58 protein-coding genes (1 of these 58 cut by a window edge) are annotated in these 55,291 nt (G+C 57.9%); 30 read left to right on the forward strand and 28 right to left on the reverse strand.

Annotation, left to right across the window (positions count from 1 at the left end):
* Positions 1-201: 201 nt before the first annotated feature.
* The 7 genes from J0X19_RS20130 to J0X19_RS20160 all read left to right on the forward strand — a co-directional run bounded on the left by J0X19_RS20130 (position 202) and on the right by J0X19_RS20160 (position 9,125).
* Positions 202-1,668: a Gfo/Idh/MocA family protein gene (locus J0X19_RS20130; RefSeq protein ID WP_206986231.1), complete on the forward strand. Its 1,467-nt coding sequence runs from the start codon at positions 202-204 to the stop codon at positions 1,666-1,668.
* 548 nt (positions 1,669-2,216) lie between these two features.
* Positions 2,217-4,598 (forward strand): ribonucleoside-diphosphate reductase subunit alpha, encoded by a 2,382-nt coding sequence (locus J0X19_RS20135; RefSeq protein WP_206986232.1) that lies wholly within the window; start codon positions 2,217-2,219, stop codon positions 4,596-4,598.
* Between the two features lie 136 nt (positions 4,599-4,734).
* A complete protein-coding gene (locus tag J0X19_RS20140; RefSeq protein ID WP_206986233.1) occupies positions 4,735-5,469 on the forward strand; it encodes a TIGR04255 family protein in 735 nt (244 codons plus the stop codon).
* Between the two features lie 414 nt (positions 5,470-5,883).
* Complete coding sequence (locus J0X19_RS20145) at positions 5,884-6,453, forward strand: hypothetical protein (RefSeq protein ID WP_206986234.1); 570 nt, start codon at positions 5,884-5,886, stop codon at positions 6,451-6,453.
* 393 nt (positions 6,454-6,846) lie between these two features.
* Positions 6,847-7,548 carry a hypothetical protein gene (locus J0X19_RS20150; RefSeq protein WP_206986235.1) on the forward strand — a complete coding sequence of 234 codons (702 nt, stop codon included), beginning with the start codon at positions 6,847-6,849 and terminating at the stop codon, positions 7,546-7,548.
* A gap of 185 nt (positions 7,549-7,733) precedes the next feature.
* Complete coding sequence (locus J0X19_RS20155) at positions 7,734-8,060, forward strand: hypothetical protein (RefSeq protein WP_206986236.1); 327 nt, start codon at positions 7,734-7,736, stop codon at positions 8,058-8,060.
* A gap of 177 nt (positions 8,061-8,237) precedes the next feature.
* Positions 8,238-9,125: a DUF5694 domain-containing protein gene (locus J0X19_RS20160; protein WP_206986237.1), complete on the forward strand. Its 888-nt coding sequence runs from the start codon at positions 8,238-8,240 to the stop codon at positions 9,123-9,125.
* 150 nt (positions 9,126-9,275) lie between these two features.
* Here the strand turns inward: J0X19_RS20160 and J0X19_RS20165 are convergent, their stop codons facing one another.
* Together J0X19_RS20165 and J0X19_RS20170 are read right to left on the reverse strand one after the other, a co-directional pair.
* On the reverse strand, positions 9,276-9,677 hold the full coding sequence (locus J0X19_RS20165) for a nuclear transport factor 2 family protein (protein ID WP_206986238.1): 402 nt from the start codon (positions 9,675-9,677) through the stop codon (positions 9,276-9,278).
* Positions 9,678-9,868: 191 nt separating this feature from the next.
* Positions 9,869-10,195: a hypothetical protein gene (locus J0X19_RS20170; RefSeq protein WP_206986239.1), complete on the reverse strand. Its 327-nt coding sequence runs from the start codon at positions 10,193-10,195 to the stop codon at positions 9,869-9,871.
* A 333-nt stretch (positions 10,196-10,528) separates the two neighbouring features.
* On the opposite strand from J0X19_RS20170, the gene J0X19_RS20175 reads away from it, so the two are divergent.
* Positions 10,529-11,131 carry an Hsp20/alpha crystallin family protein gene (locus tag J0X19_RS20175; RefSeq protein ID WP_206986240.1) on the forward strand — a complete coding sequence of 201 codons (603 nt, stop codon included), beginning with the start codon at positions 10,529-10,531 and terminating at the stop codon, positions 11,129-11,131.
* Between the two features lie 113 nt (positions 11,132-11,244).
* Here J0X19_RS20175 and J0X19_RS20180 read toward each other — a convergent pair whose 3' ends face one another.
* Complete coding sequence (locus J0X19_RS20180) at positions 11,245-11,658, reverse strand: hypothetical protein (protein ID WP_206986241.1); 414 nt, start codon at positions 11,656-11,658, stop codon at positions 11,245-11,247.
* 205 nt (positions 11,659-11,863) lie between these two features.
* On the opposite strand from J0X19_RS20180, the gene J0X19_RS20185 reads away from it, so the two are divergent.
* Positions 11,864-13,198 carry a TPM domain-containing protein gene (locus J0X19_RS20185; protein ID WP_206986242.1) on the forward strand — a complete coding sequence of 445 codons (1,335 nt, stop codon included), beginning with the start codon at positions 11,864-11,866 and terminating at the stop codon, positions 13,196-13,198.
* A gap of 78 nt (positions 13,199-13,276) precedes the next feature.
* On the opposite strand, the gene J0X19_RS20190 is transcribed toward J0X19_RS20185, so the two are convergent.
* The 7 genes from J0X19_RS20190 to J0X19_RS20220 form a co-directional block, all read right to left on the reverse strand.
* Positions 13,277-13,672, reverse strand: coding sequence for a response regulator (locus J0X19_RS20190; RefSeq protein WP_206986243.1), 396 nt, complete (start codon positions 13,670-13,672; stop codon positions 13,277-13,279).
* 153 nt (positions 13,673-13,825) lie between these two features.
* Positions 13,826-15,232, reverse strand: a complete 1,407-nt coding sequence (gene aspA, locus J0X19_RS20195) for an aspartate ammonia-lyase (RefSeq protein ID WP_206986244.1) — start codon at positions 15,230-15,232, stop codon at positions 13,826-13,828.
* 208 nt (positions 15,233-15,440) lie between these two features.
* The gene (locus tag J0X19_RS20200) at positions 15,441-16,205 is read right to left on the reverse strand and encodes a DUF547 domain-containing protein (RefSeq protein ID WP_206986245.1); all 765 of its coding nucleotides are present in this window, start codon (positions 16,203-16,205) and stop codon (positions 15,441-15,443) included.
* A 404-nt stretch (positions 16,206-16,609) separates the two neighbouring features.
* Positions 16,610-16,909 (reverse strand): hypothetical protein, encoded by a 300-nt coding sequence (locus J0X19_RS20205; protein ID WP_206986246.1) that lies wholly within the window; start codon positions 16,907-16,909, stop codon positions 16,610-16,612.
* A gap of 201 nt (positions 16,910-17,110) precedes the next feature.
* Complete coding sequence (locus J0X19_RS20210; protein WP_206986247.1) at positions 17,111-17,551, reverse strand: hypothetical protein; 441 nt, start codon at positions 17,549-17,551, stop codon at positions 17,111-17,113.
* Positions 17,552-17,708: 157 nt separating this feature from the next.
* Complete coding sequence (locus J0X19_RS20215; RefSeq protein WP_206986248.1) at positions 17,709-19,007, reverse strand: M56 family metallopeptidase; 1,299 nt, start codon at positions 19,005-19,007, stop codon at positions 17,709-17,711.
* Positions 19,004-19,372, reverse strand: a complete 369-nt coding sequence (locus J0X19_RS20220) for a BlaI/MecI/CopY family transcriptional regulator (RefSeq protein WP_206986249.1) — start codon at positions 19,370-19,372, stop codon at positions 19,004-19,006. Before J0X19_RS20220 ends, J0X19_RS20215 begins: the two co-directional genes overlap by 4 nt.
* 183 nt (positions 19,373-19,555) lie before the next feature.
* On the opposite strand from J0X19_RS20220, the gene pta reads away from it, so the two are divergent.
* A complete protein-coding gene (gene pta / locus J0X19_RS20225; protein ID WP_206986250.1) occupies positions 19,556-21,646 on the forward strand; it encodes a phosphate acetyltransferase in 2,091 nt (696 codons plus the stop codon).
* 41 nt (positions 21,647-21,687) lie between these two features.
* On the opposite strand, the gene J0X19_RS20230 is transcribed toward pta, so the two are convergent.
* Positions 21,688-22,065 (reverse strand): DoxX family membrane protein, encoded by a 378-nt coding sequence (locus J0X19_RS20230; RefSeq protein WP_206986251.1) that lies wholly within the window; start codon positions 22,063-22,065, stop codon positions 21,688-21,690.
* A 262-nt stretch (positions 22,066-22,327) separates the two neighbouring features.
* Here J0X19_RS20230 and J0X19_RS20235 point away from each other — a divergent pair, with 262 nt between their 5' ends.
* Positions 22,328-23,533: an acetate/propionate family kinase gene (locus tag J0X19_RS20235; RefSeq protein ID WP_206986252.1), complete on the forward strand. Its 1,206-nt coding sequence runs from the start codon at positions 22,328-22,330 to the stop codon at positions 23,531-23,533.
* Between the two features lie 225 nt (positions 23,534-23,758).
* Here the strand turns inward: J0X19_RS20235 and J0X19_RS20240 are convergent, their stop codons facing one another.
* Positions 23,759-25,882 (reverse strand): M13 family metallopeptidase, encoded by a 2,124-nt coding sequence (locus J0X19_RS20240; RefSeq protein ID WP_206986253.1) that lies wholly within the window; start codon positions 25,880-25,882, stop codon positions 23,759-23,761.
* A 208-nt stretch (positions 25,883-26,090) separates the two neighbouring features.
* A complete protein-coding gene (locus J0X19_RS20245) occupies positions 26,091-26,540 on the reverse strand; it encodes a VOC family protein (RefSeq protein WP_206986254.1) in 450 nt (149 codons plus the stop codon).
* Positions 26,541-26,717: 177 nt separating this feature from the next.
* Here J0X19_RS20245 and J0X19_RS20250 point away from each other — a divergent pair, with 177 nt between their 5' ends.
* Positions 26,718-27,569, forward strand: a complete 852-nt coding sequence (locus J0X19_RS20250; RefSeq protein ID WP_206986255.1) for a pirin family protein — start codon at positions 26,718-26,720, stop codon at positions 27,567-27,569.
* 115 nt (positions 27,570-27,684) lie between these two features.
* On the opposite strand, the gene J0X19_RS20255 is transcribed toward J0X19_RS20250, so the two are convergent.
* Entirely contained in the window at positions 27,685-28,755 is a 1,071-nt protein-coding gene (locus J0X19_RS20255) for an NADH:flavin oxidoreductase/NADH oxidase (protein ID WP_206986256.1), read from the reverse strand.
* 387 nt (positions 28,756-29,142) lie between these two features.
* Here J0X19_RS20255 and J0X19_RS20260 point away from each other — a divergent pair, with 387 nt between their 5' ends.
* The 3 genes from J0X19_RS20260 to J0X19_RS20270 all read left to right on the forward strand — a co-directional run bounded on the left by J0X19_RS20260 (position 29,143) and on the right by J0X19_RS20270 (position 30,867).
* Complete coding sequence (locus J0X19_RS20260; RefSeq protein WP_206986257.1) at positions 29,143-29,604, forward strand: SUKH-3 domain-containing protein; 462 nt, start codon at positions 29,143-29,145, stop codon at positions 29,602-29,604.
* Between the two features lie 47 nt (positions 29,605-29,651).
* The gene (locus J0X19_RS20265) at positions 29,652-30,197 is read left to right on the forward strand and encodes a GNAT family N-acetyltransferase (RefSeq protein ID WP_206986258.1); all 546 of its coding nucleotides are present in this window, start codon (positions 29,652-29,654) and stop codon (positions 30,195-30,197) included.
* A gap of 130 nt (positions 30,198-30,327) precedes the next feature.
* Entirely contained in the window at positions 30,328-30,867 is a 540-nt protein-coding gene (locus J0X19_RS20270; RefSeq protein WP_206986259.1) for a hypothetical protein, read from the forward strand.
* Between the two features lie 47 nt (positions 30,868-30,914).
* On the opposite strand, the gene J0X19_RS20275 is transcribed toward J0X19_RS20270, so the two are convergent.
* Complete coding sequence (locus J0X19_RS20275; RefSeq protein WP_206986260.1) at positions 30,915-33,038, reverse strand: matrixin family metalloprotease; 2,124 nt, start codon at positions 33,036-33,038, stop codon at positions 30,915-30,917.
* 178 nt (positions 33,039-33,216) lie between these two features.
* Between J0X19_RS20275 and J0X19_RS20280 the strand changes: the two genes are divergently transcribed.
* Genes J0X19_RS20280 through J0X19_RS20295 form a run of 4 tightly spaced genes read left to right on the forward strand, consistent with a single transcriptional unit; the run spans position 33,217 to position 36,197 of the window.
* Positions 33,217-33,771 carry an RNA polymerase sigma factor gene (locus J0X19_RS20280; RefSeq protein WP_317194798.1) on the forward strand — a complete coding sequence of 185 codons (555 nt, stop codon included), beginning with the start codon at positions 33,217-33,219 and terminating at the stop codon, positions 33,769-33,771.
* On the forward strand, positions 33,768-34,490 hold the full coding sequence (locus J0X19_RS20285; RefSeq protein ID WP_206986261.1) for an anti-sigma factor: 723 nt from the start codon (positions 33,768-33,770) through the stop codon (positions 34,488-34,490). The genes J0X19_RS20280 and J0X19_RS20285 overlap by 4 nt, the downstream gene beginning before the upstream one ends.
* Positions 34,487-35,428, forward strand: coding sequence for a DUF4097 family beta strand repeat-containing protein (locus tag J0X19_RS20290; RefSeq protein ID WP_206986262.1), 942 nt, complete (start codon positions 34,487-34,489; stop codon positions 35,426-35,428). The genes J0X19_RS20285 and J0X19_RS20290 overlap by 4 nt, the downstream gene beginning before the upstream one ends.
* 22 nt (positions 35,429-35,450) lie before the next feature.
* The gene (locus tag J0X19_RS20295; protein WP_206986263.1) at positions 35,451-36,197 is read left to right on the forward strand and encodes a hypothetical protein; all 747 of its coding nucleotides are present in this window, start codon (positions 35,451-35,453) and stop codon (positions 36,195-36,197) included.
* 109 nt (positions 36,198-36,306) lie between these two features.
* Here the strand turns inward: J0X19_RS20295 and mgrA are convergent, their stop codons facing one another.
* Both mgrA and J0X19_RS20305 read right to left on the reverse strand, forming a co-directional pair.
* The gene (gene mgrA, locus J0X19_RS20300) at positions 36,307-37,302 is read right to left on the reverse strand and encodes an L-glyceraldehyde 3-phosphate reductase (protein ID WP_206986264.1); all 996 of its coding nucleotides are present in this window, start codon (positions 37,300-37,302) and stop codon (positions 36,307-36,309) included.
* 215 nt (positions 37,303-37,517) lie between these two features.
* Positions 37,518-38,429, reverse strand: a complete 912-nt coding sequence (locus tag J0X19_RS20305; protein WP_206986265.1) for a DUF72 domain-containing protein — start codon at positions 38,427-38,429, stop codon at positions 37,518-37,520.
* 458 nt (positions 38,430-38,887) lie between these two features.
* On the opposite strand from J0X19_RS20305, the gene J0X19_RS20310 reads away from it, so the two are divergent.
* The 4 genes from J0X19_RS20310 (at position 38,888) to J0X19_RS20325 (ending at position 44,435) form a co-directional block, all read left to right on the forward strand.
* Entirely contained in the window at positions 38,888-39,628 is a 741-nt protein-coding gene (locus J0X19_RS20310) for a septal ring lytic transglycosylase RlpA family protein (protein ID WP_317194799.1), read from the forward strand.
* Between the two features lie 105 nt (positions 39,629-39,733).
* Positions 39,734-42,199 (forward strand): penicillin acylase family protein, encoded by a 2,466-nt coding sequence (locus J0X19_RS20315; protein WP_242583079.1) that lies wholly within the window; start codon positions 39,734-39,736, stop codon positions 42,197-42,199.
* Positions 42,200-42,287: 88 nt separating this feature from the next.
* Positions 42,288-43,913, forward strand: coding sequence for a TonB family protein (locus tag J0X19_RS20320; protein WP_206986267.1), 1,626 nt, complete (start codon positions 42,288-42,290; stop codon positions 43,911-43,913).
* A 99-nt stretch (positions 43,914-44,012) separates the two neighbouring features.
* The gene (locus tag J0X19_RS20325; protein WP_206986268.1) at positions 44,013-44,435 is read left to right on the forward strand and encodes a hypothetical protein; all 423 of its coding nucleotides are present in this window, start codon (positions 44,013-44,015) and stop codon (positions 44,433-44,435) included.
* Positions 44,436-44,501: 66 nt separating this feature from the next.
* Here the strand turns inward: J0X19_RS20325 and J0X19_RS20330 are convergent, their stop codons facing one another.
* On the reverse strand, positions 44,502-45,287 hold the full coding sequence (locus J0X19_RS20330) for a PPK2 family polyphosphate kinase (RefSeq protein ID WP_206986269.1): 786 nt from the start codon (positions 45,285-45,287) through the stop codon (positions 44,502-44,504).
* A 161-nt stretch (positions 45,288-45,448) separates the two neighbouring features.
* On the reverse strand, positions 45,449-46,105 hold the full coding sequence (locus J0X19_RS20335; RefSeq protein WP_206986270.1) for a hypothetical protein: 657 nt from the start codon (positions 46,103-46,105) through the stop codon (positions 45,449-45,451).
* Positions 46,106-46,363: 258 nt separating this feature from the next.
* Between J0X19_RS20335 and J0X19_RS20340 the strand changes: the two genes are divergently transcribed.
* Positions 46,364-46,714, forward strand: a complete 351-nt coding sequence (locus J0X19_RS20340) for an Hsp20/alpha crystallin family protein (RefSeq protein ID WP_206986271.1) — start codon at positions 46,364-46,366, stop codon at positions 46,712-46,714.
* Between the two features lie 108 nt (positions 46,715-46,822).
* On the opposite strand, the gene J0X19_RS20345 is transcribed toward J0X19_RS20340, so the two are convergent.
* Entirely contained in the window at positions 46,823-47,146 is a 324-nt protein-coding gene (locus J0X19_RS20345) for a hypothetical protein (protein ID WP_206986272.1), read from the reverse strand.
* Positions 47,147-47,220: 74 nt separating this feature from the next.
* Entirely contained in the window at positions 47,221-47,496 is a 276-nt protein-coding gene (locus J0X19_RS20350; protein WP_206986273.1) for a VF530 family protein, read from the reverse strand.
* A 108-nt stretch (positions 47,497-47,604) separates the two neighbouring features.
* Between J0X19_RS20350 and J0X19_RS20355 the strand changes: the two genes are divergently transcribed.
* The 3 genes from J0X19_RS20355 to J0X19_RS20365 all read left to right on the forward strand — a co-directional run bounded on the left by J0X19_RS20355 (position 47,605) and on the right by J0X19_RS20365 (position 49,223).
* Entirely contained in the window at positions 47,605-48,441 is an 837-nt protein-coding gene (locus J0X19_RS20355; RefSeq protein WP_206986274.1) for a glycoside hydrolase family 25 protein, read from the forward strand.
* 108 nt (positions 48,442-48,549) lie between these two features.
* Positions 48,550-48,957 (forward strand): septal ring lytic transglycosylase RlpA family protein, encoded by a 408-nt coding sequence (locus J0X19_RS20360; RefSeq protein ID WP_242583083.1) that lies wholly within the window; start codon positions 48,550-48,552, stop codon positions 48,955-48,957.
* 77 nt (positions 48,958-49,034) lie between these two features.
* Complete coding sequence (locus J0X19_RS20365) at positions 49,035-49,223, forward strand: hypothetical protein (protein WP_206986275.1); 189 nt, start codon at positions 49,035-49,037, stop codon at positions 49,221-49,223.
* Between the two features lie 93 nt (positions 49,224-49,316).
* Here J0X19_RS20365 and J0X19_RS20370 read toward each other — a convergent pair whose 3' ends face one another.
* Complete coding sequence (locus tag J0X19_RS20370; protein WP_206986276.1) at positions 49,317-49,730, reverse strand: DUF6799 domain-containing protein; 414 nt, start codon at positions 49,728-49,730, stop codon at positions 49,317-49,319.
* Positions 49,731-49,878: 148 nt separating this feature from the next.
* Here J0X19_RS20370 and J0X19_RS20375 point away from each other — a divergent pair, with 148 nt between their 5' ends.
* The 3 genes from J0X19_RS20375 to J0X19_RS20385 all read left to right on the forward strand — a co-directional run bounded on the left by J0X19_RS20375 (position 49,879) and on the right by J0X19_RS20385 (position 51,628).
* Entirely contained in the window at positions 49,879-50,214 is a 336-nt protein-coding gene (locus tag J0X19_RS20375; RefSeq protein ID WP_206986277.1) for a DUF3140 domain-containing protein, read from the forward strand.
* A 148-nt stretch (positions 50,215-50,362) separates the two neighbouring features.
* On the forward strand, positions 50,363-51,271 hold the full coding sequence (locus J0X19_RS20380) for a DnaJ C-terminal domain-containing protein (RefSeq protein WP_206986278.1): 909 nt from the start codon (positions 50,363-50,365) through the stop codon (positions 51,269-51,271).
* Positions 51,272-51,295: 24 nt separating this feature from the next.
* Positions 51,296-51,628 carry a hypothetical protein gene (locus J0X19_RS20385; protein ID WP_206986279.1) on the forward strand — a complete coding sequence of 111 codons (333 nt, stop codon included), beginning with the start codon at positions 51,296-51,298 and terminating at the stop codon, positions 51,626-51,628.
* Between the two features lie 101 nt (positions 51,629-51,729).
* Here J0X19_RS20385 and J0X19_RS20390 read toward each other — a convergent pair whose 3' ends face one another.
* The 6 genes from J0X19_RS20390 to J0X19_RS20415 all read right to left on the reverse strand — a co-directional run.
* A complete protein-coding gene (locus J0X19_RS20390) occupies positions 51,730-52,467 on the reverse strand; it encodes a ZIP family metal transporter (protein WP_206986280.1) in 738 nt (245 codons plus the stop codon).
* Positions 52,468-52,687: 220 nt separating this feature from the next.
* Positions 52,688-52,954 carry a heavy metal-binding domain-containing protein gene (locus tag J0X19_RS20395; protein WP_206986281.1) on the reverse strand — a complete coding sequence of 89 codons (267 nt, stop codon included), beginning with the start codon at positions 52,952-52,954 and terminating at the stop codon, positions 52,688-52,690.
* Between the two features lie 12 nt (positions 52,955-52,966).
* Positions 52,967-53,329 (reverse strand): hypothetical protein, encoded by a 363-nt coding sequence (locus tag J0X19_RS20400; RefSeq protein ID WP_206986282.1) that lies wholly within the window; start codon positions 53,327-53,329, stop codon positions 52,967-52,969.
* Between the two features lie 99 nt (positions 53,330-53,428).
* Complete coding sequence (locus J0X19_RS20405; RefSeq protein WP_206986283.1) at positions 53,429-54,043, reverse strand: hypothetical protein; 615 nt, start codon at positions 54,041-54,043, stop codon at positions 53,429-53,431.
* A gap of 121 nt (positions 54,044-54,164) precedes the next feature.
* Positions 54,165-55,025 (reverse strand): carboxylating nicotinate-nucleotide diphosphorylase, encoded by an 861-nt coding sequence (gene nadC / locus J0X19_RS20410; RefSeq protein ID WP_206986284.1) that lies wholly within the window; start codon positions 55,023-55,025, stop codon positions 54,165-54,167.
* A 174-nt stretch (positions 55,026-55,199) separates the two neighbouring features.
* Positions 55,200-55,291, reverse strand: partial view of a DUF4783 domain-containing protein gene (locus J0X19_RS20415; protein ID WP_206986285.1) — the end only. Its footprint extends 307 nt past the window's final position; 92 of the gene's 399 nt are visible here — the last part of the coding sequence; the start codon falls outside the window, past its right edge; the stop codon is at positions 55,200-55,202.

Genomic DNA, 55,291 nt, shown 5'->3' on the forward strand with positions numbered 1-55,291 from the left:
ACAGCCACCTCCTTTTTAGCCGTCGCCCATTTGCTGGCTGCGTTAGATTGGATGCGCTAGCTGTCCACACAGCCTAGGCAAATTCATTGGAATTTGTACCTTCTGGCTCCTGATTTGAAAAGCGCATGCTACAGGCCCAGAACAACCGGCCGATGCGCTTACCCTGCTCCGTGTTACTTCCTTCCTCAATCCCCTCCCACTATGTCTGAAAACAAGCTTGAAACCCCACCCCTTACCGTTTCGCGCCGAGAGTTTATTACCAAAAGCGCGGTAGCAGCCGCCGGCATCATGATTGTGCCCCGCTTTGTGCTGGGCGGCCGCGGCTACACCGCCCCCAGCGACCAGTTGGTTATTGCGGGCGTAGGCGTGGGCGGCAAAGGCGAAAGTGACCTGGCCAGCTTCTTTAAAAGTGGCAAAGCCCGCATCAACTACCTCTGCGACGTAGACGACCGCCGCGCCGCCAGGTCGGTGCAGTCCTTTCCCCAGGCCAAGTACTACAAAGACTGGCGCCAGCTCTTCGACAAGGAGGCCAAGAACTTCGATGCCGTGTGCGTGTCGACGCCCGACCACAACCACGCCAACGTGGCCCTGGCGGCCATGCAGCTCGGCAAGCATGTGTACGTGCAAAAACCTTTAACCCACGACATCTATGAGGCCCGGGTACTGGCTGAAGCAGCCCGTAAGTACAAGGTAGTGACGCAGATGGGCAACCAGGGCGCATCCAACGACGGGGTGCGGCAGCTGCGCGAATGGTACGACGCCAAACTCATCGGGGACGTGGACACGGTGTACTGCTGGACCGACCGGCCCGTATGGCCGCAGGGCATTCCGTGGCCGGCCACGCCGGGCAAGGTGCCGCCAGAGCTAGACTGGGACCTGTGGCTGGGCTCGGCGCCGCAAACCGCCTACATCGATAAGCTGGTGCCCTTCAACTGGCGCGGCTGGTGGGAGTACGGCACCGGCGCCCTCGGCGACATGGGCTGCCACCTGCTGGAAGCGCCCTTCCGGGTCCTGGATTTGCAGTACCCTACCTCGGTGCAAGCCAGCGTGGGCAGCGTGTACGTGGATGAGTTCAAGCGCGGCTACTTCCCCGAGAGCTGCCCGCCATCCAGCCACGTGGTGCTCACCTTCCCCCGCACCTCGAAAACCAAGCACGACGTGACGGTGCACTGGATGGACGGCGGCATTCAGCCCGAGCGGCCCGCCGAGCTGGGTTTCAACGAGCTGTTCGGCGACGGAGGCAACGGCATTCTGTTTGTGGGCAAGAAAGGCAAGATGATGGCCAGCACCTACTCGGCCAATCCGCAGCTGCTGCCCCTTTCCCGTACCAACGAAGTGAAAGTGAAGCCCACCCTGGCCCGCGTGCCGGGCGGGGCCGATGGCCACTACGCGCAGTGGGTGGAGGCGTGCCTGGCCGGCTACGGCAACAAGGAAGTTAGCTCCCCCTTCGAGGTGGCTGGCCCGCTTACGGAGGCGCTGCTCATTGCCAACCTAGCTATTCGGGGCCACGACATTCGGCACGCCAACGCCGACGGTAAGGGCTTCACGTATCCGGGCCGCAACCTGAAGCTTGACTGGGACCCGCGCCAGATGAAGGTCACCAACCTCGATGAGGTGAACCGCTTCGTGAAGCGCGAGTACCGGCAGGGCTGGACGCTGGGAGTGTAACCCAGAACAACCCTCACTGAACTTAGAGGCGTGTAGCGCGGAAATCCATTCCGCGCTACACGCCTCTAACTATTTATATCTCATAGGCTTGTGAACAGCAACATAACGTCAGCACGCGAGATTCCTCGGCTGCGCTCGGAATGACGGCCTTTTGCTTATCGGCCGTCATAAACCCTGACGGTTCATACCCCCCGGAAAAGTAAGTCGTTTTCTATCCAATAATTTCTGGATGGCAGCAATTCACCAAGCAGAGGCAGTTACCGACAATACGATTTCCGCTTCACTTTCCCAACCCTAATTTTCATTCATTTACTAATTAATATAGCAATACTTATTTAACTTAAACCCGCTGAACAGCACCGTTTTGCGGTTATGTGGAAAACTTCTAAAGTCTACGTTTGTCCTAGCCCCTGGAAGAGGATATATTCCGCTACTCAACGGACGCATGCGGAATGATGTGCTGGCGTCCGGAACCCTCTTCCTGAATCCAAGTTGCCTGCCCTACCGGGGCGCGTAAACCCATACACCAACTATCAACCGCAACGTCTATGCTGGTACTAAAACGCGACGGCCGCCGCGAATCCGTGAAGTTCGATAAAGTCACGGCGCGCATCGAAAAGCTCTGCTACGGGCTCAATATGCTCTATGTATCCCCCATTGAGGTAGCCAAAAAGGTTATCGACGGGATTTACGACGGCGTAACCACCGTGGAGCTTGATAACCTGGCCGCCGAAACTGCCGCCTCCCTCACCACCAAGCACCCCGACTACGCCATTCTGGCCGCCCGGATTGCGGTGAGCAACTTGCACAAGGTCACGGCGAAGTCGTTTAGCAGCACCATGAAGCGGCTCTACACCTACGAGGACCCCAAGACCGGCGAAAATGCCTCGTTGATAGCCAAGGACGTGTGGGAAACCATTCATAAGCACGCCGCCACCCTCGACTCGGCCATCATCTACGACCGGGACTACAACTACGACTACTTCGGCTTCAAGACCCTGGAGCGCAGCTATTTGTTGCGCCTCGATGGCAAAGTGGTGGAGCGCCCGCAGCACATGCTGATGCGCGTGGCCATCGGTATTCACAAAGAGGATATCGACGCCGCTATTGCTACCTATGAGCTGATGAGCGAGCGGTGGTTTACCCACGCTACGCCTACCCTCTTCAACGCCGGTACGCCCAAGCCCCAGCTCAGCTCGTGCTTCCTGCTCACGATGAAGGACGACTCCATTGAGGGCATTTACGACACCCTGAAGAACTGCGCCCTGATTTCGCAGTCGGCCGGTGGTATTGGCCTGGCCGTGCACAACGTGCGGGCTACGGGCTCCTACATCAAAGGCACCAACGGCACCTCCAACGGCCTCGTGCCCATGCTGAAGGTGTTCAACGACACGGCCCGCTACGTGGACCAGGGCGGCGGCAAGCGCAAAGGCGCCTTCGCCATCTACCTGGAGCCTTGGCACGCCGACATCATGGACTTCCTGGACCTCAAGAAAAACCACGGCAAGGAAGAGATGCGCGCCCGCGACCTGTTCTTCGCCCTCTGGACGCCCGACTTGTTCATGAAGCGCGTGGAAGCCAACGGCGACTGGACGCTGATGTGCCCCCACGAGTGCCCCGGCCTCGACACCACGCACGGCGAGGAGTTCGAGCGGCTGTACCAAAAGTATGAGCGCGAAGGCAAAGGCCGCAAAACCATCAAGGCCCAAGAGCTGTGGTTTGCCATCCTGGAAAGCCAGACCGAAACCGGCACGCCGTACATGCTGTTCAAGGACGCCGCCAACGGCAAGAGCAACCAGCAGAACCTGGGCACCATCAAAAGCTCCAACCTCTGCACCGAGATTCTGGAGTACACCGACGAGAACGAAATTGCCGTGTGCAACCTCGCCTCGCTGGCCCTGCCCCGCTACGTGCGCCCCGACGAGAACGGCAACCTTGTCTTCGACCACCAGAAGCTGTACGAGGTAACCTACCACGCCACGCTGAACCTGAACAAGGTTATCGACATCAACTACTATCCGGTGCCGGAAGCCGAGCGCAGCAACCGCCGCCACCGCCCCATAGGGCTGGGGGTGCAGGGCCTGGCCGATACGTTTATTGCGCTGCGCATGCCGTTCGAGAGCGACGAAGCCAGCGGCTTGAACAAAGACATTTTCGAGACCATCTACTTCGCGGCCATGACGGCCTCCAAGGACCTGGCCAAGCGCGACGGCCACTACGAAACCTTCCCCGGCTCGCCACTCAGCCAGGGCAAGTTCCAGTTCGACCTCTGGAACGTAACGCCGGACTCGGGTCGCTGGGATTGGGACGCGCTACGCGCCGAGGTGGTAGAGCACGGCGTGCGCAACTCGCTGCTGGTAGCGCCTATGCCCACGGCCAGTACCGCCCAGATTCTCGGCAACAACGAGTCGTTTGAGCCTTACACGTCCAACATTTATGTGCGGCGCGTGCTGAGCGGCGAGTTCATGGTGGTGAACAAGCACCTGCTGAAAGACCTCATCAAGCTCGGCATCTGGAACGAGCAGATGAAAAACGAAATCATTGCCGCCAACGGCTCGGTACAGAACATCGACCGGATTCCGCAGCACATCAAAGACCTGTACAAAACGGTATGGGAGATTTCGCAGCGCCGCATTATTGATATGTCGGCCGACCGGGGCGCGTACATCTGCCAGAGCCAGAGCCTGAACCTGCACGTGCTGAACGTGAACTTCGGCAAGCTGACCAGCATGCACTTCCACAGCTGGAAGAAGGGCCTGAAAACCGGCATGTACTACCTGCGCACCAAAGCCGCCGCCGACGCCATCAAGTTCACGGTGCAGAAGCAAGCCGCCGAGACCCTGGAGCCCCTGAACGTAGCGGCCCAGAACGCCTCGGACATGGCCTGCTCCCTGGATAACCCCGACGCCTGCGAGGCCTGCGGTTCGTAAGGGAAATTTGCTCCTCACTTTAAAAGGCCGTGATAACACGGCCTTTTTTGTTTATAATTGCTCAGAAGCATAATAGACCAACTGGACGCAGGTCAAACACGTAAAGCGTGCAAAAAGCGCTAGAGAATCTATAATAATGAAGTTTGAAGCCCCACCCATCGTAGAAGCTAGTATTAGCATTGACATCAAAAACAATGAAAGTTGGCATGAGTATTACATGCAAGTTGTTGATTCAATCAGACAAAACTATCCAATAGTTAATGAAAGAATTTTGTTTGAAGTAGAGGGAACAATCAAAAAAGAGGGAGAAAATACAGGTCACGAATCAGAAGCCAAAACCATTAAGGATGGTTTTATGCTTTCAAATAAGGAAGACAAAAGATATATATTATTGTCACCCAATACAGTTAAAATAACAAAGAGAAAGCCTTACAAGGATTGGAATAACATTTATGACGAATTTGAAAATATACTTAAAACTATCAAAGATCTATGCAGTAACAAGAATATGTCTTACACTAACCCATCTGTAATCTATCATAACGAATTTTTTGCAACGATAAAACACACTGATAATTTGAATGAGCTTCTAAATATGAATATATCTTTTCCAGATAAGCTGCCAGACAATTTGTCTAAAGCAACAATCCAGCTGGAAATGTTTGAAAATGACGAAACAATAGGAGTAGAGCAAATACTTGAGTCAAGAGATGATGATGTATCTATCAAGATTAATATATCAGTTTCTGATTCATATAATGAATACACAGATATCAATGATATATCAGATAAGTTTAAAAGTTTAAGAAAAAACAAGAACAATATTTTCGATGTTTTAACAACTCACAAAGCAAAGGAGACTTTCGTATGATAATGCATCAAGGAATTAAGAAACCTAATGAATCAAGGGTTCAAAGTCATAACTATAATATCAATAAAGTTTCAAGAAAGAGTATCGGCAATTTAGCAGGAAGCGCTTTTAGTAATGAAAAGGCTCATCAAATCATTCAGGACAAATACGATATCCTCTTAAGTAGTTATAACTTAACGACTGAGCAAACCAGAGTCACGAATACAATATTGAAACACCTATCAAGGTGCTACTGTAAATTGGAGATTTTAGAAGCAATCCATCTTATGTTCTCGTCAGAAGAGGGCGTAGTAGTTTACAGAGAATTTGAAAAGGGAAACAAGTTTATTGCTGTCGATTCTGACGGCGACAGTATGTACAGTTACTCGCCTTTCAAAACCCTAGGTGAGAGAAGTTTCTTTGACTTTGGCTCGAATGACGAAGAGTTCTATGTTTATAAGTTCCTTTCGTAGATGTGATAATTTGCATGTACCGCCTAGACTACATGCGACCGGCAAAACTATTATCCCTCATTTCAATTCAGAAGAATCTCTTTATAGAAGAGTACATCCAAGACACAAGCCCCTTGTTCCTTTTTTAGAAATTGATATTAAGGATTTGTCTGTAAATAGAAGCGGCATTGACAACAGTATTAGTTTCAGGGAAGATGTATTGATTAATTCAGAGAATGATTTTGGAAATTATTTAGAAGATGATGGATGGAAGGTATGTGAAATATATATACCTATGCTATTATTGAAAAACAATTGCTGTAGAATTATTTCAGAAAAGTCTAGATCTGGACCGGGAGACGATTATATAGTGGTGCATTTAACTCACGATCCAACAACATGTAATTATGCTCATTCCATGATAGTTTTCATCTATAACGGATTCCAGGTCATAGACGAAAACTATGATGCAACACTAGGGTCTAAGGCTTTAAAGAATTTACGTAAAGCGTGCAGGGACGAACTGCATAAAGCTGTCGTTTCAGTTACATGAATTTATGGTGCCCACCATAGTTTTAAGCTAAGTATTATAGTTGTAAAACGGTTTATAACAAATCTAACTGCGTCCGTGCCCCGAGGAATTCCCGGAGCACGGACGCATTGGTTTCAGGGGGTACCACACGCCCCAGAGCACCGAAACAACTGTGGGAAGGCTCTGGGGTAGCCGCAGAGAGCTAAAATAACTGTGGAAGAGCTACCTGATTGCCTCAGCGGGCAGATACGAATGCGGGAAGGCGCTGGGGCTGCCCCAGCGGACAGAAACGAATGTAGGAGCGTTCTGAGGCAGCCCCAGAGAACAGAAACAAATGAGTTGATACCATGGGAATAGTACAGGGCCCTTGGAATTAGTATATTGGGGTTACTATCCACTTCAACTACTGTTTATATGCTTGCGCCCACCTCAGAAATGTCCCTTGTGGCCCCTATTACCACTACTCCTAAACGGCGCACCAGCCCGTTGCCTACCAGCGCCGTAGCCCTGGCGGCCCTCGCCACCAAGGCCGCCACTGCCTGGGAGGGTTCCGACCTACCCGACCTGCTCTGGCTTTCCAAAGCCGACTTCACCACGCTGTCCGTCACTTATGCCCAGGGCCGCGACGAAGCCGATGCTGCCGGCGACCAGCGCACCCCGCAAGCCCAGCGCCTCAAAGAGCTGGATAAGCAAGTTGATAAGGCCCTCAATTATGTAAAAAGCTACCTCGCCGAAGAATACGACACCGATGAGGGCCGCGCCTACTTCTCCGAGTTCGGGATTGCGCGGGAAGGCAAGAGCTACCGGCTGCCGGCCGCCCGCACCGAACGGGTGAAGGCGGTGGCCAAGCTGCTGGTGGCCCTCAAGGCGCATAGCTTCGACAAGAAGAAGTACGGCACCGCCTACTGGCAGCCTCTGGCCACCGAGTACGCCACCCTGGTGCAAACCAGCGCCGATGCGGCCGGGCAGCGCAGCGGTATGGTCAGTGCCAAAGACCAGAGCGAAACCCAGCTCCGCAAAGCCCTGCGCGCCCTCATCCACCACCTCAAAGCCAACTACCCCGATACCTTCGAGGCCCGCCTCCGCGAGTTTGGCTTCCAGAAGGAAAGCTACTAGCCGGCTCCCGGCTTGTACCCTTTACGCCCTGCGCCCGTGTTTCCTGGTAGTTGCCGGAGCACGGGCGCAGCTGTGTTGGGAGGGGGGCCAGCCAGTGCAAATTGAGCGGACAACATCCTTCCGACAGTGCAGCTTCTTGCCGCTGCTTTCCGTAAAACCAGGAACACCCACTAACCTGTTATCTGATGCTACGCACTGCTTTTTTCGGTTTCGTGCTGGCTGGCCTGCTGGCCGGCACCACAGCCTCTGCCCAAACCAAGCCCGCTACCAAGGCCGGCACCACCAAGGGCCGCCCGGCCACGTCCGCAACGGCACGCCCGCAGCCTGCGCCACCCGCCACCAAGTCGGCTACCGATGGGCAGGGCGAATACGTAGCCCCCGGCATGAGCGGCGCCCCCGACGAGAAAGTTACCACCGACTACAACAACCAGCCGCTAAAGAAACCCGCCACCGGCACCTCTACTATGTCGTCGCAGCCGAAAGCCACCCCGGCTCCGCGGCGGAGCAACTAACTGGTTGAGCTGCCAGCTACCACGTAGCTAGCCGCACCGGCTGGTTGGGTGGTGGCTTTTGCGGCGGCGGGTTCATATTATTTCAGGAGCGCCAAGCAACGGACAAGGCTAGTGGCGGCGTCAAGAGAAGGTACCTCCGGAAGCGGGCTTGAAACACCGCTCTTATCTTCGCCTTCTATGCGCCAAATTCTGTTGCCTTGTCTTGTTGCGCTGGCTAGCCTGGCGGCCTGCACCACCACCAAAAACCAGCCGGTAACGGGCTTGGCGGCCAGCACGGCGCCGGTTGCCGTAATGCTAGTGGGGGGGCCACACCTGGCCCAGGTGTACAAAGCCACCAACCCTAACACCGACGTGCTAACGCCCAAGCGCCAAACCGAGCTAGAGGCCGTCCGGGCCCAGCTGCAACGCTACCGGCCCGATGCCATTCTGGTGGAGGAGCTACCCGAGCGGCAGCCCCACCTCGACAGCCTGTACGCCCTGTACCGGCAGGGCCGCCTCGACCTGAACACGCTGCCCGGTGGCCGCTCTGAAACCTACCAGCTAGGGTTTGTGCTGGGCAAGCAGCTGGGGTTGGAGCGCATTTACTGCGTGAATGCGCCGGGCAGCACCTCGCAAAGCATTCTGCACGAGGGCACCAACATCAAGCTCTACCAAGATGCCACCGCCGAGCACCGGGCGTATGGGGGCCCCAAGATGCAAGCCTGGGAAACCGGCAACCTTAGCATGGGCGGTTTGCTGGCCTTCACCAACAGCCCGGCGCTGCTCCAGCAGCTGCACACCCTGGTGTACCGCACCCCGGCCCGCGTCACCGATGGCACCCTCAAGCCCGACCCCATGGTGGATGCCGGTTTCATCAGCCCGCACTACGTGGGGGCCGAGTTTATTTCGGTTTTCTATAACCGCGACCTGAAAATCTACTCCAACATAGTAACCACCCAACTGGCAACCCGCAAAACGCGGCTGCTCACCATCATCGGGGCCCGGCACATTGGCTCGTTGCAAGGCATGTTCCGCACCGACCCGGCCTACCAGGTGGTGGAAGCCTCGAAATACCTGAAGCCATAGCCCAGGGGGTATGCTGTAAGCGGAAGTGAATATAAAACCAGAAGCCCGCCGTACTGCAACAAGCGCAGCGCGGCGGGCTTCTGGTTTCACTGTTTACCCGGTAGGTAGTGCGGGCAGGGCCGCGGCTGGCTACACGGGGCGGTTGGCAGGCTAGGCTTGCTCGTAGCCGGAGTAACGCCGCTGCCGGTAAATCTTACCGTCTTTGAACTCGAAAACCAGGCAGAGGTGCGCTTTGATCTGTTGCCCGCGGGTCATGGAGGCCATGTCGTTGACGGCAACGGCCTGCCAGGTTCCTTCCACCAGCACGCAGCCATCGGGCCCGGTGTGGGTGTGCTGCACATCAAACGACTGGCTGTGAAGCAGTTCCCGACCAATCCGGATGTTGTCGATTATTTCGTCGAACGACCGGCGCTGGATGGTTTTATAGACCAGATTCGGGTATTCCGTCTGTTCTATTTCGGGGTGCAGCAGCTCGGCGTAGGCTGCTGTATCGGTGTTGAATTCTTGGACAAGAGCAATGTATAAATTGACGACATCAAGTGGCGCTTTCATGGATGGGATTCGGAGTAGATTGACAAGCAATCTACTGGAAGTAGCTGAAATAATGGCAACAAAAGCGCCTCATTAATAGATTGAAACTCATTTTTTCGCCAAAAAAATACCTTCTCAGCGCCAACGCGTGTTGAGGCTGGGAAGGTAGGGCTGCCAGGAGCAGTTGGAGGCCGACACGGGCGCTCTGAAAACTACGGGCGGCGGCGCGGTGTGCGAGCGGGCGGAGTGCTACCGGAAGCCGGCTTTACCACCTGTCCTGAGTCGAGGGCCCCAACGCTTACGTTACCGCGCGGAAAGGCAGGTAGTGGCAGCGTACCGTTGGGTTGCACCTTCGAAGGAGCGGGCATGGGCTCCAGGTTGCGCTGGCTGGCACCAGTGGGCAGCACTACGCCAGGCATAGGGCTCACCCGCTCGCCGAGGCTGCGTTGCGTGGACGATACCGGCGCGCGGTTTTGAGACTGCGCCGCCGTAGCCATCAGGCCCAGCAGCACGAGTGGCAGATATATGAAACGAGACATGGTACGAAAAGCAATACGGTGAGAAAAAGCAACTGCGGTGCTCCGGCGTGGCACCGCCTACTGGTGCTGAGGCTGCTGGGGGCCGCTTGGTTGCCTACGCAGTACCAGCACCACAAGTTTAGCGCCGGCAGGCGGCGCTGGGGCCCTTGGGCGGCGCTGTATAACACGGGCTTGGCACCAGCTAGCCTAGCCCGTTTGTAGCCCACAGCACAGGCCGTATTCGGGAGAGTGAGGCGCCTGAAAAAAATCTGGTTTCCCGGTGAAACACCCATTTTTTTCGTTCCGTATCAGGCGTGCTTGTGTTCGTTTGTTTAACCTCAACCTTTCACAATCATGGCTATTCAAAAGTATCAGGATTCGTTTTCCGAGCTGTCGTCCGCTAGCTTCAGCTCGATGCTCGACCGGTTCTTCAACGACTCGCTGGCTTCGCGCGGACGCGTCAACTCGTTCTCGCCCCACGCCGACGCCTACGAAACCGAGAAAAGCTACGAAATAGAAGTGGCCTTGCCGGGCCTGAAGCGCGAAGACATCAAGGTGGATTTCCACCAGGGCCGCCTCAGCATCAGCGGGGAGCGTCACTTCCAGCGGGAGCAGCAAGACCAGCGCCGCTACCATGTGGTGGAAAGCTCCTACGGTTCGTTCAGCCGCTCGTTCCAACTCCCCGACACCGTGGATGCCAGCCGTATTGAGGCCGCTTTTGAAGACGGCGTACTACACGTAACCGTACCGAAAGACGAGCAGAAAACCCGCCGCCACCAGATTGAAGTACGCGGCAGCCAACACAGTACCAATGGCAGCAACCAAGGCCAGATGTCGGAGCGCCTCGGCCAGCAAGCCACCGATGTACCGGTGCAAAACAGCCAAAACCCGGATAAACTCTCCGAGCACTCCGCTCAAATGAACGGCCAAGCCCACGGCTCCGGGGTAGGCTCTTAAAAGCTGGCGCCCTCTGCAAGGTACTTGCGCCACTTACCTGAAAGCGTCCCTTTGCCAATGGCGAAGGGACGCTTTCAGTTGGTGCTATTTTGACCGGCCATTACTGGCATATGCTACGGCGACACTGGCTGCTGCAGCAGCCACTGAGCAGCTTCGGTTTCCGTTTCGAAGGAGCGGTACAGCAGCGGCAGGCCCTGTACCTGCGTGGTTACGTAGGCCGTGGCCAAGCGCACCATTACGTTGGGCGAAACAACTATGGCACCGTGGCGGTAACCAGCCCGCATGGCCAAGGGCAGCCACTCCTGCGCCACCCATTGCTGCTCGGCCGGCGAGAAAGGCAGCATCCCTACCTGATTGATTAGAATCCGGCTCCAGTTGTAGCGCTGTAGCGCGTGCAGCATATGCGTGAACAAGGCCTGCGCATCGCCCTCCTGCCGGAGCGAGTTGCTCCAATGCGCCTCCAGGTAATTAGCCGGATTCTCTAATAGCTTGCCAGCTCGGTTGTTGAAATAAATTTTCGACTGCACGGGTTTCATAGCCAGCAAAGGTACTAGGGCGCTTGGCTTCAGGCATAAACAGTATCGGTTAGCGTGCGTACACGCGCATACTACGCAGGTTTGCTCTGGCAGCTAGCCGAACCCGGCGGCCCGGTGTATGGCTGCTTGGCCCGGGCCTGCCGTAAAAGACTCTAAGTCTGCTCACACCTAATTCTCTCACCTTTTCTTGTGCGCCATGCATCGTTTCTTGTTGTCATTCTTCTTGCTGCTCGTTAGCTCGCTGAGCTGGTCGGGCGCTGGTTTCGCGCAATCTGCCGACGGGCTACCGGCCCGGCCGTCGCCCTTCCGCTTCGTTACTGATGAGGCGAAGCTGCTCACCGAAGCCAACGCGAAAACCCTGGAAACCGGCCTGCGCAGCTACGCCGACGAAACCGGCACCCAGATAGTGGTGGTAACGGTGCCCAGCCTGGGCGGCCGTTCCGTTTCCGACTATGGCCGCGCCCTAGGTGAGGCCTGGGGCATCGGGCAGCGCGACAAAAACAATGGTATCGTGCTGCTGCTTTCCGGTCAGGAGCGCAAGGTCACGATTCAGGCTGGCTCGGGCTTACAAAGCGTTATTACGCCCGAGCTAACGGCCCGCGTTATCAATCAGCAAATGACGCCAAGCTTCAAGCAGGGCAATTACTTTATGGGCTTGCGCAAGGGCCTCAACACCCTGATGCTAGCGGCCAACCCTAGTTCCGACCCGCGCAAAAACCAGGCAGCCACGGCCTCAAGTGGTGCTACGCAGCCAGACGCAGCCCCTGCTACAGCCGCCAGCCCCGAGCTAGGCAATACCCCCGCAGCCCAAAGCACTGATCTTGCCACTGAGCCGTTCAAGCCGCAATCTTCGGTACCGGCGCCCGAGCCCTCGGGATTGGGTATTGGCACCTTGGCTGTTGGGGCGCTGCTGATTGGCGGCGTAATCTGGCTGCTAGTGCGGCTGTTCCGGCGGCGCAATACCGCTCCGGCTGCTCCAGGTAACACTCCCGACTTTTATGGCAACCGGCCAGCTGGCCCTAACGGCCCTGTTACTCGTGGCACTCCCCAGCAGCCCGCGCCCGATTTTTATGGCAACGGCAACCGCACGGGCGGCAACATGGGCAACAACAATACTGGCGGTGGCTTTGGCGGCAGCGGTATGGGCGGCATTCTGGCAACGGGCGCGGCAGCCGCAGCCGGTGCCTACCTCGGCAACCGCATGGCCTCAGGTGGGCACAACGACAATGATTACAACAGCGGCCACAATGCGGCCGGCTTCGGTGGCCAGCCTTCTTCCCTCGACCCTGGTGCGGCTGGCCTAGCCGGGGCCACTGGCGCCGGAACTGGTGCGGCTAGCGGTTCTACCGAGTTTCCGGCCCTAGGCAACACCGACGATACCGCTCCCGATTATTTCTCCGACGCGGCTACCAACGATTCTGAACCCGACTACTTCGCTTCCGGCGAATCTTCGTCCTACGACGACTTATCGTCCGACGACACCGGTGGCGGCGGTTTCGACAGCGACGATGACAACAGCGGCTCGTGGTAAAACCCCCAGCCTCAGACAAGTAAAAAGCCGTGGTTCCTGGTGGGGCCACGGCTTTTTACTTGTCTGATATTTAATCAGTTAAAGCTGCTTTGTGACTACCTGATCGAAAATTGCCCGAACTTGAATTCTGTCCAGCGGCTTATGAATCAGGCCTGAAACCAAGGGAAACTCGCTGGAGCGCACCGTATCGGCCGGGTCCAGCGACGAGGTAAGGATATAAATGAAGCACTGGCCTAGCAGCTGGTTTTCATAAGGCTGCAAAGACTGCAAAAACTCCCAGCCATTGAGCCCTGGCATGTTCAGGTCCAGCAGAATTACGTTGGGTATGTGCGCTGGTATACTTTGCTGCACGTACCGCAAGGCCTCCTCAGGCAGCTCAAACGCATGCAATTCGTCGGCTATGCCTTCCCGTTCCAGTATTTTTTTGGTGACGAAAACACTCACGTGTTCATCATCTACTAAGACAATTTGCATAAGGCTTTACGCTAGCAATAATTGAAAAAACACTGTTTATACGTACTCTCCCGGCTTTTCACTTCTCGCTAACCCGTTGCTGTCTATCCTCCACCGGGCACCTTCTGCGTTGGAATAGGCCGCCGTATTGCGCAGCAATACCGGGCCGTTGCGTTACTGAATATAGTGCGGACGAATGAGGTTTTCGAAAGTAAAGATTTCGTCCCATTTTTCCTGTGTAAGCAGCTGGCGCTCAGTTACTGCAATATCGTACACGTTTTTACCGGTGCGCAGGGCCTCTTTGGCTATTTCGGCGGCGGTTTCGTAGCCAAGCACTGGGTTCAGCTGCGTAACAATCCCGATGCTGTTGCGCACCAGTTTCTCGGCGTGCTGGGCATTGGCCGTGATGCCAACCACGCATTTCTCGCGGAGGGTGTGGCAGGCGCGGGTGAGGTAGGAAATGCTGGTAAACAACGCAAACGAAATTACCGGCTCCATTACGTTCAGTTGCAACTGACCGGCTTCGGCGGCCATCGTCACGGTCAGGTCGGCCCCAATAACGTAGAACGCCGTTTGGTTGACCACCTCGGGCACCACGGGGTTTACTTTGCCAGGCATGATGCTGGAGCCCGGTTGCAGCGGTGGCAGGTTGATTTCAAACAACCCTGCCCGCGGCCCCGACGACAGCAGCCGCAAGTCGTTGCAGATTTTGGAGAGCTTCACGGCCGTGCGCTTCAATACCCCCGACAACTGCACGTAGGCACCGGTATCGTAGGTGGCCTCAATCAGGTCGCCGGCCAGCACGAGGTCCAGTCCGGTAATGGCGCGTAGGTGCTCGGTTACGGTTTCGGCGTAGCCAGTGGGGGCGTTTACCCGGGTGCCAATGGCCGTGGCCCCCATATTAATTTCACTGATCAGGTTACGGCTGTCCTGAATGCGGAGCAGCTCTTCACGCAGGTTGGTAGCAAAGGCCTTGAACTCGTCGCCCATGCTCATCGGCACGGCATCCTGTAGCTGCGTGCGCCCCATTTTCAGCACGTTCTGAAACTCCTCACCTTTCTGCGCAAAGGCATCGGCAAGCTCCCCCAAGGCCTGGCTGTAACCAACCAGCTTGTTGTTGAGCGCAATGCGGAATGCTGTGGGGTAGGCGTCGTTGGTGGATTGGGAGCAGTTAACGTGGTTGTTGGGGTGGCAGAACTCGTAGGCGCCCTTTGGCTTGTCCATCAGCTCGAGGGCCACATTGGCAATTACCTCGTTGGCATTCATGTTCACGGAGGTACCGGCTCCGCCCTGAATCATGTCGGTTTGGAACTGGTTGTCCATTTCGCCGGCAATTACCCGGTCACTGGCTCTGGAAATATAGTCGGCAATGGTAGGGTCGAGTACGCCCATGTCGCGGTTGGCTAGCGCCGCCGCTTTCTTCACGTAGCCCAAAGCCTGCACAAACAGCGGCTCCGATTTGAGCGGGATACCTGTGATATTGAAATTTTCTAGAGCACGCAGGGTCTGGATACCGTAGTATGCGTCGGCCGGAATGGCCCGTTCGCCCAGAAAATCATGTTCAAGCCTAGAGGTCAGCATAGGGTGGTGGTGGAATGGAGGTTCTTTTACGATAACAGTGCAGCCAAGGTAGACTTATACCAACAATCAGGTGGGTTTCGGCTGCTGCCAGTTGGCTGACAGGTGAGCTTACTGGCAGCTATACCAAGCAAAACAGGCGGAATCCGTGCTGTTGCACGGGTCCCGCCTGTTTTGCTTGGCATAATTAGCTTCCCTTGTTAAGGGCCACCTACTTTTTCTGGTCGTTCAAGCGCCAGTCGTAGCTGTAGTAATCCGTTGAGAAAGAAGCTGGAACGCTGTTTTCAGACCGATATTGGTTGATGTAAGCCAATCCGGTTTTACCCTTGCTGCTGAACTCGGCCTCGTACCACTTAAATATTTCGGGCAGCTTCACTGTTTTGGCTACTGCATCTACCTGCACGAAAGCCGGATCCTGCAATACCCGCTGAGTTTGCGTGTTGAGCTGCACGAATAGCTCTTTACCCGTGTAGGCTTCGCGGCTTAGGCGCGGGCAGCTAGTGGTGCCGCACACTAATACAAAGTGCAACCGCGGATCATCATAGAGCTTGCGCAGTTTATTATGCTCCAATTGATCGAGCGTCATTTTCTCGCCCGCCACCAGCATCTGCTTTTTATCAAAGAAGCCTGGCATTTGCTGCACAGAAGTCAGCGGGTAGTTAGCCACTATCTCGCCGATAACTAATACGTTATAGGCATTCAGGTAGAAAGCGTACAAGTCGGCCTGCGATGCCCAGGCTTTGGTATCATAAGATGCAATGTCTTGTAACAGGTCATCCAACTGCTGCGGATCGCGCTGAATGGCGCCGTAGTTCACTTCGCCCGCTTTATTAACAAAGCGTTTCAGGAAAGCCGTGGTTGAAGTGGATATCTGCGCGGAAGTAGATGCGGCCTGAGCAATAGCGGAGGCAGAAACTAGAACTAATACCAGTGACAAGCGCAGAATCACTAGCTGATAGGAGTAAATCTTTTTCATAAAAAAAGCAACATCAGTTGATTGATGATGTAAGCTATTAAATTAATCTAACAATATTGTATATGTTATAAAAATATATTTAATATACTCATTTACAGACGTTTACACTCATTTCAAAATTGGATTTTATTCCATAAAAGAGAATCTTATTCTCATTACGAGAATTAAATAAATAGGACTAAACCTATCGATATTGTTTACACTCCATCGGCCTACTATATAAAAATGTTTTTTGCACATTGTCTTAACACTCCATATCCGTTACCTAAGCACCAAGACCACAGACAGCTAGTGTAGTGATTCACTCTGCCTACTGGCATCCAACTACGCTGCCCTAAATACACAGAACAGCCGCATCGGCTTAAGGACCTGATGCGGCTGTTCTGTGTATTTAGGGCTGAAAGCTACCTTTTAGGCATAGTACCCTTCGGCTCGTCTACGGATATTACGCCTTTACGTACGGGCACAGCATTCTTCCGCTTACGCATAGCGCGCCGCCGGGCTGCACGCCGCCGGAAAAAGCCGAGGCGCTTGTGCTTACTCCGGCTGTTGCCGCGGTATTTCTTATAGTTGGGCCGTGGCACTTTGGGGTAGCTGCTACCGGCTGCTTCAATAGCGGCTTCAGAAATGCTGTCGGCCTGCGTAGCGCCCGGACTTAGGAGCAGCAGAAACGCCAGAAAAAACAATACGACTATTTTGTACATAGGCTATAAATTAAAGCAATTAGCAACCAGTTCAAACAGAAACTCATACTTAATAATACAAGTTACTATCAACTCAGATGCAATATACGGATATAACACACGGAATAGTTTAACTATACGAGCAATTGACCTATAATCTTCTAGTAGAACAAATCTATACTAGAAAAGTCAACAACTACAGCGGCCTGCTGTAGGGCTACTTTATGTAGCAGCTTGTATTACAGGTTGGGCACCTTGGGCCAGCAGCCACTGCACGGCGTCGCCTTCGTCGGTGAATTGGTTGAGCGAGCAGTAATTACCGTGCGTGTGGGGCAAGGAGGGCAAGGTATCGTCCTGGACGTGGCCGAGCTGGTAAGGCGCCGCCAAAAAAGCCAGGAACACATGCCCGTGCAGATGGTCGCGCAGTGTTGGATAGAAGGTGGTGGTCAGCCAATGTACGTCGCGGGCATCCACCTCCACTCGCCGCCTTGAGTCAATGAGCCAGTAGCGGCATTCCAGGCAGGAGGCAGCGTAGCGCAAGATTTCTTCGTAGCCGGTACGTAACTCCGGCGAAACTACCGGGCGTTTCCAGCGGGCCGTTACGATACCCAAATCGGGGCGGTAGCTCAGATCCAAGTAGTCGGGGTACGCTGAAGTAGTCATGTAAGGCAAGCCGCTAGGTGCTAGGTGAAACAGTGGTGCTTACGGAGCAACTCCGCTTTACGTTCCATTCTGTTATAGTACACAAAATGCTGAAACGCCACCTTCCGGCTGTAACCCGAAAGGTGGCGTGTGTAGAGCACTTAAAGCTAGCTGCCCTCTACTTGGTACTAACAACTACTACTCCGTTGCGAGCCTGGGCACCATACTGCGCCTCGGCTGGCGCGCCTTTCAACACGTTTACGGTTTTAATGCGCGACTCCGGTACACGTTGTAACGCTTCTGGTGTTGACGCCACCCCATCGATGATAATCAGCTTGCCGGTGTAATCGACGGTTGGGCTGTATTGCTGGTTGAAGGCTTTCACTGCCGCCGAGTTCTGGTTGGCTTTCGTGGTGATGATAATCACGCCACTGGCCGCGGCTTCACCGAACTTATTGCGAGCATTGTCGCCTTTGAGCACATTCACAGTGGCAATAGCCTCGGGGCTTAGCTGCTCCATGCTGGCTTTGGTGGACTTCTCGCCGTCGATGAAGTACAGGGCGTTATCCATGGTTTTATCCACGCCTTGCTTGGCAGGCTGCGCGGCTTGCTCCTCGGCTTTCGAGCAGCTGGCCAGCAGCAGCATGGCGGCTATGGGTGCTACCAGCAGGTAGCGCACCACCTGAATGGCGGCAGATTTTCGGCTATTCATCATGTTGATACGGGTTTTGAGGGGGTGAAAAGTGAACGGGGTAACAAGCGCCGGGCCCTGCGCCAGAGTGCTGAGCCGCACCAGGCTGTATTGATACACTTTGCTGTCAACCTGCCCCGCTTGTAGCACGGCCTGGTCGGCAATGAATTCCAGGTTTTCCTGCACTGCCCGCAGCAGCAGCCACGCCGCCGGATTCAGCCAGCAGCCCACGCGCAACAGCTGGCCCAGCAATACATCCAAAGTGTGCCACTGCCGGACGTGCACCTGCTCGTGTAGCAGGATGGCTGATAGTTCGGTGGGCTGGTGCTGGGTTGGGTTCAGGTAAATGGTTTGCCAAAACGAAAAGGGCGTAACTACCTGGTTTACCTGCCGGAACGGCAAACCAGCGCTGGTTGGCGCTGAGGCCCGATGCAGCCGGCGCAACGACGCGGCTTGCATCAGCAGGCGGCCGAAGAGCACCACCACGCCCAGCCAGTACAGGTTCATCACCCAACCGTAGTAATCCGTTGGCGCGGCCGCCGCTACAGTTTGGCCCTGCCAGCCTGATTGCCAGATTAGTAGCTCGTTGCTCAGCACCACCGGCCGGGGCCACAGCGCCGCCACATCTAGTAGCGGATACAGCGCCGAAAAAATGATGGAACCGAGCAGATACCACCGGTTCAGGGTGTGGAAAGTGAGGCGGCGAAGCAGCGCGTAATACACCACGGCAAACAGCAGCAGCGCCCCGTTCATCTTCAGCAGATATACTAGCAGGTCGGGCATCATGGCTTGGGCTTCTGGTTTTCAATCATGCTGATGATATCCTTCAACTCCTCGGCGCTGATATTCTGCTCCTGCGCAAAAAACGAAACCAGGTCTTTGTAGGAGTTGCGGAAGTAGTTGCCCACCACAGCCTGCATCGACTGCTTACCATACTCGGCGGCGGCAATGGCTGGCGTGAAGCGGTAAGTATTGCCCAGCTTTTCGCTGCGGAGGTAGCCTTTGCGCTCCAGGTTGCGGATGGTGGAGGCCAGCGTAGTGTACGGCGGCCGGGGCTCGGGTAATTGCTCCAGCACGTCTTTAATATAGCCGCCATCAAGCTGCCAGAGCACCTGCATGGCGTCTTCCTCGGGTTGGGTTAGTCGTTCCATAAATCAGTATTTACGATACTTTCGTAATACTACGAATATTTCGTAATAAAGGATATAAGTGCCCGGATTTTTCTTTTGGGGCCTGGCTGGCGGAGGCCTTGCCTTGGAAATACTGCGCGCGGCTTCTACTATGCAGCTTGTTGCCACTATTCCTCGTAGGAACGTTTCTAACTGCCTTCCCCCATGACCAAGACCGTTTTTATTGCCTCCACCGAACCACACAGTGGCAAATCGTTGATTACGCTGGGCTTAGTGAACTTGCTGCTGGGCAAAGCGCAGAAAGTGGGCTACTTCAAACCCATTATCAACGTACCGAGCCCGGAGCATAAGAGCGTGCATATTGAAAGCGTGGTGGGCTATTTCAACCTACCCATTGCCTACGAGGAAGCCTACGCCTACACCCGGCCTCAGGCCATGGGCTTGCTGGAGGCCAACCGGCAGGGCGACATTATTGATAGGGTTATTCACAAGTTCAAAACGCTGGAAAACGACTACGACTTCACGGTGGTGGAAGGCAGCGACTTTATTGGCGAAGGCACGGCATTTGAATTCGACGCCAACCTGTCGATTGCCAAAAACCTGGGGGCCCCGGTGCTAATGGTGGTATCGGGGGCCGGCAAAACCACCGCGCAGCTCGTTAATACGGCCCTGACTGTGTGGCGCAACGTGGAAGCCCGCGAAGTGCAGATGCTGGCGCTGATAGCCAACAAGATTCCGGCGGAGCAGGTGGAAGACGTACGCAGCCTGTTACGGGCGCAATTGCCCGAGGAAATCATTCTGGCCATTATTCCGGCCGACAAGGACTTGCAGAACCCCACCATGAAGGAAATTCATGAGCAGCTGGGCGGCAAGCTGCTGTTTGGGGGCGAGCAGCTCACCAACCAGGTCGACCATTTCATCACCGGGGCCATGCAGATACCCAACCTGCTCACGCGCCTCGCCGACAACGTGCTGATTGTAACGCCCGGCGACCGGGCCGACATCCTACTGATTGCGCTGCAAGCCAACGCCTCGGTGAACTACCCGCGGGTGGCCGGGCTGGTGCTCACGGGCGGCCTGGAACCCGAGGAGCCGGTGCTCAAGCTGATTGAAGGCCTGCAAACTGTGGTGCCCATTCTGGCCGTGGAAACGGGTACCTTCCTCACTACCACCACCATCGGGGCCATTCAGTCGCGCATCACGCCCGACAACCCCAAGAAAATCCGGCTGGCTATTGATACCTTCAACCGCTACGTGGATGTGGCCGCGTTGCAGGAGCGGATTGTGACTTTCGAGCCCGAGGGTATTACGCCGCACATGTTCCAGTACCGGCTGCTGCAATGGGCCAAAAGCCAGCGCAAGCACATTGTGCTGCCCGAAGGCAACGACGACCGGATTCTGCGCGCCGCCGCCCGCCTCATCAACGAGGACGTGGTGGACCTCACCATTCTGGGCGACCCGACGGCCATTGCGGCCTCGGTGAAGCGCCTGGGTTTGACGCTGGATTTGAGCCGCATACAACTCATCGACCCGGCCCACGCCGAGCACTACGACGACTACGTGCAGACCCTGTACGAACTGCGCAAAACCAAGAACGTGAACTACGATATGGCCCGGGACTTCATGCGCGACGTGTCGTACTTCGGGAGCATGATGGTGTATAAGGGCCACGCCGACGGCATGGTGTCGGGGGCGGTGCACACCACCCAGCACACCATCCGGCCGGCTTTGCAGTTCATCAAAACCAAGCCGGGCGTGTCGGTGGTATCGTCGGTGTTCTTTATGTGCCTGCCCGACCGGGTGGCGGTGTTCGGCGACTGTGCCGTAAACCCCAACCCTACCGCCGAGCAGCTCGCTGAAATTGCGGTGTCGTCGGCGGAAAGCAGCTTGCGGTTTGGCATCGAGCCGCGGGTAGCCATGCTCTCATACTCGTCGGGCACCTCGGGCGAAGGCGCTGATGTAGAGAAGGTTCGAGAGGCCACGCAGTTTGTAAAGCAGCGCCGCCCCGACTTGAAAGTGGAAGGCCCCATTCAGTACGATGCCGCCGTAGACCCCATGGTGGGCCGGCAGAAGCTGCCTGGCTCGGAAGTGGCCGGCCAGGCCAGCGTGCTCATCTTCCCCGACCTGAACACCGGCAACAACACCTACAAAGCCGTGCAGCGCGAAACCGGCGCCCTGGCCATCGGCCCGGTGTTGCAGGGCCTCAACAAGCCGGTAAACGACCTGAGCCGCGGCTGCACCGTAGAAGACGTGTTCAACACGGTGATTATCACGGCTATTCAGGCGCAGGGGTAGCTATGAGCAGCACCCAAAGCCCCCGAGTGGCTGCGTGGAGCTTAGCTTATCATGGTCAGGTACTTCTCCCGGTTTTCGAAAATAACCCACAGGTTGATGGCCAGCAGCACCAGCGCAATGGGTAGGCCTGAGGGCGCCGCCACCAGGTTCGTTAGCAGGATGCCTATTACGATGGGGAAAACGATGATGGCTCCCAGGGCTCTGAATTTCGGAATCATAAAGAGCAGGCCCCCAATTACTTCGGCGGCTCCTACCAGTGGCATTATCCACCCAATTTCGGTGAAAGCAGCCGTTGCCTTCACCATTTTATCGGGCAGGTCTTCGGGCATGGGCATGTAGTTGAGAAACTTGTTGAGCCCGGCGTTGATAAACATCAGCCCGAATAGCAGGCACACTACAAATAGTATTTTCTGTTTCATTGATCTGGCGTATAGATTTTGAAAGCACAGAGTTCAATTGCGTTTGACCGGAAGCCAACAGCGTATCACTTTCGGGTAACTCATACAAATACTCTCTATTTATCCGAAAAGTCAACTAGTTGATTGTACGATAATCACTTCAGCAGCTAGCCGCTAACTACCAAGCTAAGGCGTAGCTAAGCCGGTTTTGCAACGCACGCCAGACCGCGCCGTTTAGCTTTTGGCCTCTCTATGCCGCGTAAACGCACAACGACACTTCCACATGAACCTACTCGTCCTCAACTCTGGCAGCAGTTCCATCAAGTACCAGTTTTTCCGGTGGCCCACGGAAACACCAGCTTGCAGCGGCTTAGTGGAACGCATTGGGCTGGATAATGCCGTAGTGACCCATAAGGTGCTAGCCGGCGAGCAGGAAACAACCACCGTGCTGTCAGTGGACCTACCCGACCACGAAGCCGGCCTACGCGAAGTGGCGCGGTTGCTAGCCGACCCGCAGCTCGGCGTGATTCAAAACCCTAGTGAGGTGGAAGTGGTAGGGCATCGGGTGGTGCATGGGGGCGAGGAATTTGCGGCCACTGTACTGATTGAACCCGCCGTGAAAGAAGCTATTCGGAAGCTGTTTCCGCTGGCCCCGCTGCATAACCCAGCCAACTACCGCGGCATTGAAGTAGCCGAAAAGACGTTTCCGCAGGCCAAGCAAGTAGCGGTGTTCGATACGGCGTTTCACCAGACCATTCCCGAGCCGGCTTACCGCTACGCCATTCCAACGGAGCTATATACCGAGCAGGGCATTCGGGTGTATGGCTTCCACGGCACCAGCCACAAATACGTAACCGAGCAAGCCGCCCAGTACCTCAACAACCCCGCCGCCCGGCTGGTGAGCGTGCATCTCGGCAACGGCTGTAGCATAGCCGCCGTGCGCAACGGCCAGTCTGTGGATACGAGCATGGGCTTCGGGCCGCTGGCCGGCCTAGTGATGGGCACCCGCTCCGGCGACATCGACCCCTCGGTGGTGTTTCACCTGATCAGCCAGCTCAACTACACGCCCGAGCAAGTGAGTGCCCTGCTCAACAAGCAAAGCGGCATGCTGGCCCTCACCGGCCTCAGCGACATGCGCGACATCACCGCCGCCCTCGAAGCCGGCGACGCCAACGCCCGCCTCGCCTACGACCTGTATGCTTACCGCATCAAGAAATACATTGGGGCCTACGCCGCCGCCCTCAACGGCCTCGACGCCCTTGTTTTCACGGCCGGCGTGGGTGAAAACGACGCACTAGTCCGCAAGCTGGTCTGCCAGAATATGGACTACCTGAGCATACAGCTCAACGAAGAAAAAAACGCCCAGCGCGCCAAAGGCATCCGGGAAATAAGCACGGCGGATAGCCGCGTGAAAGTGCTGGTGGTACCCACCAACGAAGAACTGGAAATTGCCCGCCAGTGCGTGGCACTGCTGGAAACCGCGGAGTAATTAGTCCCTGATTTGATTCAGACCAAGAAATCCATTGAACGTCATGCTGAGCTTGCCGAAGCATCTCACGGGCTGACGGCAGGATTACGGTAGCAACATCAGCACGCGAGATGCTTCGGCAAGCTCAGCATGACGTGCGGTTATGTAACTTCACCACCAGTTAAAAAGGCGACCCGCGCAATGCGGGCCGCCTTTTTAACAAATTAGCAATTCAACAATCAGCCCCTACCAAATCTTGGCGCGCTGGTTTTGGGCGCGCACCATTTTGGCGTCTTCCTTGCAGCCGAAGGCTTCGTAGAACTCCGGCATGTTCATGAGCGGGCCGTTGGTACGGTACTGCGCCGGGGAGTGCGAATCGGTTTGCACTTGCTGACGCAGGTACTCGGGCCGGGCATTGGTACGCCAGATTTGGGCCCAAGCCAGGAAGAACCGCTGCTCGGGCGTGAGGCCATCGTAATTGATGCGCGGGCTGTTGCCGTACTGTTTGGCTAGCTGCTTTTGCAGGGCCGAATACGCCAACGCTAGGCCGCCGAAGTCGGCCAGGTTTTCACCCATCGTCAGCTTGCCGTTCACAAACACCGAATCAAGGGGCTGGAACGCCGAATACTGAGCGCCCACCATGTCGGCGCGCTTGGTAAATTCGGCCGCGTCTTCTTTGGTCCACCAGTCGCGCAAGTTGCCTTCCGCATCCGACTGCCGGCCCCGGTCATCGAAGCCGTGGGTGATTTCGTGGCCGATAACGGCGCCCATGCCGCCGTAGTTCACCGCGTCATCGGCTTTGGGGTCGAAGAACGGGGGCTGCATGATGCCAGCCGGAAACACAATTTCGTTGAGCGACGAGTTATAGTAGGCATTCACCGTGGGCGGCGTCATGCCCCACACGCTCCGGTCAATTGGCTTGCCGTAGCGGCTCAGGTTGTCGTTCGATTCCCACTCGCGGGTGGCAATAACGTTTTTCAGGTACGACTCGCGCGAGATGGCCAGCGCCGAGTAATCCTTCCACTTATCGGGGTAGCCGATTTTGACGGTAAACGAATTCAGCTTGCGCAGGGCTTCTTTCTTGGTCGGCTCGCTCATCCAGGAAAGCTGCTGGATATGCTCGCCCATGGCCTCCTTGATGTTGGCCACCATGGCCTGGGCCTTCTGCTTGGTTTCGGGCGTGAAGGCCTTGTCCACGTACAACTGGCCGAACGCCTCACCCAACGACCCGTCGGTGGCCCGGAGCATGCGCTTCCAGCGGGGCTGCTGCTGCTTGGCCCCGCTCAGCACCTGTGCAAACCGGAACGACTCGTCGTTGTAGGCCTTGGGCAGCGCCGACGCCATCGAGTTGACGAGGTGCGCCCGCAGGTAGGTTTTCCAATCGGCCAACGATTCCTGCTTGAGGGCGGTGCTGGCTTCTTTCAGGAACTCGGGCTGGCCCACAATTACTTCCTTGGCCGAACTCAGCCCCAGCTGCGGCAGCATAGCCGTCAGGCCGAGGTTGGGAAATTGCTGGTTGGCCTCGGCCACCGTCATTTTGTTGTAATTGGCGTACGGGTCGCGCAGGGCCACCCGGTCTTTGCTGGCTTTGGCCAACCGGGTTTCCAGGCGCAGCACCGTTTCGGCGCCCTTCTTGGCCGTGGCTTCGTTGTCGCCGAGCAGCTCGAACAGGTTGGTCAGGTAGCTGACATACGCCGTGCGGATGGTTTTCGAGCGGGCGTCGTCCTTGAGGTAGTAGTCCCGGTCGGGCAACGAGAGGCCGCCCTGCGAGAGGTACAGCGCGTACTCGGTGCTCTTCTTGCGGTCTTGGCTTACGCCCAGCCCAAATACCGAGCGGGTTTGCAGCTTCTGTTGGCGCACCAAGGCGTTTTGCAAGCCTTTCAGGTCTTTCACCGCCTGAATGCGGGCCAGCTCGGGTTGCAGATATTTCAAGCCCGCCTTCTCAATGCCCATCGAGTCCATGGCGGTGGCGTAGAAGTCACCTACTTTCTGGGCATTGGTGCCTTTGGCGGCCGAGGTGTTAGCAGCGGCTTCTTCCAGAATGCTGCGCATGACGGCTTCGTTCTGGTTGATGAGCGTGTTCCAAGAACTCCACCGCGACTCAGCGGCCGGTATCGGGTTGTTTTTCAGCCAGGTACCCGAAGCGTATTGAAAAAAATCGTCGCAGGGCGAAACCGACAAGTCGCGGTTGTTCACGTCTAGCCCAACGCCGGGTACCACGGGGGCCGCCGAAGCAGTGGCCGTGGTAGCAGCGGCCGTGGTGCCAGTGGCACTAGCCGCCGTGGTAGCAGGTGTAGAGGAAGCACAGCCCGCCAAAGCAAAGCCAGCGGCAGTGCCCAGCGTGAGAAACAGGTTACGGTTTGAAATCATAAGAAAGTGGTGGCAGTAGAAAAGCGGAGTGCTACACAATGATAGCACTATGCATTTAAAGAATAGGTAATATTCAAGCTTCTTAATTGAGGATATTGCAATACAAGAGCTTGCTGGCTTACTACCAAATCTTGGCTCGGTCACTATCGGCGCGTACCATTTTCTGGCCGGGCTGGCAGCCGCACGCCTCACGCTGGTGTCTACCGTGTTACTTGGCGTCGTTGATTTCAATCCAATAGCCATCCGGGTCCTGCAAGTAGAGTTGCCGCACACCATCGGCCCGGAGCGTAACCTGGCTGCGCTGGCCCAGTAGGTTGCTATACGCTACCTTTTGCGTGTCGAGGCGCTTGGCAAACTCTGGCACCGAGGCCGTACTGAAACACAGGTGCACATTTTTTTCCGGCGTGAGGGTGCAAGTGCCCTGAATGATGTGCATCTGTAGCTGCGGCCCGATGCTGAGCCAGGTGTGCCGCCCGTCGTTGAAGGGGTTAGGAATTTCGGGTAGCGCCAGCACCAGCTTGTAGAAATCGGTGCTGGCTTTCAGGTCCCGGACGCAAATTGCGGCGTGGTTGAACGTCAGGGTTGGCGCCTGAGACTGGGCCACGGCGGGCACCCAGCCAGCGGCAACAAATAGCAAAACAACAAGCAGGCGTTTCATGCGGTGGGTTGGCAGGATTGGTTGGGGTAGCTAGTTACTGATTTTCATGCGCTTCCCGGCTAAGCCAGTGGCTACAATACCCAGCTGACCAAGTGCGCGCAGCAGCGCCGTGAAACAGTTTACTAGCTGGCAGCTTTTACCACTACATTTTCTCCCTGAACCCTCAACCTCCGTTTCATGCGCACCATCAAGCAGCAGCACCGCGCCGTCAATTCGCCCATAGCCGACTTGGTGACTTACCGGGCCTTGCCCACGCATTCCGTTGAGCACCTCGACCCGTTTCTGTTTCTGAATCACCACGGGCCGCAGGTGTACCAGCCCAACAACCAGGGTCTGCCCTTTGGGCCGCACCCACACCGCGGCTTCGAAACCGTGACGTTTATCCTGGAGGGCGACATTATGCACCAGGACACTGGCGGCCACCAAAGCATCATCGAAGCCGGCGGCATTCAGTGGATGACGGCGGGCAGCGGCCTGATTCACGCGGAAGTTTCGTCGCCGGCGTTTAAGCGCAGCGGCGGACCGCTGGAGATTTTGCAGCTCTGGGTGAACCTGCCGGCTCAGCACAAAATGACAACTCCGGCCTACACTGGCTTGCAGCAAATGGAAATTCCCACCGTTGCGCTCGATGAAGGCCGCGTGCAGCTTCATGCCGTATCGGGCGAGTGGGCCGGCACGGCGGGCGGCTACCAGCCACTCACCGATATACACTTGGCTACCATCAACTTACAAGCTGGCGCTAAGCTCGACCTCCCTATTCCGGCTGAGCATACCGTGTTTTTCTACACCATCCGGGGCAAGCTGCGCGTGAATGGCCAGGAAACCGAAGCCCGCTACCTCACCGAGTTCGACTTCGACGGCACCGCGCTACACATCGAAGCCCTCACCGATGCCGTGCTGCTTCTCGGCCACGCCCTGCCTTTTCAGGAGCCCATTGTTGCCGCCGGCCCCTTCGTGATGAACACCGAACAGGAAATCCGCCAAGCGTACCAAGACTACCAAGCCGGTAAATTCGGGCGGTGGCAGTAGGTGAGTTGGTGAGTTGGTGAGTTGGTGAAGTGGTGAAATGGTGTGGTTGACGTGCTGGTGAAAACGTCCAACTCACCATTTCACCACTTCACCATCTCACCACTTCACCATCTCACTACTTCCTAGGTTGGGCGCGCTCGTATTGCACGGGCCATTTCACGTTGGCGCCTAGCTCGTGGGCGGCGTGCAGCGGAAAGTATGGGTCGCGGAGCAGCTCGCGGGCCAGCAGCACGAGGTCGGCCTGGCCTTTATTGATGATTTCCTCGGCTTGCTCGGCGGTGGTAATCATGCCCACGGCGCCAGTGGGCAGGCCGGTATCCTGGCGGACCCGGGTGGCAAACGGCACCTGGTAGCCAGGGCCCACCGGAATATCGGCCTTGGGTACGTTGCCACCGGTAGAGCAGTCCAGCAAGTCCACGCCGCGGGCCTTCAGCAGTTCGGCCAGCGCAACAGAATCGTTGATGTTCCAGCCACCTTCCGTCCAGTCGGTGGCCGAAATACGCACCAGCAGCGGCAGGGTATCGGGGAGAATGGCGCGGGTTTCTTCGGTTACTTCCAACAGCAGCCGGCAGCGGTTCTCGAACGAGCCGCCGTACTCATCGGTGCGGTGGTTGCTGAGCGGCGACAAAAACTCGTGAAACAAATAGCCATGGGCCGCGTGCAGCTCAATCACCTGAAAGCCAGCTTCCAATGAACGGCGCGTGGCCTCCCGAAAATCAGCCCGTACCTTCTCCAGGCCGGCTTTATCCAACTCCAGCGGTGCGGGTTCGTTGCTGGTAAAGGGCTCGGCGCTGGGGGCTACGGTTTGCCAGCCGCCTTCCGTTTCGGGCACCACGGCGCTGCCTTTCCAGGGGCTTTGGTGGCTGGCTTTGCGGCCGGCGTGGGCCAGTTGAATACCCGGCACGCAGCCTTGGGCAACAATAAAATCGTTGATGCGGCGCAGACCGGCAATGTGGTCGTCTTTCCAGATGCCGAGGTCGTCGGGGGTGATGCGGCCCTCCGGCGACACGGCGGCGGCTTCGGTGAGGATGAGGCCGGCACCGCCCACGGCCCGGCTGCCCAGGTGCACCAGGTGCCAATCGTTGGCGAAACCATCTTGGCTGCTATACTCGCACATCGGCGAAACAACCAGGCGGTTGCGCAGCGTGATACCGCGCAACGTGAAGGGGGAAAACAAAGCAGACATATACAATCGGAGAATGGCAACAGAAGAACTAACTACTTTAACTGCGGGCGGCGTGTAGGGTTTTCCTGCCTCCTGGCACAGTTAAGCTTACAAAGCCGCTTTTAACGACCTGGCGGCAGCCACTTTTCGGTTAGTTACGCAGCTCAAACGGGCTGCCCTTCACGGTGAAGCCGTTCTGATGCAGCCTTTGCACCAACCCGATGCTGACCCCATTGGCTCAGGCAGCCTGGACGGTAAACGACTTACAACGGAACGGCCTGTAATCAAAAGGCCATCATTGTGGGCTGGTTGAGGAATGACTGCCGACTGATGGGTTACTGTTTACATTGATTGGCAAACGACCTGCGGAACGGCTTATATAGTACTTTTGTGTTTTGCCCCATTGCCATGTTTGTTTTCTGCGACGAAGTTTATCATCTCCTAACGGATGCTGGTTGGTACCAGGGACGTGTTGTGGATACGCAGCATTACCGGCAGCACGCTCTCCAGCTAGAACTGCCGTGGCTGCCCGCAGCCGAGGCGTTCTTGCAAGAGTTTGGGGGACTGTACTGTTTCTTCGTCCGGCAAGACCACAGCATCAGCCGCGTCTTTTTCGACGCAACCAGGGCCGCGGCCTTTCCTGATTTGCCGCAGCTGCTGCGCGAATACAGTCCGCGTGTGCCCCAGCAGACGTTGTGCGTAGTTGGGCAAGCCTACACCGATCCGCTGTGCTTGCTCATGGATGCTGAAGGCACTCTTTACGGAGCCTTCGCCGGTGGCTTCTACCGCATTGCGGCATCGGGAAGGGCTGGCGTTGAAGCTGTTATTCTGGATTTGCTTTTCGAGGAAGTGCTGGTTCCGGCCCAGTAAACTACCAGCAACTGCTACCCAGCGCCCCGCGCAGCGTATATTCCCTCATGATTCCGCTTATTCACCAGACGCCCCGCCTCACGTTGTTGGCCGCCAGCCGGGCTTTGCTCACGGCCGAGCTACACAAGCCCCGCTACTTTCCCTTGCTGCTCGGGGCAACCATCCCAGAAACCTGGCCCCCCGGCGAGTACGACGAGGCCGCCATGCACTACTTCCTCGACCAGCTTACCATCGGAGGCCGCCACGCCGCGGGTTGGTACGGCTGGTACGCCATCCGCAAAGCCACGCCTGGCACCCCCAAAACCCTGATTGGCGCGGGCGGTTTCATGGGCCCACCCGATGCCGGCACCGTGGAAATTGGCTACTCCGTTGTAGAAGAGTGGCGCGGCCAGGGCCTGGCCACCGAGCTGGTAGCCGGCCTGCTGGAACAGGCGGCCAACACTGGCATGGTCCGCCACGTGGTAGCCCACACCTTCCCCGACAATACTGCTTCTCAACAGGTGCTGCTAGCCAACAACTTCCAGGCCACCGGCACCAACGCCGATGGCCGGCTGCGCTTCGAGCGGGCCGTAGAGCCGGTGGTTCCTGTTTAAGAATAGGTTAAAGCAACCTTCCGGGCGAAAAGGCAATCCAATAGGTAGCTGATGGCAACAGGCAAAACTCTTTTATCGACTGAGGTTTGCTTATTGGCTAGTTCTTTGTACATCAATTACTTCGGCTGATATGGCACCATCTCAACTCCACTTTTCCGTATTTGCCTGTCTGTTGGCCGGCGTTGTTTTGAGTGGTTGTTGCGACTGTTCGGCTGGTCCCGATTACGAGGAAATACATTTTGCTTTCTCCGCAGACAGCCTTGGAGGAACCGGATTTCGGCGCAGTGAGCTACGCACCGCTTACCTAATCACCTATAAGCAACCTGGCTTTCAAGGCCTTCGTGACACCATTCGCCAGCAGCCCGCCACTACGCCACCTACAGTAACCGGCTACTTTTTCCCGGTTGACTTTCGAACAACAACGGCGGGCGAAACCGGCGCTTTCACTCTCTATGCGCAAGAAGGCACTACGCAGAGCCACCGCATTGTAGTGCCAGCAGCAAACAGAACCTTTGAAATCGACAATATATCGCAGGTATTTGCTGACAGAGAGGGTGACGGTTGCAACTGCGAGGAGATACAAGAGCGGAGGTTTACGGTTGATGGCCAATCAAAAGCTTTTGACCGTCAGGGCATTGTCCGAGAAATTCCCACTGTTTTGCAACGCTAGACGTTGTATTTACTTTTAGCTACGCAGCTCATTCGCTAACTCGCCGCTTACCGCCGCACGAAGGGCAGGTTGGTTTCCTGCCCCCCAGGTACGCGGAAGCGGAGGATGTACCAGCCGGGGCGCAAACTGGTTGTGGGTACGCGCAATAGGTTGAGCCCCGACAGGAACTCCAGCCCGATAACGCTGTGCCGCCGGCCAATGGCATCCACCACCGACACAATCAAACGACCGTTGGCGGTGGCGGGATATTGCAGCGTCAGGCCGGTATCGTCGGCGGGAACGGGGAACAGCTGGGGTTGTAGCGCCGTGGCGGCATCGGCTTGGGCGAGTAGCGGTACCGTGTTATCCAAGGAGGCAGGGCCGAAGCTGGTGGCAGGCCGCCGCAGCCGCAGGCGGTAATAACGCAAGCCGGGCTGGGGCTGGGCATCGAGGTAACGGTAGGAGTTGCCGGTGGCCCGGGGCACGGTGGCCAGGGTTTGCCAGGCGCTGGTGTCGGCAGCTAAAGAGCGTTCCACCACAAAGTTGTCGAGGAAGCACTCGTCTTGGGTGGTCCAGCTGAGGGCTATGCCGGCGGTGGTGGTAGTGGCTGCCAGGCCGGTGAGCGGCGCAGGCAGCATAGGCCCGCTCCCGCAGCCTTGTGGCACAAAGCCCCGGGTCCGGAGCACCAGCCGCCCGCCCGTCACGTCGTCCTGGTTGATGAGGCGGCTGGTTTGGCCGCGGGCCACGGCGTAGTGCATCACGGCGCGGGGCAGAATCACGTGGGCCAGCTGCTGGGCATGGCCGAGTTCGTGCACCGCCACCGACTCGAAATCTAGTTGAGGAGTAACTGCTGGCAAAGGTCCGAACTGCCAGGTGGTGGCATCATCAAACTGCATATCAATTTCCTGCACCGCAAACGCCACGCCGCCACTGGGCTTGAAGCAGCCTCGGTAGTAGCTGGTGGTGCGGCCCAGCACGTTTACCGGCAAATCGGCCTCGGCATAGTCAAAGCCAATGCTGTTTTCGCCGTCTTCCTTGGGGCCCCGGCTGGTACGCGGGGTGGGGTCTACGTCCCAGTTCATAGCGCTTTGGCAGCGCCAGGTAGCCAGTGCATTGCGGAACGCTGTTACGGCCGCCGTGTTGCTGGCAAAGCTCGCCTCAAACCGAAACGTATAGCCCCCGCGCCCATTCTGGTTGATGGGGCCGGGCCGCAGAATCTGGTTGGTGCCCGTCAGTTGCACGTTGCTGATGGCGTAGGGCACGGTAATGGCGGCCGAGCTGGTAGCCACCAGCTGGTCGGTGGTAGTGATGCGCACTTGGCCGCTACCGGCCGGGCTAAGGGCATCATTCAGGCCCCGGCCCAACGAGGGCACCCGCACCTGAATACGGGTATCGGTCCAGCTGACGTAATCCTGATCCTGCGGTTTCACCAGCGAAGTACCACCGTTATCGGCATTGCGAAACTCCACGAATCCAGCCCCACGCGTTGCCCCGAAGCCGCTGCCGCTGATAGTCAGCACGGCCCCGGTGCCGGCCGGTATGCTGGTGGGGCTCAAGGCACTAACCACCGGAGCCGTACCACGCGCTACAACCGGGGGCTGCTGCTGGCGCGCCAGGGCCGCCGCCAGCTCCGGATTGGGCTGCACCACACGGCGCGGCTCAGTGGTAAGCGTGGTCAGGCGCTGATAAAACGCTGACCCAACTGCGCCATATTGCTGAAATAAATCGGCGGCGGTGCCCGTGGCTAAGTCGTAGCCGATAAGGCCCTGCTGACTGCCATATGCCACCCAGGCCGGGCCGGCGCTTTCGGTGCCCGGAAAAGCGGCCGGCACCAGAAACAGTATGCCTTGCTGGCCGGGTTGCAGTGTGAGCGTATTCGTTAGCTCGTGCCGATTGAGGTCGACGGTGCCGCCCTCGGTTAGCACGGTTAGCTCGGTGGGGGCCTGGCCTTTGAAGCTGCTGAACACCTGTACTTGGTGGGCTGTGTAGATGCGCTGGTGAGCGGCATCCCAGAAGCTGCGGCTGCTCCGTACGGCGGCTTCCACTATAAGTGTGGCTTGGCTGGCCCGCTGGGCAGGGGCGAGGGGCAGCACCAGGCAATGGGTTTCGGGAGTGGCAACGGAAGTTTGCGCCTGGGCAGCATCGCCCAAAAGCAAACCAATCAAGCAGAGAGCGGAAAAACGCAAGAGCATAGAAAAGGTGCAATAAAAACAGGGCCTCAAGATACGGGATTTGGCCAGCAGCGGAAAGCATGATACTGTGAACTTTACACTATTATTTACCCGTTGGCCGGGCCCCAATGAAGCTTTTTTTCGACGGCTGCCAACCTTTGCCTGGCCCCGACTCCCTTTGAGGTAAATAACCCGCTCCGTGACGCTGCCTCCCGCCCCCGATACGTCTGCTGAAGAGCACCTGCTCCTGACGGCCTGCCTGAGCCAGGATCGGCAGGCGCAGTACCGGCTGTATCAGCGCTACAAAACGGCCATGTTCTCGTGTGCGCTGCGCATCCTCGGCAACAACCACGAGCTGGCGCAGGATGCCTTGCAGGATGCCTTCGTGGATGTGTTCCGGCAGTTGGCCAGCTTCCGGCAGCAGTCCACGCTCGGCGCCTGGATCAAAACCATTGTGGTGCGGCGGGCGCTGGCTACGCTTCGGCGCGAGCAGCGCATGGAAGTGTACGACCAGGAGCGCCACCCCGAGCCGCTGGTAGCCTGGCACGATAATTTAACCGGCGAGGCCCTGGAAAAAGCCATCAGTGAGCTACCCGCCGGCTACCGCTCCGTATTCTGCCTGATTGAGGTGGAAGGCTACCTGCACCGCGAAGTGGCCGAAATGCTGGGCATTTCGGAAGGCACCAGCAAGTCGCAGCTGTTTCACGCCAAGAAGCTGCTGCAAGTCAAACTTCACCATTTGTATCACCTATGAGCCAGACCCCCGAGCTGCCCGACCAAGGGCACCAGAACCTGCGGCGGGCACTGAACGAACTGCCCTCTCACGAACCCGCTCCCGCTACCTGGGTCCGCATCGAAGCCCAGCTGGCAGCCGACCACGCCATTCACCGCACCCTTCCGCACCTCCCCACCCACACCCCCGACGATGCCCTGTGGGCCGCCATTGCCGGCCGCCTCGACGCCGCTGAACCACCCATCGAAACTTCTGCTCCTGAGGCAGCTCCGCCGGCGGTGGTCCGCACCATGTGGCCGGTGGCCCGGCCGCTGCGCTTGGTGGCGGGTATAGCCGCCGCTATTCTGGTGTGCGTGCTGGTATGGTGGCAGCGCCCGGTTACCGAGGCGCCCACCATTGCGCACCAGGAAACTTCCGCCCCCCACGAAACCATCACCTACTCCGAAGAAACCGTGGAAGCGCCGGCGGCCACGCTGCCCATCCAGTCGGCCATCGACCCGCTGGGGCAAGAGGGGGTGGCTTTTATTGATGCGCACTGCACCTCGCTACCTACCGTGTGCCAGTCGGGGGAGTTCAAGGAGCTGCGCACCCAGCTAACCGAGCTGGAAACCGAAGAAATCCGCTTGCAGCAAGCCACCCGCCGCTTCGGCGCCACGCCCGAGCTGGTCCGCAACCAGGTGCGAGTTACCACTCTCAAAGCCTCCGTTACGCGGGAGCTGATTCAACTCTTAATCTCATGAGTGCTACCCCTTTTCACGTCTGGCGGCCGCGCCGCTGGGGCGGCTTGCTCCTCGGGCTAGTGTGTGTGCTGCTGGCACTACCGGCAGCCCAGGCGCAGCGCAAGGTGCAGGTGCTCACCCGCACCATCGAGCAGACGTTGGCCTGCCCCACCGGTACGCTGGTCCGCATTCGGGCCGAAAAAGCCACCCTCAAGGTGCAGGGCTGGGACAAACCCACGGTGCAGGTGGTGCTGAAGCTGAGTGCCCGCCACCCCGAGCGCGCCATTGCCGAACGGGAGCTGCCCGCCGCCCGCTACCAGATAGCCCGCAAAGGCACCACCATCGACCTGGTAAATTACTTCGCCGTGACGCCGGGTATGCCGCCCGTGCGCAGCGACTTGCGCGCCGAGTACCTGGTGATGATGCCCGCCGGCAACCCGCTGGAAATCATCAACGCCTACGGCCAAACCGAACTATCGGACCTGACCGGCCGCCAGCTGCTAACCCAGGATTTCGGGGCCGTGACGCTCAGCAACCTGCGCGGCAGCCTGGAAGCCACCGTGCGCTACGCCGAGCTGACCGGCTCCAACCTCAATTGCGCCTTCATTTGCCGGGCCGATAAGTCGGCGGTGCAGCTGACCGGAGCCGGGGGCACCTACGCCATCAGCAACGCCTACGGCAGCATTGTGCTGGAGCCCAGCGACGAGCTGAAAAGCGCCTTTGTGGATGCCTCACGCACCGAGGTAACGGTGGGCGTACCGCGGCTGAGCAGCTTCAACTACCACCTGACCAGCAACCAAGGCAAGCTCACCATCCCGGCCAGCTACACCTCCAAACGCACCCTCACGGGCCGCAATCTGCTCGAAGTCACCAACGACGCCAAGCTGCCGCTTATCCGTGTAATTACCTCTTACGCTCCCATTACGCTCCAAACCCAGCCCTTGCTTGTTCGGCCGTAGCCGGGTTGCTTACCTTGTCCTCATGATTTCGTTTCCTGTTGCCAGCCTGCCTGTGGTGCGTGTTATCCTGCTTTGCCTGGCGGTGCTGGCTGGCAGCCTGCGCCCTGCTACGGCACAAACCACCGCGCCCGATACTGCCCGCGTCAGCTACAGCGAGGAAACCGTGACGGAAACCGAACCACCCCGCCAGACGCTGGGCCGAACGTACAGTAAGCTAACCCGGCTGCAAGTGGAAGAACAGCGCCTCTGGAAACTGGGCTTAAATAACTTGAACTCCACATTTTCCAACCTGGAGCTGCCGGAGTCGTACGCCCGCTTTGGGGTGTACCTGATTTACGAGCAGAAGCTGCGGCCCGACGTATCCATCATGACCGAGCTGAGCCCCGATTTCACCCGTTTCCGCCGGGTGGTGGGCGGGCCGATACGCCGTAGCTTTAGCGTCCGCTCCCAAGTGGCGGGGCGCTTCTACTACAACCTCAACGAGCGAATCAGGAAAGGCAAAAGCGCCAGTAACTTTTCGGCCAACTACCTCTCCGTAGCCCTCGGCAGTGGTTTCGGCCGCTACTCCCGCGAAACCCCGTTCTACGAATACGCAACCACCAAACCCCTCGTGCGGGCCGATATGGCCCTGCTCTACGGCCTGCAACGCCGCTTGGGCCAGTACGGCTTCGTTGATTTCAACATCGGTGTGTGTACCAAGCTAGTGCCCGAAGTCGATGACTTTGCTTTGGCCGGCAGCTTCCGCATCGGGCTGGCGCTGGGCCGGTAGCAAGTAGCGCGGAAATCTGTTCCGCGACGAGCACAGCGAGTAACAAGCGTATGCTGATGTTGCAGGCGCCTAGATACTCGCTGTGCTCGTCGCGGAACAGATTTCCGCACTACTCCTTGCCCGACTGCTTGTCAATCAAGGCCAGCTCTTCGGGGCTGAACGTGGTGTTTTCCAGGCTGCGGAGCGAGTCGGTGAGCTGCTCGGGCTTGCTGGCCCCGATGAGCACCGACGTCACCCGTTCGTCTTTCAGAATCCAGGCCAGCGCCATTTGTGCCAGGCTTTGGTTGCGCGACTTCGCCAACTCGTTGAGCTGCCGGATTTGCTCCAGCCGTTCTGGGGTGAGCTGGTTCTCGGTCAGGAAGCCTACTCCTTTCGCTACCCGCGAATCACTAGGGACGCCGCGCAGGTACTTGTCGGTGAGCAGGCCCTGGGCCAGGGGCGAAAACGGAATGCAGCCCACGCCTTCTTCGCCCAGCAAATCCAGCAGGCCATCTTCCACCCACCGCTCGAAAATCGAGTATTTGGGCTGGTGAATCAGGCAGGGCGTACCCAGCTCGCGCAGAATCCGGATGGCCTCGGCGGCTTCGGTGGGGCGGTAGTTGCTCAGGCCCACGTACAGCGCCTTGCCCTGCCGCACCAGCAAATCGAGGGTGCTCATGGTTTCGTAGAGCGGCGTTTCGGGGTCGGGGCGGTGGTGGTAGAAGATGTCCACGTAGTCGAGACCCATGCGCCGGAGGCTCTGGTCGAGGCTGGATACCAGGTATTTGCGCGAGCCCCAGTCGCCGTACGGCCCGTCCCACATGGTGTAGCCGGCTTTCGAGGAAATAATCAACTCGTCGCGGTAGCCCGCAAAATCCTCTTTCAGAATCCGCCCGAAGTTGATTTCCGCTGAGCCGGGCGGCGGGCCGTAGTTGTTGGCTAAGTCGAAGTGCGTCACGCCACTATCAAAGGCGCGGTGCAAAATGGCACGGAAGTTACTAAGCTGGTCGACATCCCCGAAGTTGTGCCACAGCCCCAACGACACGGCGGGCAGCTTCAGGCCGTTGCGGCCACTGCGGCGGTAGGTCATGTGTTGGTAGCGGGCAGGCGAAGGCAGGTAGTGCATCTGTTGAATGGCTAATTGTTGAATGGTTGATTGTTGCCGTCCGAACGATGTAGAGACGCCATACCTGGCGTTTCGTCGTTGCTGATGTTGTTTTCAACGGCCCGTGGTTGGTCGTTCAACGACGAGACGCCAGATGCTGCGTTTCTGCATCGTATGGGTGTTTTGCTGTCATTGAAGTTAACTATTCAGCAATTCAACAATCAGCAATTAATTTCCTAAAACAAACTGCCCTGCACCGGCTGCGGGATGATGCGCGGGGCGGGCACGGCCAGGCCGGTGAGGGCATTGAGCTTCTCCAGGAAATACTGGGTCCAGAGCGGGGTGTGCATGATGTCCTTCTGGTGCACAAAGAAATACACGGTGTGCAGGCCCTGTTGCAGCCACTCGGCAATGCGCGTGGCCCAGTAATCGGCGCGCTGGTAGTCGGACTGGATGAGGCCGTGGCCGTTGAAGCGGATGAAGGCGGTGGGCGTGGTCAGGCGCATGGCCAGCACGTCGCGGCGGCCGGCCACATCGGAAACAACCAGCGTTTTGTTGATGGCTTCGAGCATGGCCGCCACCGCCGCAAAGGCTACCTTGTCGGAGTGCCAGCCGGGGTGGCGCAGCTCCACGGCCAGCGGAATATCCGCCGGGAAGTCGAGCAGGTAGCGTTCCAGCCGGCTTAGGTGCTCGGGGCCGAAGGTGGGCGGCAGTTGCAGGAAGCACCAGCCCAGCCGCTCGTTCAGTTCCCGGATGGAGCGGCAGAAGCTGATGGTCAAATCATCCACATTGTACAGCGCCCGGTCGTGGCTGATAACCTGCGGGAGCTTGGGGCAGAACTTGAAGCCAACCGGCACGGCATCGCGCCACTTGCGCACGGTGGGCGCATCTGGAATGCGGTAGTGCGTGGTGTTCAGCTCGAGGCTGTTGAATTGCCGGGCGTAGTGGTGCAGGTACTCGGCGTCGCGGATGCCGGCCGGAAAGTACGACCCCAGCCAGGCCTTGTTGGTCCAGATGGGGCAGCCCACAAACACCTGCGGCGCGGCAGGTGCGGCCGCGGCGCGGGCCAGCACGGCGGCCGTGTCGGGGTGGTCGGGAGGGAGGCGAAAATCAACGTAACGCAGGTCGGAAAGGCGGCCAAAATCCATACGGCAACTTACGGCGAAATTGACTGATGGTCTGTCACTAGCCTCTAAGCTCGTCCGTTGCGTTACTACTGCTCTTATGAAAATTCCGCGACTTATGCAACCGGGCGTTTACTATATCCGCGAGCTGAAAGCCGAAATTTTTTGAGCGGCGGATAATCTCATTTACACCGTCGGTAGTCTACCTTCTTTCAATAGTGCTAAATCCGGCTCAAACAAACACAAGCCGCTATTTTCTATGGCACCGCGTAGAATTGCTTAAATGCAAGTTTTATATAAAAAACACAATTTACAATCAATTGCGAGCTTACGCGCTCTGGCACACGAGGTTGAAGTTTGCTAGGTCCGGTTAGCTTTGACATGTTCACCATTACAGCCCACCAATGAAGTTGCCTTTACAACTGAGTTCTTCGAGCTTGATGTTACGATTGTGTTTTTCCTGGTTCCTCTTGTTTGCAACGGTGGCGCAAGCTGCCCACGACGACGATAAAACAACGGCCATAGCCACCCGCCGGGCAGCCTTGCTCCGGGGCCGTGCCTCCTGGTACGGGCGGGAGCACCAAGGCCACCGCACCAGCAGCGGTGAGCGGTTCGACCGCAACAAATTCACCTGCGCCCACAAGACGCTGCCCTTCGGCACCAAGCTGCGCGTTACCAATCCCGAAACGTCGGCCTCCGTGGTTGTACGGGTTTCCGACCGGGGACCTTTCCGCCACCAGCGCATCCTCGACCTCTCGGAAATTGCCGCCCGCCCTTTGGGCATTGTAGACCAAGGTGCCGTATCGGTACTGGCGGAAATAGTGCCCGACGACACGCCGCTTGGCGTTACGGAAGCTCCCGCCGACCTGGCCTTGCTGCTCGAAGATCCAACCAACGCCACGGAAGCCGGCCTGCACACCGATATTGTAGCGGGAGCAACGGAAGCCGATGACCTGGCCCGCCGGCCCGAACCCGCCGCTACCTACGTGGTACAGGCTGGCACCTTCGGCGACGTGCGCAACGCCCAGGCCATGATTGACCGGATTCAAGCCCTCGACCCCAAGCTGCTGGCTACCACCATCAGCACCAGCACCCCGGAAGGCAAAACCCTGAACCGTGTGGTAGTAGGGCGCTTTGCCACCCCCGCCGAAGCCAAGGCCGTGTGCGCCCGCCTCGTGAAAGTGGGCGTAACGGGCTTAGTCCGGCAAGGCGAAAATCTGTAAAGACCACTACAAGCAAGTGCCCGTGCGGTACGCAAACCAGCCTGGGTTTGCGTACCGCGTTTTTTTGTCGAATGTTGTGGGGCGGACATCTTACCTGCCTGACTTATGCTGCATTACGTTCGGGCCGTGCTGGCCACTGTGGTTGCCCTGGCCCTTACGTGGGTGCTCAATACCAAGCACGGCGACCTGCCGCCGTCTGGGAAGCTGCTGAGTCCGTTCCGCGGGTTCTGGCAGAACGGCGAAGCTGCTGACGCCTTCCCGGAGCAGCAGACCTTGCAACTGCCCGGCCTGCAACTGCCCGTGCAAGTGCGCTTCGACGATAAGCGGGTGCCACACATCTTCGCCCAGAACGACCACGACCTGTACTACACCCAGGGCTACCTCACGGCCCAGGACCGGCTCTGGCAGATGGACTTCATCACCCACGTAGCGGCCGGCCGCCTCTCGGAAATAGTGGGGCCGGCGCGCCTGGAAACCGACCGGTTTTTCCGGCGCATGGGCTTGCCGTTCGGGGCACAAAAGTCCTTGGATTCGGTGATGACCGACCCGCTGGTACGGGGTATCCTGACCTCGTACTCGGCTGGAGTAAATGCCTATATCGGCACGCTCACGCCGAAGACGATGCCCTTCGAGTATAAGCTGCTCGACTACGCGCCCGAGCCTTGGAGCCCATTGAAATGCTCGTTGATTCTGAAATACATGGCCTTCGATTTGAGCGGCCGCTCCGACGACTTGCGCCTGAGCAACGCGCTGGCCAAATACGGCCCCGCCGTGGTAAAGGACCTATTTCCCAGCTACCCGGTGCAGGAAGAGCCCATAGTGCCGGTGGGCACCCCACTGGATTTCCAGCCGCTGCCGGTGCCGCCCACGCCGCCTGGCTTCTCGGCGGCTATGTCGGGTAAGGTGCCGCAGAACGAGCCGGACCCTGAGCTGGGCTCCAACAACTTTGCGGTGAGCGGGGCGAAGTCGGCTTCGGGCTTTCCGCTGCTGGCCAACGACCCGCACTTGCAGCTGAACTTGCCCAGTATCTGGTACCAGGTGCAGCTGGCGGCGCCCGGCGTGAACGTGTACGGCGTGAGTATTCCGGGCGTGCCGTTTGCCATCATCGGGTTCAACGAGCAGGTGGCCTGGGGCGTCACCAACGTGGCCGCCGACGTGCTGGACTGGTACCAGATCAAGTTCCGGGACAACACGCGGCGCGAGTATTGGCACGCGGGCCGCTGGAAGCCGGTGCGCCGGGTGGTGGAGCACATTAAGGTGCGCGGCCAACCCGACCGCCTCGATACGGTGCTTTATACCCACCACGGCCCCATCGTGTACGACAGGCCCGAAAAGCCCTTTCTGGCCCAAACACCCATTGCCCACGCCATGCGCTGGACCGCCCACGACGCGGCCAACGAGTTCCAGACGTTTTACCGCCTCAACCGCGCCCACAACTACCAGGACTACACCGCCGCGCTAAGCACCTACGGTGCCCCCGCCCAGAACTTCATTTTCGCCAGCGCCGACAAGGATATTGCCATCTGGCCCAACGGCCGGTTCCCATTGAAATGGCGCGACCAAGGCAAGTTTATTCTCGATGGCACCGACCCGGCCTACGACTGGCAGGGCTGGATTCCGGCAGCCCAGAACCCGCACGTGAAGAACCCGCCGCGCAACTTCGTGGCGTCGGCCAACCAGTTTTCCACCGGCCCCGATTACCCGTACTACCTGAACTGGGACTACGGCGACGGCAGCTACGACCGGTCGCACCGCATCAACGAGCGGTTAACGGCTATGAGCCAGGTGACGCCGGACAGCCTCCGGATGCTACAAAACGACAATCTCAACGTCACGGCCCAACAGCTGATGCCGCGGTTGCTGGAGCTGGCCGCCGGCCCCGCCAACGGTGATACCCTGATAGCCGCCAATTCGCCCGAAGCCCGCGTACTCACCGAAATGCGCCGCTGGAACTACCACTACACCGCCGACGCGCTGGCACCCAGCGTGTACGATTTGTGGTATAGCAACCTCATCAAGCGCATTTGGAGCGACGATTTTGGGCTGCAAGCTACCGGCCTGGAAATGCGCGTGCCATCCCGTGACCGGAACAAGCAGCTACTTCTGCACCAGGAAAACAGCCGCTGGATAGACGACCAACGTACGCCGCAGCGCGAAACCCTGCCGCAGCTGGTTCGCCGCAGCCTACGCTTCGCCACCGACTCCTTGACCCGCAAGTACGGCCCCATCGGCCCCAAATGGGCCTGGAAAAACCAGAAAAGCACCGACATCCTGCACATGCTCCAGATTCCCGGCTTCGGGCACATGGACCTGGACTGCGGCGGTGGCGCGGGCATCGTGAATGCCACCACCAACCGCACGGGGCCGTCGTGGCGCATGGTGGTGGCGCTAGGGCCGCAGGTGAAGGCGTACGGCGTGTTTCCGGGCGGACAGAGCGGCAACCCCGGCTCGGCGGCCTACGACGATATGCTGGAAACCTGGCGCGTAGGCAAGCTCAATGAGCTGGTATTTCTGCGCACGGCCGGCGAAGCCAACCCGCGCGTCCGGGCCGCCTGGACGCTGGCAAAGTAGCGTGGAAATCCTGTGGCTTCCGTTCCGCGCTACTTTGCTGGGCAAGCACCTTATCTTCGCTAACAACATTTTACCTCTATCCTCTTCTATGTTTCTCTTATCTAGCCCAGTGCGCCATCGGTTGTTGGCGGGGCTGCTGGTGGCACTGCCACTGCTGCCCGTAACGGCGCAAACCAAATCGGCTGCAAAAAAAGCCCCTATCAAAACCACCCGCCCGGCCACAGCTACCGCCGTGCCCGAAACGGTGTACGAAACCTACCAGGTCCAAATCAAGCCCGAATACGCGGCGGGGCAGTTTGCCTTGCAGCAGTATTTGAAAAGCGCGCGGCTACCCGCCGAAGTGAAGGAAGGCCGCTGGCGTATAGAGGGTACCGTACAGATCAATTTTGTGGTGCGCTCTGATGGCCGTCTCACTGACGTATTTGTAGCGCGGGGTCTGAGCGCGGCCACCAATGCCGAGGCGCTTCGGCTCATACAAGCCATGCCACGCTGGCGCCCCGGCCGCCGCAACGACGAAGCCGTAGCTACCCGCTATGCGCTGGAAGTACGGTTTCAAAACCCCAGAGAAGCCACCCTTGATTCCAAGGGAAATATGGTACAACTACAATACTCAGGCTCAGAAAAAGAGCGTAAAGCCCCCGATTATGTTGAGCAGATGCCAGTTTTTCCAGGAGGTACGCAGGCGCTACTCAAGTATATTCAGGATAACATCAAGTATCCTGCTTTAGCATTGCGCAACCAAGTGGAAGGTAAGGTGTTCGTAGGCTTCATAATCGGAATGGATGGCAGCATCAGTGACGTAGAACTATATAAAGGCATCGGCTCGGGCTGCGACGAAGAGGCAGTGCGCGTTATTAGTAGTCTGCCGCGCTTCGAGCCGGGCAAGCAAAACGGCCGCACGGTGGCCGTCAGCTACACCGTGCCCGTTACTTTCAGCGTGAACCCAACACCAGTAACCGACGCTGCCACCACGCCTCCCGCCCCCGTAGTGCCCGAAGACAAGGTGTATACCTACGTGGAGCAGATGCCTACTATTCCGGGTGCCAACAATTCGGTCAGTATCAGCACGGCGCTTCAGGCAGCCGTGGTGCTGCCGGCTGAGGTGCGCGAAGGCAAAAGCGAAGGCCAGGTGTACGTAAATTTCGTGGTGCGGCCGGATGGCAGCACTTCCGATGCTAAAGTGGTGCGCAGCCTGTGCCCCGCCTGCGACCAGGCCGCGTTGGCCGCTGTGCAGGCGCTGCCGCGCCTGGCACCGGGCAAGCAGAACGGCCAAACGGTGGCGGTGCAGCTTACGGTGCCGGTGGTGCTCTACGGCCCCAACCACGTGTTCGAGAGCTACCAGGTAGCCACCCAAGCCGCTTTTCCCGGCGATGCTATGGCCTTGCGCAACTACCTGACCGAGAAACTGCGCGAGCCCAAAGTATTGAAACAAGAAAATTTGGCCGGTTTCGTGGAAGTGCGCTTCGTGGTGCAGGCTGATGGCAAAGTAGGCGCCGCCGAAATCGTGCGGCCTCTCTGCCGCAGCTGCGACGAAGAAGCCTTGCGCCTCGTGCGCGACATGCCCCGCTGGACACCAGCCCGCAATGCGGCCGGCCAGCCGGTTGCGGTGCGCCAGAGTGTGCGCATTCAAATGCCCGCTCCGCCTGCCAAGCTCATGCCGGGCAGCACCGGGCAGGTGAAAAGTGCACCGGCATTTCACTCGCAGAAAACCTGATCAACGCAGTGACTTAACCGGCCTCGGCCTTAGCATACCGGCCACTTTTTTCGCTGCGCTTACCTGTTGCCCAATTGCTCTTCGACCTTTTTTTCTGCTATGAAGTCTTTTCCCGCCTTGTTCCTGCTGATTTTGGTGCTCGCCTTCGTAGCTCAATTGTTTCTGCCGTGGTGGGTGATTACGCCCTTGTGTTTCGGGCTGGCGGCGGCCCTGAATGGTACGGGCGGCAAGGCGTTCTGGGCGGGGTTTCTGGGAGTTGGGCTAGGGTGGCTGCTGCTGGCCGGCTGGCTAACTATCCGCAACGATGGGCTGCTGGCGCACCGGGTGGCACAGCTGCTACCGCTGGGCGGCAACTCTTGGTTGTTGGTGTCGGTAACGGCCGTAGTGGGGGGGCTGGTAGCTGGCCTCGCGGCGCTGGCCGGCGCGTGGGCGCGGCAGGCCGTAGCACCAGCTACCAGTCGTAGCCAGCGGGAGCAAGGGCGCAATTTCAGGGCAGGTATCAAACGGCAACCTCTAGGGTAGCTGGGGCTATTCCATGCAGGCTACACGCGCATCCTGAGCGTGTAGCAACGCCTATATTGCTTTATCTTACCGCGTAGCATCGGGCGTTGGGCGCTCTTCTTTGGAAGACGGGTATTGCGGGTCGAGCTTTACCAGGGCGTCGCGGAGGGTGCGGGCTACCACGTAGGCTTTGTACCAGTTCTGGTCGGCGGGCACGAGGTGCCAGGGGCAGGAACTGGGGTTGCAATGCTCGAATACATCCTCATACACAGCCCGATACGCAGGCCATTGTTTGGCTTTGTCTTCGTCGCCGGCCTCGTATTTCCAGTGCTTTTCGGGGTCGGTTACGCGCTCCATCAGCCGCTCGCGCTGCTCTTTCTCTGATACGTGCAGGTAAAACTTGAGCACTGTAGTACCCGCCTGCTGCAACAGCTTTTCAAAGTTATTGATGGCCGTGAAGCGCCGCTTGGCTTCCTCGTTGCTCACCAGCCCCGTTACCCTGGTCACCAGCACATCCTCGTAGTGGGAGCGGTTGAACACGTGCATCATGCCTTTGGGCGGCACTTGCTGATGCACCCGCCACAGAAAATCGTGGGCCAGCTCCAGTTCGGTGGGCTCTTTGAATGAATGCACCCGCACGCCCTGCGGATTGATACCACTGAACACCCGCCGAATCAGGCCGTCTTTGCCGCTGGCATCCATCCCCTGCAACACCACCAGCACGCTTCGCTTGTTCTCGGCATATAGCCGGTTCTGCAAGTCAATCAGCTCCTGCCCAATGCGTTTCATTTCCCGCAGCGTCGATTCTTTGTGAAACTCAGATGGGGCCCGGCTGGGCAGCTTGGTCAGATTGATGGCTTTAGGGGTTTTCATGGAGCAGGTAAGTTTGGAAACAAGTGAGCACAGGCGCCGCGCCAAGTGCCGGATTAAGAAGCAATGCGGGCGCCCTGCGCTATACGCACCACAGCGCGTTTGTAGCGCGGCCCCGCGCGAGCATGGAGCATGTTCGGCTACGCGCCTTCCGCTGGTAGTTGCTAGGCGGTTTCGGCGCTGGCCCCCAAGGCAGCCAGGGTGATGGACCCATCGGAAGCGTGCCGGAGCTGGGCCTCCAGGCCGGCATCGTGCAGGTCGTGCACCAGGCCTTCGCCAGTGGCTTCGGGCGTGTACACATCGGCGGTGGTGGCTACCACCACCACCGGGCGTTTCGGCAGACCAGCCAGCGTGGCCTGCCGGTTGATTTCGGGCGGAAAAACTGCCGCGTAGAGCACCAGCCGGTCGTAGCGCAGGCGGCTGTTGGCGAGCCAGCGGCAGGCGGCGGCAGCGCCGTGCCCATGCCCGAGCACCGTAATGGTGGTATGAGGCGGGCAGGCGGCCAGTACTTGCGCAGACAAGGCCTCTAAGTACTGCGCTACGTCGGGCAGGTCGTACGCGGTGGCGTCACTGGCAAACCAAGCGGCCAGCGGGCTGCCCGCCTCAGCCGTAAAGCCTTCGGGCTGGTCGAAACGGGCCAGCCCCTCCGGCAGGATCAGGAGGCGCTCAGGCGTATCGAGGGGGCGCAGCTGGGTGGCAAAACCGTCCACCGACTCGTTGTGGCTATGCAAACAAAACCACACGTGCCGGATAGTGGGCCCAGGCTCACCGAGGCTGTAGTAACGGGCCGTGCGCGGGGTAGAGAAAGTATGAAGCTGCATAAACGAGAGGTAACGGTCCGGAATCAGGTGCGCTATCCTATACGCAAAACCAGTCTGCAACGCCGGTTATGTTAGTTTCTTTAACCCGACACAATGGCCGAAAACATCTTTTCTTCTCACTTGTTACGCTGCCCTTATGTCAGCAAACAACTGCCAGACTAGCCCTTCAATTGTTGGTACACAGTTTGCAATACCCCTCTCGAAACTACGAAAGGGACACCGACTATGAACTTGATAAGCAGAAAATTCATCCGCAATATGGCCCCGCAACTCGACCTGCTCAACACGCTGGGTGGAGGTATTGCCCAGGCCCAAATGCGGATTGATAAGCTGAAGAAAGGCGTGGTTATTCGGGTAGCGGCTCCTTCGGTCAGCCCCGAGAACATCCACGTCGTGCTCAACAACAACCGCATGACTGTATTCGGCGAGTTCCGCCACGAGCCCGAGGACCAACTGGCCGCACCATTGTTCACGCGCATCCTCGACCTGCCCGGCAACCTCGATCTGACGCGCATCGACGCCATCCACGAGAACAACGAGCTGCAAGTACGCATTCCGTACCTGGACCCCAGCAGCCAGCAGCGCGAAATTGATATCAAGCAGCGCTAATCTAAGCCGTTGCTCATAACGCCGGGACCGACCGGCACCATGTTGTACCCAGCCACTGCGATGCAGTGGCTTTTTTTTGCCCATATAGTTGTTGAAGCGCGTTCCTCGTCAATCAAACAGCGGAATCAACAGCACGAAACCTGTCAGCAACGATAAGTAAAACCAGCCCATAACCTGCCCCCGGTAGCGCCGCGGTAGCCGGTTACTGAGCAACAGCACGGCTACCACAATCAGCAGCAGGTGCAGCAGCAGAAACACCACCGTTTTCACCCAGTTGGGCACAATGGTATTTTCGGGCTGAAACTGGTCGGCCATACCCAGCGGCGACGTCACCCAGCGCAGTAGGTAGTAGGCCGCCGTTTCGAACGCCACGAAAAAGATGCCCCCCAGCAATAGCGCACCAGGGCCTGATTTTTCGGTTACGTCGGCCATAGCTTAGGTGAAATGGTGAGCGGTGAACTAGTGAGTTTTTATTGGCTTGCGGCCTCGGTGCGCGGCAGTACTCTCTACTTTTTGCCAGTCACTTCCGCCGTGCGGGTTTCAATGTACAGCGCCTCCACTTTGGCCCGCGCCCAGGGCGTGCGGCGCAGAAACGTGAGGGCTGACTTCACGCTGGGGTTCACCACGAAGCAGTTCATGCGCAGCCGCTCATCGAGGCCGGGCCAGCCGTAACGGGCCTGCAAATACTCGACGATGGAAGCCAGCGTAACGCCGTGTAGCTCCCGGATGAGGTGGCCGTTTTCGTCGCGGGCGTCGGAGGCAGAAGCAGGGGGAGTAGGCATAAGCAAGCAGGAAGCTGAATCAGGTGGCAAGGTCGGAAAAAGCCGGTAACCGGTGGGAGTTTGTTGACAGCAGGCACTAGCCAACAGGTTTCCGGCGTTACTTTTGCCATGACCACCCGTATGAAGCGCCGTTCTGCTCCTCCTGTTTCCTCGTCGCCCCGGCGGCCGGCGCTCCGCTGGCTGGCCGTGCTGTTGGTGGTGGGCGGGGTGGCGTTTTACAGCCACTACCAGCGGCAAATCAACCGGCATGCGCGCCGGGCGTGGGCCTCGTTTGTGAGTGGGCACCTCACTGGCCGCGAGAAAACCCCGCTGCTGGAAGGCTACGCCGTGCACGGCATTGATGTATCGGCCTACCAGGGGCAGATTGATTGGGCGGAGGTGTCGCGCAACCACGTGAAGTTTGCTTTCATCAAGGCCACTGAAGGCGTTACGCTGCGCGACTCCAAGTTTCAGCGCAACTGGAAAGCGGCCCGCAAAGCCGGCGTGTACCGGGGGGCTTACCACTATTTTCAGCCCACTTACGACGGCGCCAAGCAAGCCAACCTGTTCACGCGCACCGTACCCCTGGCCCCCGGCGACCTGCCCCCGGTGCTGGACGTGGAGCATGCCGAGTTTCATGATGTGGCCGTGATGCGCCGCAACGTGGCCACCTGGCTGCGGCTGGTGGAGCGGCACTACGGCGTGCGGCCCATTCTCTACTCCAACTACAGCTTCTACCAACGCTACCTGGCCGGCCACTTCGACAAGTACCCGTTGTGGCTGGCGCACTACGAGGTAGACCAGCCGCGCCTACCGCGCGAAAAGTGGATTATCTGGCAGCATTCCGACGAAGCCTACATTCCGGGCATTCGGGGCACCGTCGATTTCAACGTATTCCAGGGCAGCTTTCAAAGCCTGCTCGACTTGCGCATTCCGCCCAAGGCCTCCAAACCACCCAAGCAGTAACTGGTTTCCCTTGAATCCGCCGCACGTTGGTGCGAGCTGCTGGTTTTCATGTTTTCGCCCCGGCTTTGTTTGTGACACCGCCAGCCCGGCTAACCTAACCCCGCTCATATGCCTATTGCCTTTGCACGCCGCTTGTTGTTTTCGCCTTCGTTCATGGTTGGGGCCCTGCTGGGGTTAGCCAGCCTGCTTGGGGCCTGTTCGGGTGGTAAGTCAGCCTTCACCCAAAGTGGGCAGGGCTCTTACTACGCCGATAAGTTTGAAGGCCGCAAAACGGCCAGCGGCACCCGGTACCGGGCCAACAAGCTAACAGCCGCGCACAACACCTTGCCTTTCGGCACGGTTATCCGGGTAACCAACCAACGCACCCACCGCTCTGTGAAAGTGAAGGTTACCGACCGGGGGCCGCACGCCAAAGGCCGGATTGTGGATTTGTCGCGCAAGGCGGCCCGCCGCATCGGGATGGTAGACACCGGAGTAGCGCCCGTGCAGCTGAAAGTGGTGAAGAAGAAACGGTAGCTCCTTTAGCCTTCCTGGCACTGGCCTCGTAGTACTACAAATTGCTCCTACTTCCCACCTATTCAACAGCAACAGCAATGCGTATCCGTAAAAAAGTAGCGTGGCTTCCGCCGCTCAAGCCGGGCCGTTTCCTGGCCCTCGAAGCCTTCATTAAAGCCGCCGAAACCCAGGGCTGGACCGAAGCCGAAGTGCAGTACGTCATCAACGAAGTAGTGGAGGCCAAAGACGACACAGAGGCCCTTGCCATCCTCCAGGATTATTCCTAATTCTTCTGAGAACCTGCAAACACAAACGCCAGGGGCAACTCGGTTAATAAAACCGAGTTGCCCCTGGCGTTTGTGTGCGTGCTATTGTTGAAGCTATTTGCCTTTTTTCTTGCCCTTTTTGCCTTTGCTGTTGTCTTTGGCGGCTTGGAGCAGGCTGTCCTGCTGGGCTTTGTAGGCCGCCGTGGTCAGGCGCCCGCTCAACGACATATAATCCCCTTCTTTGAGGGTAGTCGTGGTGCCGTCTTTCATCGTTACGGTACCGTCGGGTTGGATTTTGGTGCCGTTGATGAGCGAGGTTTCCTGCGTGACGGTGGTAGTGAGGCTGCTTTGAGTCATGAGCACCTTACCGTCCTTCAGCGTTACGCCGTCCTTAACGCTGGGGCCGTTACTGGTAACTTTTGCTTTGGGTTGCACCGGCTTGCGAGGCGGCATTTTGGTTTGCGCCTGAGCGGCTACGCTACCCAGACCAAGTAGCGCCACTAGCGCCAGAGCAGGAATTTTGTTCATCGAAGTGAGAAAAGAAAAAGGCAGAAAACTTAGGATAGTAATACTAACGCAACATACAAAACTGAGGCCAATTCCGTTCCGGCAACCTCGTTTCGTTCTGCTTCGTTTCTAACCTGTTCTTTCTTCTCACTCAGCAACCTACCTAACTATGAGCGCCGACGCTAAATCCGACGATATTTTCAAGCAGTTCAAAGAAGATGTTAACATGACCGCCTCTGAGCTGGAGAAGTGGCTGAAAACGGAAGAATCTAAATCCGTTGGACAAGACAGCGGCGACGGTACCAGCATCGGGCACAAGTCCGGGGAGCACATCATTCGCATTCTGCACAAGAAGAAAGCCGACCTCACCCCCGACGACGAAGCACACATGCACAAGGTACACAGCTACGTCAGCCGGCATTCGGCACAGCGCCCTTCTTCCGATGTTGAAGATTCGCGCTGGCGGTATTCGCTGATGAACTGGGGCCACGATCCGCTGAAGTAAGTGGCTGGCACTTAGAGCGTGGCCCGCCGGTTGCGCACTTTTACAGGCCGTCCATCCATTGTGGGGTGGGCCGCGCTGGTGCGCGGGGCCTAGCCCACCAACGCGGCCCGTTGCCTGCCACTTTCCCTCTCTCCTTCCCTGCTGCTCAATGGACTACAAAGATTATTACAAAGCCCTGGGCGTTGACAAGAAAGCTACCAACGACCAAATCAAGAAAGCGTACCGCAAGCTTGCCCGCCAGTATCACCCCGATGTGAACCCCAACAACGCGGAAGCGGAGCGCAAATTCAAGGAGATAAACGAGGCGCATGAAGTGCTTTCCGACGAGGATAAGCGCCGCAAGTACGACGAACTGGGTGCCGACTGGCAGCGCTACCAGCACGCCGGCGCCGGCCGGGGTCAGGCGCAAGGCGGGTTCGATTGGTCGCAGTACCAGCAGGCTGGGGGCGGCGGATTCGAGAGCTTCGGCGACGACGGCAACTTCTCGGATTTCTTCAGCAACATCTTTGGCAGCATGGGCGGCCGGGGCGGCAGCCGGGCCGGGGCCGGCCAGGACTACCAAGCCGAGCTGGAACTGACGCTGGAAGACGCTTACCGGGGCGGGCCGCGCACCCTCAACGTGAACGGCAAAAGCTTGCGCATTACCATCAAGCCGGGCGTAGAAGACGGCCAAACCATTCGGCTGCGCGACCAGGGAGCCCCCGGCCGCAACGGCGGACCGAATGGGTCGCTCTACATCACGCTCCGGGTGCTGCCCGATGCCCGCTACGCCCGGCTTGGCAACGACCTCACCCAGGAAGTACAGGTGCCGTTGTACCGGGCGCTGCTTGGTGGCGAGCAGGTGGTGGATACGCTGTCGGGGTCGGTGAAAATCAACATCAAGCCGGAAACTCAGAACGGCACCCGGCTCCGGCTGCGCGGCAAAGGTTTTCCGGTGTACAACAAGGAAGGCGAGTCCGGCGACCTGTATCTGCACCTGACGGTACAGCTGCCCCAACGCCTCACCGACCAGGAAAAAGACCTGATTCGGCAATTAGCGGCTCTGCGTAACGACTAATCCTAGCGCCCACCTCTTCTGGTTATGAAAACGCACATCATCAGCATCACCTACCACGACTGCGCCCTGCGCTATGGCCTGAGTGAAACCGACCTGCACGACTTTGCCGACCTCGGCCTACTAGCCACCGACCCGACCACCGGCATCATCAACGAAGAACCCGACCACTTGGCCCGCCTGTCGCGCCTGCACCATGAGCTAGGGCTAAGCAAGGAAGGCATAGATGTGGTACTGGCTATGCGGCAGCGCCTATTGGCCCTGCAACACGAACTGATGCTACAGCGCGCCCGCGCCCGGCAGTTCGAACACCTACTCAGCAGCACCGGCCCCACCCTCGACGCCGACGACTGGCTTTAAGTGAAATAGTGAGGTGGTGAACTGGTGAGCTTGACGTTCATCTTGCGCAAGTAGCGCCTCTTAAACATCAAACTCACCAGTTCACCAGCTCACTATTTCACCTAGAGCAGCTCCACACCCAAGGCCAGCGCGGTACCGGCCAGGGTGGCAACCAGCTTCGGCAGATTGAGGCGGTGCTCGGGGCTGGTTTCGAAAAGGATGGTAGTGGAAACGTGCAGGAAGTTGCCGGCCACAAACCCCAGCAGCGCCGCGTACAGCCCGCCGGTCAGTAGTTTATCGAGCACCACGTAGTTGCTGACCACAATACCCACCGGGGCCGCCAGCGCAAACACCACAAGCAGCGGCAACACCCGCCGAAAGCTACCCAGCCGCAGCTGCAACGCCGCTACCAGCGCAAAAGCCGCCGGAATGTGGTGCAGCGCCACCCCCGTCAGAATAGCGTAGAAATTGTCGCTGACGGTGCCAGCTTCGGGAGCTTTCACCAGAATGCTGCCTTCCAAAAAGGAGTGGATAATCAGCGAAAACAGCAGCAGGAACGGTACGTGTCCGGCGTGGGAAGTGTGGTGGTGTACATGCCCATGCTCTACACCCTGCGAAAACACCTCCAGCACCAACTGCCCAAAAAAACCAGCCAGCACATAGTAGCCAATGCGGTGCATGTCGCCGGGTACGAGCAGCAGCGCTTCCGGTAGCAGGTGCGTAATAGTTAGCGTAAACAAATAAGCCCCACTGAAAGCCAGCAAAGGCTTCATCCAGGTGGTACTAGCTGTTGGCACTAATTGGGTGGCCCAGCCGGCCCCCAGCACGGTAGAGAATAACAGCAGTACAGCAAACCACATACAAAGTGGGTAGAATGAAACGTAACCGGAAAGAACCCGCGCCTTAACAACGGCACCCTTCCGCAGCACGACTAGCCTAAGCCGCCCGAAGGCAACACGCTAATTATGCAACAATGTTACAAAATTGTTTTTATCCGCGTTTGGGTTGAATAGAAAGAGAAAGCCGAGTGTCTGACAGACAACTCGGCTTCCTCTTCTTAGCCAAACAGTTAGCTCCTAGTTACTGAGCCGCTGGCTTGAAATCTGGATTTGCTTGCAAAGCCATTTCACAGACTGGGCATTTGCCGGGCGAGTTGCTGGCGCTGCCTTCGCAGCCCATTGGGCAAACGTAGGCCATAGCCACGGTTGCCTGCGTACTGTCGGCGGGGGCAGTGGTAGCAGGAACAGCGGTGGTTGCTGCCGGCTTCTGCTCACACCCTGCTGATGCCAGCAGGCTAACGCCAAGCAGCAGAACAGCAGCGGCGCGCCCCAGTGAGAATGTTGTCATACCACTCAACGCTTATTCTGCCTTTGCAGGCTCGTCTTCGGGTTTCACGGGCTCAGCACCAGCTTCTTCCCGGTCGGCCACTTTCTTGGTCTTTTCAGCTTTCTGAGCATCGGCCGAAATGTTGGACTCGGCGCTAGGCTTGGCTTTGCCATCCAGTATTACCTGCGAGCTGACGGGCCGCTCAATGGCACCACCTTTGTGCTGATCAGCCGCAGCTGCGGTGTGCTGGTCGAAGTTGTCGGACGAGCGGGAACCGGGCTCCACCATATCCAGCGAAACTTTTTTATCGGGCCGGTAGTCGGAAGGTTCGCTGCTGCAAGCGGCCAAAGAAAGTGCGGCCACAGCCAGCGCAGAAAGCACAAGTTGCTTGGTCATTGTATTGAGGTGTTGGTTGTTAATAGTTGAGTATTGAACTGCTGCGTAATTAATTGCCGAACGTTCAACCATTCAGCAAGCCACTATGCAGCAATTAATCTACGCTTCTGCGGGCAGCAGATTCTTGCGGCGCAACATCGACTCGAACAGCTTCTGGTCGTTGGGCGAGTTGAATACCTTGAATGGTACGTGCAGAAACATGGGCGTCTCGAAGGTACGGGCCACCCAGGCTTTCCAGCCGGTTACTTCGGCCGGCACGTCCTGGTTGCGGAACCACAGCAAGTAACCATCCGGCTCCCGCTGTACCCGGCCAATCATTTCCCAGTTCACGCCCATTCCGCGGCCTTCCTTCTCGTTCTGCATCAGCCCAATCTGGCGCTGATCAATTACGTAGCTCATGCGCTCGAACAGCGGCTTGGTTTGCTCTACCTGCGTGACGGCCGTAATCTGTGAGGAGCGCAGCAGCACGTACAACAAAGTGAGCACCAGCCCGGAAGTCAGCCACCACCACGACGGCCAGATAACCGCAGGCAGCACGCCTACCACAAACGGAATAACAGCAAACCACCACTCTTTGCGCCACACGTAGCCCATGGCCACGCGGGTGTAGAGGTTGGAATCGAGTTGGTGTTTTTTGGTGCGAATGGCGAGCGGTGAGCCGACCTGAGCCTGCTGTTGCTGCCGGTAGCCGCCACGCTGATTGGGTTGTTGCATCGGTTGATGTGCTAATTTTTGATGTGTTGATGTGCTGATGAAGGACGTGCTGCTTATGATGACTACCTAACGGCGCTACTGAATAGATAATCAGCACATCAACACATCAAAAATTAGCACATCAATACGCTTTCAAACTTAAATCGAGGCTCTTGGTGGAGTGTGTGAGAGCCCCAACGGAAATAAAATCGACGCCCGTAGCGGCTACTTCAGCAATGGTATGCTCGGTGATGCCGCCGCTGGCCTCGGTAGAGAAACGCCCATTGATGAGCTGCACCGCCTCGCGCAGCAAGGTAGGTGCCATGTTATCGAGCATGATGCGTTGGATACCGCCTGTGTCCAGCGCTTCCTGCACTTCGGCCAGGCTGCGGGTTTCCACCTCAATCGGCAATTCCCGGCCGGTTTTCTTTAGGTATGCCTGCGTGGCTTCAATGGCTTCACGGATGCCACCGGCGTAGTCTACGTGGTTGTCTTTGAGAATAATCTGGTCGAAGAGGCCGTAGCGGTGGTTTACGCCGCCGCCAATCAGCACGGCCCACTTCTCGCAAATCCGGAAGTTGGGCGTAGTTTTGCGGGTATCAAGCAGGCGGGCCTTAGTGCCAGCCAGCAGCGTGTTCAGGTAGGCCGTGTGGGTGGCAATACCGCTCATGCGCTGCATGCAGTTGAGGACCAGCCGCTCTGCCGTCAGAATGCTTTGGGCCCGGCCTTCCACGTTCAGCACAATGTCGCCGTGTTTCACGCGGGCACCATCGGCCAGGAGCTGCTCTACACGCAGGCTAGGGTCAACTTCCCGGAAAATCAGATGCGCCAACTCCACCCCCGCCAGCACACCTTCGTCTTTTACCAGCAGCCGAGCCCGGTTTTGAGCATCGGCGGGCACGGAGGCCAGGGAAGAATGGTCGCCGTCGCCTACATCTTCAGCTAGCGCTGTACGGATGAAGGTCGATAGGGCTTCGGGGGTGAGGTAGGAGGTGTTTTGCACGGTGCAAAAGTAGTGAAAAAAGCCCCTTCTTCGGCGCAACTCCCTATCAGTACTATAGGTAGGTAGTAGCAAGCCAGCAGTTGGTATCTGCAGCGCCGTTCTGCACAAAAAAACCCTGACGGCCGGCCGTCAGGGTTTTCAGGTAAGTGAAATCTCGAAGTATTTACCTCTGAGTTATTCCTTGGTGAACTCCATATTATCAATGCGGAGAGCACCGTTGGTATTTTTCATCTTCACAAACACGCGGTACGAACCGGCTTTGCTGC

It is taken from the genome of Hymenobacter telluris (assembly GCF_017313265.1).
Lineage (GTDB): Bacteria > Bacteroidota > Bacteroidia > Cytophagales > Hymenobacteraceae > Hymenobacter > Hymenobacter telluris.

Bases quoted from the DNA above. Each gene is read 5' to 3' on its own strand.
- J0X19_RS20200 (WP_206986245.1), bottom strand. From the start codon at position 16,205: ATGAAAAAGATTTACTCCTATCAGCTAGTGATTCTGCGCTTGTCACTG.
- J0X19_RS20395 (WP_206986281.1), bottom strand. From the start codon at position 52,954: ATGACAACATTCTCACTGGGGCGCGCCGCTGCTGTTCTGCTGCTTGGC.
- J0X19_RS20325 (WP_206986268.1), top strand. From the start codon at position 44,013: ATGAAGTCTTTTCCCGCCTTGTTCCTGCTGATTTTGGTGCTCGCCTTC.
- J0X19_RS20390 (WP_206986280.1), bottom strand. From the start codon at position 52,467: ATGTGGTTTGCTGTACTGCTGTTATTCTCTACCGTGCTGGGGGCCGGC.
- J0X19_RS20370 (WP_206986276.1), bottom strand. From the start codon at position 49,730: ATGAACAAAATTCCTGCTCTGGCGCTAGTGGCGCTACTTGGTCTGGGT.
- J0X19_RS20345 (WP_206986272.1), bottom strand. From the start codon at position 47,146: ATGGCCGACGTAACCGAAAAATCAGGCCCTGGTGCGCTATTGCTGGGG.
- J0X19_RS20270 (WP_206986259.1), top strand. From the start codon at position 30,328: ATGGCACCATCTCAACTCCACTTTTCCGTATTTGCCTGTCTGTTGGCC.
- J0X19_RS20295 (WP_206986263.1), top strand. From the start codon at position 35,451: ATGATTTCGTTTCCTGTTGCCAGCCTGCCTGTGGTGCGTGTTATCCTG.
- J0X19_RS20160 (WP_206986237.1), top strand. From the start codon at position 8,238: ATGCGCCAAATTCTGTTGCCTTGTCTTGTTGCGCTGGCTAGCCTGGCG.
- J0X19_RS20405 (WP_206986283.1), bottom strand. From the start codon at position 54,043: ATGCAACAACCCAATCAGCGTGGCGGCTACCGGCAGCAACAGCAGGCT.
- J0X19_RS20190 (WP_206986243.1), bottom strand. From the start codon at position 13,672: ATGCAAATTGTCTTAGTAGATGATGAACACGTGAGTGTTTTCGTCACC.
- J0X19_RS20140 (WP_206986233.1), top strand. From the start codon at position 4,735: ATGAAGTTTGAAGCCCCACCCATCGTAGAAGCTAGTATTAGCATTGAC.
- J0X19_RS20255 (WP_206986256.1), bottom strand. From the start codon at position 28,755: ATGTCTGCTTTGTTTTCCCCCTTCACGTTGCGCGGTATCACGCTGCGC.
- J0X19_RS20260 (WP_206986257.1), top strand. From the start codon at position 29,143: ATGTTTGTTTTCTGCGACGAAGTTTATCATCTCCTAACGGATGCTGGT.
- J0X19_RS20330 (WP_206986269.1), bottom strand. From the start codon at position 45,287: ATGAAAACCCCTAAAGCCATCAATCTGACCAAGCTGCCCAGCCGGGCC.
- J0X19_RS20205 (WP_206986246.1), bottom strand. From the start codon at position 16,909: ATGTACAAAATAGTCGTATTGTTTTTTCTGGCGTTTCTGCTGCTCCTA.
- J0X19_RS20170 (WP_206986239.1), bottom strand. From the start codon at position 10,195: ATGTCTCGTTTCATATATCTGCCACTCGTGCTGCTGGGCCTGATGGCT.
- J0X19_RS20150 (WP_206986235.1), top strand. From the start codon at position 6,847: ATGCTTGCGCCCACCTCAGAAATGTCCCTTGTGGCCCCTATTACCACT.
- J0X19_RS20350 (WP_206986273.1), bottom strand. From the start codon at position 47,496: ATGCCTACTCCCCCTGCTTCTGCCTCCGACGCCCGCGACGAAAACGGC.
- J0X19_RS20185 (WP_206986242.1), top strand. From the start codon at position 11,864: ATGCATCGTTTCTTGTTGTCATTCTTCTTGCTGCTCGTTAGCTCGCTG.
- J0X19_RS20175 (WP_206986240.1), top strand. From the start codon at position 10,529: ATGGCTATTCAAAAGTATCAGGATTCGTTTTCCGAGCTGTCGTCCGCT.
- aspA (WP_206986244.1), bottom strand. From the start codon at position 15,232: ATGCTGACCTCTAGGCTTGAACATGATTTTCTGGGCGAACGGGCCATT.
- J0X19_RS20155 (WP_206986236.1), top strand. From the start codon at position 7,734: ATGCTACGCACTGCTTTTTTCGGTTTCGTGCTGGCTGGCCTGCTGGCC.
- J0X19_RS20320 (WP_206986267.1), top strand. From the start codon at position 42,288: ATGTTTCTCTTATCTAGCCCAGTGCGCCATCGGTTGTTGGCGGGGCTG.
- J0X19_RS20240 (WP_206986253.1), bottom strand. From the start codon at position 25,882: ATGATTTCAAACCGTAACCTGTTTCTCACGCTGGGCACTGCCGCTGGC.
- J0X19_RS20165 (WP_206986238.1), bottom strand. From the start codon at position 9,677: ATGAAAGCGCCACTTGATGTCGTCAATTTATACATTGCTCTTGTCCAA.
- J0X19_RS20145 (WP_206986234.1), top strand. From the start codon at position 5,884: ATGACGAAGAGTTCTATGTTTATAAGTTCCTTTCGTAGATGTGATAAT.
- J0X19_RS20245 (WP_206986254.1), bottom strand. From the start codon at position 26,540: ATGAAACGCCTGCTTGTTGTTTTGCTATTTGTTGCCGCTGGCTGGGTG.
- J0X19_RS20400 (WP_206986282.1), bottom strand. From the start codon at position 53,329: ATGACCAAGCAACTTGTGCTTTCTGCGCTGGCTGTGGCCGCACTTTCT.
- J0X19_RS20210 (WP_206986247.1), bottom strand. From the start codon at position 17,551: ATGACTACTTCAGCGTACCCCGACTACTTGGATCTGAGCTACCGCCCC.
- J0X19_RS20340 (WP_206986271.1), top strand. From the start codon at position 46,364: ATGGCCCCGCAACTCGACCTGCTCAACACGCTGGGTGGAGGTATTGCC.
- J0X19_RS20230 (WP_206986251.1), bottom strand. From the start codon at position 22,065: ATGAAACAGAAAATACTATTTGTAGTGTGCCTGCTATTCGGGCTGATG.
- pta (WP_206986250.1), top strand. From the start codon at position 19,556: ATGACCAAGACCGTTTTTATTGCCTCCACCGAACCACACAGTGGCAAA.
- J0X19_RS20220 (WP_206986249.1), bottom strand. From the start codon at position 19,372: ATGGAACGACTAACCCAACCCGAGGAAGACGCCATGCAGGTGCTCTGG.
- J0X19_RS20290 (WP_206986262.1), top strand. From the start codon at position 34,487: ATGAGTGCTACCCCTTTTCACGTCTGGCGGCCGCGCCGCTGGGGCGGC.
- J0X19_RS20315 (WP_242583079.1), top strand. From the start codon at position 39,734: ATGCTGCATTACGTTCGGGCCGTGCTGGCCACTGTGGTTGCCCTGGCC.
- J0X19_RS20215 (WP_206986248.1), bottom strand. From the start codon at position 19,007: ATGATGCCCGACCTGCTAGTATATCTGCTGAAGATGAACGGGGCGCTG.
- J0X19_RS20265 (WP_206986258.1), top strand. From the start codon at position 29,652: ATGATTCCGCTTATTCACCAGACGCCCCGCCTCACGTTGTTGGCCGCC.
- J0X19_RS20360 (WP_242583083.1), top strand. From the start codon at position 48,550: ATGCCTATTGCCTTTGCACGCCGCTTGTTGTTTTCGCCTTCGTTCATG.
- J0X19_RS20235 (WP_206986252.1), top strand. From the start codon at position 22,328: ATGAACCTACTCGTCCTCAACTCTGGCAGCAGTTCCATCAAGTACCAG.
- J0X19_RS20335 (WP_206986270.1), bottom strand. From the start codon at position 46,105: ATGCAGCTTCATACTTTCTCTACCCCGCGCACGGCCCGTTACTACAGC.
- J0X19_RS20355 (WP_206986274.1), top strand. From the start codon at position 47,605: ATGACCACCCGTATGAAGCGCCGTTCTGCTCCTCCTGTTTCCTCGTCG.
- J0X19_RS20380 (WP_206986278.1), top strand. From the start codon at position 50,363: ATGGACTACAAAGATTATTACAAAGCCCTGGGCGTTGACAAGAAAGCT.
- J0X19_RS20275 (WP_206986260.1), bottom strand. From the start codon at position 33,038: ATGCTCTTGCGTTTTTCCGCTCTCTGCTTGATTGGTTTGCTTTTGGGC.
- J0X19_RS20305 (WP_206986265.1), bottom strand. From the start codon at position 38,429: ATGGATTTTGGCCGCCTTTCCGACCTGCGTTACGTTGATTTTCGCCTC.
- J0X19_RS20130 (WP_206986231.1), top strand. From the start codon at position 202: ATGTCTGAAAACAAGCTTGAAACCCCACCCCTTACCGTTTCGCGCCGA.
- J0X19_RS20365 (WP_206986275.1), top strand. From the start codon at position 49,035: ATGCGTATCCGTAAAAAAGTAGCGTGGCTTCCGCCGCTCAAGCCGGGC.
- mgrA (WP_206986264.1), bottom strand. From the start codon at position 37,302: ATGCACTACCTGCCTTCGCCTGCCCGCTACCAACACATGACCTACCGC.
- J0X19_RS20375 (WP_206986277.1), top strand. From the start codon at position 49,879: ATGAGCGCCGACGCTAAATCCGACGATATTTTCAAGCAGTTCAAAGAA.
- J0X19_RS20285 (WP_206986261.1), top strand. From the start codon at position 33,768: ATGAGCCAGACCCCCGAGCTGCCCGACCAAGGGCACCAGAACCTGCGG.
- J0X19_RS20135 (WP_206986232.1), top strand. From the start codon at position 2,217: ATGCTGGTACTAAAACGCGACGGCCGCCGCGAATCCGTGAAGTTCGAT.
- J0X19_RS20385 (WP_206986279.1), top strand. From the start codon at position 51,296: ATGAAAACGCACATCATCAGCATCACCTACCACGACTGCGCCCTGCGC.
- J0X19_RS20250 (WP_206986255.1), top strand. From the start codon at position 26,718: ATGCGCACCATCAAGCAGCAGCACCGCGCCGTCAATTCGCCCATAGCC.